The organism is Candidatus Poribacteria bacterium (assembly GCA_026706025.1).
In the GTDB taxonomy this organism is placed as follows: Bacteria; Poribacteria; WGA-4E; order WGA-4E; family WGA-3G; genus WGA-3G.
The window spans coordinates 1-48,856 of record JAPOZO010000073.1; the positions used below are offsets into that span (position 1 = coordinate 1).

The window sequence follows — 48,856 nt, forward strand, 5'->3', positions numbered from 1 at the left end:
CGCTTTGTGTATGATACGACGAAGCAGCACACAAACGCCCGAGATGCTCACCACATGGCAACATCTTTCGATGATGTCGGCGTGTCTCAGATGTGGAAGGTTCGGAACAGACATAATACAGATGACTCCGACATGGAAACGCAACCTCACGATGCGAAAGCGATTCGTTTGATGGATAGGTATGTCCACAGGCCCCCGCGATAGAACGGTATGTGTGGGTCTCGTGCTGACACTGATAGAAGTTGGTTGAAATGCAACCCGAAGTCGAACAACTCGCTTGGAGGGAATGATCTCCACTCGTGGAGATGGTATGAACATTACACGCATGCAGTGTCTCACTATTACCAGAGTTGCCGTTACCGGAGTTACCATTGCCTGAATCGCCTGAATTGCCAGAGTTGGTACTCGAAGTTGTTGTGTCATCTGGCATTTCGCACGGTGGAGAATAGACTGTACCCTTAGGTGGAGGCCACGAACTTCGCGATGTCCAATCCGCATGCGTATGCGTAGGATAGTATTCCCAAGACGCGGTCCACTTCGCTCCAGCATCTACGGCACGCAGCTCCATAAGCACACCATCATCACTTTTTGCCTTGTTTCCTACGACCTGCTCCACCGTGCTATCGCTATCGACATCAATCGTACGGACATCTAACGCATCGCCATAGCAGTGTCGGCTATGAAAGGAGGCAACATTCGGCGCAGCGACATGAAATCGCTGATGATACGGATTCCGATACGCACTGTTAACTTTAAATTGCCTATCCGCAAATACGGGTAGATTATTCGCCGTGCGGTAGTTGTTGACTTGCGTCAGCCAAGATGACTTTTTGGCTTTCAAGCCGACATCTATCATATAACTGTAGTGCCCTGTATTCCAGTCATCAACGCCATTGCTCGAAATCTCCGACTTAAATTGACCTCGCCCAGGAACCGGCAGCTCGGCGCGACCATCAGGCGGGGTCATGTCCACATATTCCTGACGCAGCATGTCAACCGTATCTTGGGTCCATGTTTTGGTGAGCGTCACGGTTTTCAGGTTCTCGGCATCCGAACCGTAGTAGCCCTTAAATGTGATGGTAACCGCCATCGCGGTGTTGTTTCTACCATTCAGGTTATTACAACTTCTGACACTTGCTGTATCCGCAGGTCCCTCCAACATCGCTTCCACAGAAAAAGTGGTATTTGAGGAAAACTGTGAAGCAGCGGGGCCGCGGGTCGCCTCTACCTGCTTACGCACCGTAAAACCGTTATTCATCGTGATCTGAAAATCAAAACTCTCAATCGGGTAGACATACGCAGAAGGCTGGCTCGCGCAATACTTAACATTGATTTTCACACAAGCCGTCTTCTCCGAGTTGGTAATAAACGTCGTGACGACCGTGTTACCTGAACCCGAACTTTGACCGACCGTCCAATCCCCCCAACGGATACACGGTTGTGTTTGGTAAACAGGAGTAGAACTCTCCGCCACCCAACGAGACACAGGTTCAAATGGAATCAAAAGGCAAATGATCAGCAAAAGTAGAGAAAAAATGTGTTTTGCTTTCATGATAAAAACTCCTCTATTTCAGACGCGAAAGTGCCTCGCGCGCGCCTTTTCCTTCATCGTAATCCGGTTTTTCTTGCGACAAGATCGTTTCCAATCTCGGTATAATGATGTGTTCCACAATGCCATCTAACTCGGCGCGATGCCGTTCTCCGATACGACCTAACACCTCAATAGGGTAACGACGTAATGCTGGCATCGCCTCCATATCAAGCATATATGGGATGAGATATGGCACGGCAGGCACCCCCATCTCTGTCAACATATCTATCGGGTCATTCCCACCGACAAGACCTTCACAGAGATAAACTGCCATAACTTCTGCAGAACGTGGGTCATTCGTATCAAGGCTCCCGAGTAGGTTGATTGTTTCTTCTATATCGCTGTGTCCTGTGGGACCTGAAAAACCATCCGGCGGTGGCATGAGTTTCGCAATGAGTTCCGGCGTTTCAGCGTTTGCCACACCACCCCATTCCCATAGATTATTAGCGATGTAGTCAACGCGTTTCCACGCAGCAAGCACATCGGGGTTGGTGATACCTTCGGGGATTTGCACCACTGTGGGTTTATAGTCGCGCGAGGCTGCTACGGGCGGCTGTGCCGGAATAGCACCGTTAGGCACTTCGTGCGTCTCATGCGTTCCTTCGTGCCAAGTGCCATCTTCATGGATGTGTCCGCCTTGCGAGGCATCGCTTTTCTCTACTTCCGTTGTCGGTTTCTCGATCTCTACAGGGGTTGTTTTGTAAATCACAATCGGTTCTTTCGGGGGTCGGGTCTGGAGATAGTAAACACTGACACCGACAATCAGCACAAGAAACACTGTCAGCGGGACCCAGTATTTTCGTAAAAACATGGTTTACTCCTTTCGGTTGTTAGCCGCCCGTGTTTATCGTCTGTCCGCATCGGGACAAGAGATTGGTTGACACGGCGGGGGTTGTATATGGGGTTGACAGATTCCCGAACTTCGGCGACACGGTGGCTGCGTCGCGTTTTTCGCGCCCACAGCATAACCAAGCATCGCTAAGAGAAAAAATAGAACGATGGACAACCATCTCAGGAGGTATTTGTATTTTCGCATCGGTGAAAACTTCTTAGAGAACCTTTTGAGCCTAACGCAATCCTTAACTTTCCACTCAAAGGCGTGCGTTGCTACATGTTACAGATTGATTTATAGCCCCTCCTACACTATATTATTATAGAAACGAAATCGGAAAAGTTAAGGGTAAAAGTCATATTTTTTTCCGAATTTCACGAAAAATATGTGCTGTGATCTTCCAATGAGCGGTTCTGGTGAATTAACGAACGATTGCCATCTTTATACCGCCCTCATGTTTAATACGGGATGGAATTTCTCAAGGGTCAACTTTTTAATTTCTCGCCTTGTACTGCCACCGAAAATTCGGGCCACTCTCTAAAACAAGATTGTGATATAATACCGATCTGCTTGAAAGGAGTATCCGATGGAGGACCAAACGAAGAAGATTCACCCCCGAGTTTAAAGCCGAAGTTGTTCTTGAGGCACTTAGGGGTGAAAGTTCACAGGCGGAGCTGTATCCGATATAAAGAGAAAGAAGTTCACCTCGCTAACTTTAACCAAGAACCGTGCCAATTGGTGAAACCGTGATATCCATCCGTGTTATAACTGTGTCGGTCAAGGTGGTACACGGGATACAGGCGGTACGCGGGGTGATCGGATTGCTTAAAGTCGTTTTTCGTCGAGTGTCGCAAAATGCAACAAGTTTGGAAGTAGTGTGGGTTGCGGAGCCTTTGATAAACAGGTTCTGGCGTATTGTGTCGCAAAATACAACAGTATTTTTAGGGTAGCAGATTATATTGCTTCAATTTCCGAATCTCTTTAGAAAACCGTAACCCCCACAAACCAAACCCCGTAGGGGGTTTTTGCTTGGGTGTTTCTTCAGCATCTATGAAGTGCTGTGACAAAAATATCATGAAGTATCCCTAAATTGACACCTATGGTGCACAGATTAACCCGTAGTGAATCGCTTGAAAAGGGGGCTGGAGTGTCCTTTTTCAGTTGACATAAATTGTTCAGACGTGGTATCATATAAAACAGCATGAAGCCTGTAGACTTCAGTTCACGGTTATACAAAAATACGATGCACTACTTAAAACGAAGGGCGTTACTCGCAAGCCCGTCTCAAGAAGTAAGGAGGTTGGCGTTTATTCCATACCTGAAGGGTAGGTCTTGACGCTGTGAAGTTTGATGAAACAGAGAAAGCGAATACTATCTATTTTCGGAGTCTTGCTGCTGCTTGCTATCGCCCCTTTCGCGCTCGCACAAAAAGCGTGGGTGACAGTGAGCGAATCCAAGTGGCAGGCTTCCTTTTCCGATGTCTTTTTTGTTGATGCACAACATGGATGGATTGTCGGTAGCAGTGCGACAATTCTGCATACCAATGATGGCGGCGCAACATGGAACCAGCAACCGCTACCCCTTGATGCTGAGTTAAAGAAGGTCCGTTTCATAAACCCACAAATTGGTTGGGCAGTCGGCGAAAACGGAACCGTGCTAAAGACGACAGATGGTGGACAAACGTGGATGAAAAAGAACTCTGGCACTGGGACCGCGCTCTTAGCTGTCTCCTTCGTCGATGAGAAACACGGTTGGGCAAGTGGAGATGGCGGACTCATCATTGGCACTATGAACGGTGGCACAACATGGCAAAAACAGACCATTGATACCAACAATACCATTGAAGGTATCGATTTTGTGAGTCCTGAAGTCGGTTGGGCAGCTGGCGGTGGCGGAACCCTCCTTCACACCACTGATGGTGGACAGAATTGGCAGTTTCAGACGAGTGCAACCGTCAACACACTTGATGCCCTTTTCATGCTAAACAATAAAGCAGGATGGGCTGTCGGGGCAGGGGGCGCTGTTGTCGGAACAGTTAACGGTAACAAGTGGGTTGTCCAAACAAGTAATGTCCCGAACTCCAACGGAATGCCTGAACCGATTTGGGATGTACACTTCGCTGATGAGAATATCGGGATTGCCGCCGCTGAATTCGGTGTGATTCTGCGCACAAAAGATGGCGGCACAACCTGGGCACCCCTCGAAACGCGACCTGTTGCCGCACGACTCCAAGGCATTCACATGCTCAGCGCAACCGAAGCATGGATCGTCGGAGATAAGGCAACAATCCTGCACACCACAGATGGCGGTGAAACGTGGGATGTTATCTCGAACGCAAGTGAGCTTCGCGCTGTCCATTTCCACAACGATATGCTCGGGTGGGCGGTCGGTTTGGCAGGTAGCGTTCTGCACACCAACGATGGCGGCAAAACATGGCAACCCCAAGATAGTGGAAACGTCTTTGAACTCTTTGGCGTTGGGTTTGTTGATGAAAGCAGAGGTTATATCGTTGGAAGCAATGCAGCGTTGGCTGAAACAAAAGATGGTGGACAAACTTGGGGAGATCTCAGCGACCCAGGGGATGAAGGCCACGGCACCGCTGAGCGGATTAAGTTTGAGGGAGACATGAGTTGGCTCAGCGCGATGGGTTCCTACGCCATGAGCTTCGGGACTCCTACACACGGATGGGCGGTCGGTGAAATGGCCAGAGTTATGCACACAGCTGATGGCGGAGAAACTTGGAGGAATCAAGATGGTGCCGCTATGTTCGTCAATCTGTACGGGGCTCATTTCATTAATGGAAATGTCGGCTGGGTCGTCGGAGATGCCGGCACTATCTCGAAAACGGTGGATGGCGGACTCACTTGGATACCTACCTCGCAAGGACCCACCTGGAACGATGTCCATGCCATAGACGAACAAAACGCATGGGTCGCTGGTGAACAGGGTGCTATTATGGTAACCACGGACGGTGGTACGACATGGATTGATCAGACAGTCCCGACGGATGAGAACCTTAAAGCTATTCTGTTCCGTGATGCCAAGGAAGGCTGGGCGGTCGGAGACAATGGCACGATCCTCTACACCAACGATGGCGGTGTCACTTGGCTACTGCAGGAATCGCCAACAAGAAACAATCTTCGCGATCTCGTTCAAACGCCAAGCGGTCAACTCTGGGCAATTGGCGACGCTACAACCATTATCCGTTATTAAGTTTGCTTACATTAGGATGGGTGGGGCCCTGTTACCCACCCACATCCATAACGTCATTCGTAGAGATGCGCCTTCCTGAAAGTCCGTCTTTACCGAACACGGGAGGACACGACCGCTATGAATCCATTACGGTTCTGCCATTTCGTATGTGTCGGAACCTTTTTACTACTTCTCATAAATCTCACATCTGTAGCACAAGAACCACGGGTTTTGACCTTAGAGAACAGTATTAAAATCGCCAAAGAGAGCAATCTTACTGTCCAAACTGCTGAGCAGAACTTAAAAATTGCTGAAGCACAAGTTCGCTCTGCACGCGCAGGACTCTTGCCAAGGATCACAGCCAACGGTAATTATACTTATTTTAAAGATGTACAAAAGTCAGTCATCCAAGCCGACGGTGGGTTTGGGTTCCCGATGCCGGGCGGAGAAATGGACGAAATGTCACCACCGAGCGCGGATAATGAGTCCGATCTGATTGAACTGGAATTTGGAGCACATCACAACCTTCAAGCGACTGTCAGTCTAACACAGCCCGTCTTTGCATGGGGACGTTACTATTACGGTTATCAAGCCGCAAAACTCAACTATCAAGCCGTACAACGCGATGTTGAGACCGCCTATAATCAACTCCGTTTAGATGTATCTGAGGTGTTCTATGGCGTCTTAATCGCCCAGGAGTTTGTGAGAGTAGCACAGCAAAGCGTCACCCTTGTCGAAAAGCAGCTCGGGATCGCAGAGGCTGCGCTTAGGGCTGGTGCCGCAACTGACTTTGATGTCCTTCGCGCAAAGGTCCAACTCGCAAATGCCAGGTCCCAACTTGTTCGTGCCGAGAACGCCATCATTACCGCTAAAAATGCCTATAAAACAGTTCTAAACATACCACTCGCCGAGGACGTGTCGGTTGAAGGCACACTCGAAATCCCAGAAAAACATCAGATACCAGCATTAGATCTTAACGCACTGATACAGCAGGCTCTTAAAAATCGTCCTGAGGTGCTCCGAACGCAATTGAGTGAGCATGCTGCCCACAAACAGGTTGACATTGCTAAAACGCGGAGGCTGCCTGACCTCGGACTCTTCACAAATTATCAAATATCACAGAATGAAAGATTAACACAAATGAATAGGATTTGGAGCGTCGGTCTTCAAATCAATATCCCTATTTTTGATGGGTTTGCAACGCGCGCAGCCGTTCAGCAATCCGAATCTACTTTAAAGCAGGTCCAGTTGGGTGGAACCCAAGTCAAAGTCGGCGTTGAGTTTGAAGTACGAAATGCCTATCTTAACCTCCTCGGAGCACAAACGCTCATTGATGTACAACGTGAGGCGGTCGTCCAAGCACAAGAGAGTGTACGTATCGCAAATCTCCAGTTTCAAAACGGAATCATTACGACCGTCGCGTTGACCGACACCCAACTCGCATTAGCACAAGCGGAAGTCAATCGGCTTCAGTCATACCACGATTACGTCGTCGGTTTGGCGAGATTGGAAAAAGCAATAGGACAGACGCTACAATAAACGGAAAGCACTTGTAGTGCTAAAAGAAGTAAAATACAGACAAGTGGATCTAAAATAACATAAATTTCAATCTGTTCTTAGGTCAATCTGTGCCTAAAAGGAGAAATAAATTGAAGAAAGTACTGATTGTTATTCTTATATTAGTAGTAGTAACGGCGATTCTTGCCGTGCCACGGTTTCTGAAATCGGAGAAACCCGCGGCTGAGCAAGTTGAAGCCGCAGCGATGCTTAAACCGGTCGAAGTTAAAAAAGCAAAACGGGGCGAAATTCGTTCGGAACTCGAATTGTCTGGGACAATTCAGGCAGCATCACAGGTCAGTGTCTTCCCTAAAATAGCCGGTCGTCTCATTGTGTTAAATGTGGATGAAGGCGATACTATAAAAAAAGGAACACCCCTTGCCACTGTCGAGCATGAAGAGTTAGAACTCGCTGTTCAACAAGCAGAAGCGACATTGGAAGCCGCTGAAACCGCTTATTCTCAAACAAAACAGCTCGCCAAAGTACGAGTGCAATCGCAGATTGCACAGGCAAGGGCACAACTTCGAGCAGCTGAGATCGGACTACAACAAGTTATTGATCTCTCTGAAATTCGGACGGTCACGCAGATAGAGCAGGCACGAGCCGCACTGAAATCACTCGTCGCAAATCTTGAGAAAATTAAAAGTGGTGCCCGTGTTGAGGACCGACGGCAGGCACAAGCTGGCTTGAATCAGGCAGATGCGAACCTCGCTAATGCCAAAAGTAATCATACACGGATGCGCCAACTCTTCCAAAACGGAGCTATTAGCCTGCAATCCCTTGAAGGCGCGAAGACGCAATTGGATATTGCTATCGCGCAGCAAAAAATTGCTGCTGAACAGCTTCAACTTATTGATAATGGTGCACGTGCCGAGGATATCCAAGCAATGGAGGCACAAGTTCAACAGGCGGAAGCTGCCTTGCGCTTGGCAGAGAGACAAGCCGCTACTGAAACGTGGCAGAAAGATATTGAACTCGCCCATTCTCAGGTTGAAACCGCGCAAGCAGCACTTACCTCCGCTGAAGCTTTAAAGACTGCGAAGAGTTGGGAAGCAGAGATTACCTCAGCGAAAACCGTACACACGCAGGCAGACGTTGCACTCAGACTCGCCCAGAAACGCCTGAAGGATGCCACGGTTTATGCACCGATTGCTGGTATTATCTCCAAATGCTACTTGGATTTAGGCGGCATGGCACTTCCGGCAGCACCGCTTTTTGAAATCGTCAACATTGATACCGTCAAAGCCACCGTTGACGTAATTGAAGCCCAGTTGAGCCAATTAGCACTCAACCAGCAGGCACTCATAGAAATTGACGGGATAGATACCCCACTCTCCGGCAGTGTCACTTTCATTAGCCCAACGTTAGAAGCCATGCGCCGGACAGCCACCGCTGAGGTCCGTATTGATAACCCTGAGCAGACCATCAAACCGGGGATGTTCGCGAAAGTCACCGTACCTGTTAAGGTACATACGGAGGCAATTCTCATTTCACGGATATCGCTCATTGGCGATGTTGACACAAAGACACAAAACGTCTTTATTGTTGAAGACGGCGTGACCCGCCGCCAAACCGTGGAGATAGGGCTTTTGCGTGGCGGTGAGGCTGAAGTTCTCAGTGGCATTATGGAAGGAGACGCTGTTGTTACTGCCGGGCAACATTCTCTGAAAGATGGAGAGAGCGTTAGGGTTGTCAACCCATAAACATTTCTATTCCAGAATTTATACGACTTACGCACTCCTTCTTTTTTTAAAGTCCCTGATAAGACGGATTTAGCGGGAAAATGACCTTAAAGTCCCCCTGATAAGGGGGATTTAGGGGGTTAAATAACTGAAATACTCTCACTGCGAGACATTTTTTGGTGAAATATATTGCTTTTGGAACCAATTCGCGTAAGTCCTAATTTATTTAAAACTAAATGCCCTTGGCCCCACACTAAAAAAGGCTTGATAAATTAACTGAATTGGTATAACATTGTGTAGTAAATGCTAACGATACGCACGCGTCCGAAGTTTGGAGCGACATTGTAAGAAGTCAGAATTGGAGGCGGAGCCTGTTTACCAGATACGTCCGAGTTTGAGAAAGGGGTTACCGGCAACATCACTACAAAGAAGTCTTAGTTGGAAGACAAATGAAAGTTGAACAACTCTACGGTCCTAAAGTAAAATCCTTTCAGGTCCTTGAATTGGAGTACCTTTTACAAGAGGATTCGCCGGAGCTCTTCTTTTCGTTCGGCTTAAAAAAAGGCGGGCAGGTAATTGTTACGCACGCGCCAGCAAGACTTGATATTATGGGCGGTGTCGCTGATTATTGCGGTGCCAATGTTTTTGAGATGACACTTGATCGTACCGCAATTGCCGCGTGCCAAGCCAGAGAAGACAGAAACCTCTGTGCAGTCACACTCCGAGCCGGGAGTCAATTCAAGCCCAACTTTCATTTCTCGCTTGATAGTTTCTATACTGGCGGTTCCCTCAAAACCTATCCAGAGGTTCACGAATATTTCAACCAAGAACCGAGTACCGCCTGGACAAGTTACATACTCGGGGCGTTTTATGTACTCCTCAAAGAAGGAAAAATTGACCAGTTGCCACACGGTGCTACAATAGTTATCAGGAGCGATATTCCGATAGGCGGTGGTGTTGCTTCATCTGCTGCTGTTGAAGTCGCCACGTTGATGGCACTGGATCAACTCTATAATTTAGAATTGGACGCAATGGAAATAGCGCACCTCGCACAAATCGTTGAGAATCGAGTTGCGGGAGCACCTTGTGGTATCATGGATCAGGTGACTGCTGTCGCAGGCACCTCAACAAAAATTCTCTCTATTCTTTGTCAACCGGACAAAATCCTCGAATTCGTTTCAGCGCCCTTGAACGTCAGTTTTGTCGGGGTCTATACGAAAGTACAGAGGAGCACGGCGAGCACCGCTTATATTGATACACGTATCGGTGCTTTTATGGGATTGACTATTCTTAAAGCCGCTTTTGCCTCAGAAACCGCTTCTGAAGAAGGCAGTTATGCCCAAAAAATCTCGGATGCATTGGCTGAGAACTATCTCTGCAATGTTTCTGTCCAGGAATTTCACGAGCGATGTGAACCCCTGTTACCTGAACAGATGCATGGCGAAGAATTCCTTGAAAGATACGGTGAAATTGTTGATACCGCGACGCAGGTAGAACCAGAAAAAATATACCCTGTCAAAAGCCGGGTAGAACACATGATTTATGAAAACGCGCGGACGCAGCAATTTATTGCCGCTATAAAAAATGCAGGGAAAGGTCCAGAGCGCATCCAAGACTATCTCAGGGAAGCGGGGAACCTTATGTATGAATCCAACGCGAGTTATCGTGATCTCGCAGGGCTCGGTTCGCCTGAAGTTGATGGACTTGTCAATATCGCCCGGAAAATTGGGGAGCAAGGTGGTATCTACGGCGCAAAAATTACAGGTGGTGGTGGCGGGGGCACGGTTGCCCTGCTCTGTCACGGAAATGTAGAGAACTCACTAACACAAGTCCTCGCTGCCTACAAACTTGCTTGGGGGATTGACGGTGAACTCATCAGAGGGAACGCAGTAGGAGCCTATGAATTCGGGCACATTTTGTGGGAATTAAAGGAGAGCCAACCGCCAACACATTTTTAACAAATGGCAATCAGCAATCAGCAGTCAGTCTTCAGTAACTGGGTTAAAGAAAACTTACTTATGAGTATACAGGTTTACTGTGCTAAAGTCCTGATAGCCAAGTGCTACTAGCTGACCGCTAAAAAGAAAGCGAAAATAAACTGTGCAAAACATGGACGGGAAAAACCGCCACCGTGAGTCCGGTGTCACATGGCGTGCCATACTCATTGCTATCTTCTTAATCCCTTTGAATGTCTTTTGGGTCATTGAAGTTGAGTGTGTCTGGCACTCTGGACATCCAACGACCATCTCCCTCTTCTGGAATGTCGTTCTCAATATTTTTTTCCTAATCTTGATAAACCTTTTCCTGAAGCGGGCTGTGCCACGGGCTGCGTTGACACAGGGCGAGATGATTACTATTTACGCCATGCTCTCTATCGCATCAGGCTTGGCGGGGCACGATACATTAGCCTTGACAATCCCAGCACTCCCCCACGCATTCTGGTTCGCAACAATTGAGAACGATTGGGCGGACATGTTCCACAGTTATATACCACAACACCTTGTCGTCGCAGATAAGGAGATTATCCGCGGGTTTTATGAAGGCAACACCCCCTTTTACAACGCTAAAATTGGGGGCGCGTGGATAAAGCCGACATTGTGGTGGACATCGTTTATTCTCGCACTCGGCACTATCATGATCTGCCTGAATGTACTTATTCGGAAGCAGTGGACCGAACACGAGAAATTAGCATACCCGATCATCCAACTTCCGATGGCGATTACAGAGGGCGGCGGGGCTGCGAAACTTTTCCGAAATCGTATCCTATGGTACGGATTCATCGCAGCAGCGCTACTAAATGTTTGGCACGGCTTGGCACACTTCTTCCCCGTCCTCCCAGACTTCAGTGTCCGGCATAACGCCCGTAATTGGGGGACATTTTTCACCGAAAAACCCTGGAACGCCGTCGGCAACATTCCTGTACCGCTTTATCCGTTTGTGATCGGTTTAGGTTTCCTCTTACCCTTGGATCTCTCTTTTTCCCTGTGGTTCTTCTATCTCTTTGAGAAGGCACAGCGCGTTTTCGGCAGCGCAGTCGGAATTCCCGCACCCTTCCCCTATGGGAGTGAGCAGTCGATTGGCGGTTGGATGGCGATTTTTGTTATCGCACTTCTCGTAACCCGCAGGCACATTGCAAATGTGGTACGCACCGTTTTCGGCATGCCTGGCGGTATTGACGACTCACAGGAGCCGATCCGCTACCGGACAGCACTGCTGCTGATTATCGTCGCCAGTCTCTTTATCATCTGGTTTTGCCTCAAGGCTGGGATGACGCTCCCTATTATTCTACCCTTCTTCGCGTTCTTCTATGCTATCTCCATAGCCATTACACGCGTACGCGCAGAGATCGGTCCACCCGCACATGAAATGGCGGGGATGTGTAACGCACAACAGTTCTTAGTCAATATCCTCGGCACGCGACGCATCGGTCCGAATAACCTAACGGTTTTTCCATACTTCTGGTTCTTTAGTGGACGTGGCTACCGAGAACACATCATGCCGCATCAACTCGAAGCCTTCAAGATGGCGGAACGCGCAAATATGAATACGAAACGGTTAGTTCTGGCGATGGTTATTGCTGTTATACTCGGTTCTCTCGCCTCGTTCTGGGCAACGCTCAGCGAACTCTACCGTCTCGGTGGTGCAGTTACGGGGGCAGGCGGCGGCATTGGACCCTCAGTCGGGCATATCGGCCAGTTCGGATGGCTTGCCGGGCTGTTCGCTTTTCCGCGCGACCCAGATATTTCTGCAATAAGTTTCATGGCTGGCGGTATGGGCTTCACCTTCTTCCTGATGCTCATGCGAATGCGCTTTATTTGGTGGCCCCTCCATCCGGCAGGCTATCCGATCTCTATGACGTTCGGTGTCGGCTACTTTTGGAGTTGTCTCATTATCAGCAGCTTCCTCAAGTGGCTGGCACTCCGATTTGGCGGACCGAGCACTTATCGAACAATGGTTTTCTTCTTCTTCGGGGTCATTCTTGGTGAATACTGCGTGGGCGCGTTCTGGAGCGTCTTGAGTGTCATTATCCGTGAACCTATCTACGACTTTGCCCCCGGTTAAGGATCACTTCAGTATATCTTTTTTACCGCTGAGCATGGCGTTTAAAACTTTCTAACTAACCTAAATTCGATAATGAAAGCTTAAATGTGGTCCGTAGGTTGGGTTGAACGACACGCTATGAAAATCTGGAAAAAAATAATTTTGAAGATATATGTTTGACACCTTCACAAAACAATCGAAACCCAACGCTGTATAGTTCTACTTTAAACCGTCAACTATGGTAGGTTATACAATTAACTTTACACTTCAAGCGGCGCGCTTACAAAGCACGTCTACCAGTAAGTGTCAACATATTTTGATAATTCACCATAAGTAGGTTGGCACAAACACGACGTTCAAACTATGGTAAAAATTCGATTCTTTTGCTTTACTGTTCTAATAGCAAATCTCATACCTATTACAACTTGCATCGCTGCTGATGAAGGCGCGCACGCCGCTGAATTCCTCAGCCACGGCGTAGGGGCGCGAGCTCTCGGAATGGGCAGCGCGTTTGTCGCTATCGCTGACGATGCAACCGCTACCTATTGGAACCCCGCAGGACTTACCAAAGTCAAGAAACATAGTTTCTCAGCAATGTATTCCGATACCTTTAGCACGGGAGATGGCAGTTGGCTGAGTAGAGGCTTGGTTGCCTACAATTTCCTCAATTACGTCTATCAGATCGAGGACATCGGCAGCCTCGGTCTCAGTTGGATCCGGCTCGGCGTTGACGATATACCACGTACCACCTTCATTGACAGCAATAAAAACGGCGTACTCGGTGATTTCCACGACATTAACAACAATAAGGTCAAAGATGAAGGCGAACTCTTTATTGATAAACCCGAAGTCGCAGAGTATTTCAGCAATACCGATAATGCACTGCTTATTTCTTATGCCCGTCAGGTCCATTCTATGGTATCAGTCGGTGGCAATCTCAAACTCCTCAACCAGTCCATCTTTGAGTACGGGGGAAACGGCTTCGGGATTGACATCGGTCTCATTGCGGAACCCTACAAAGGTTTGCGCCTCGGAGCAATGTTGTTGGACGCAACAGGGACACAAATCCGATGGAACACGCCAGACAAACCGACGTTCACCCGAACGCGGCGGCTCCGATTCGGCACTGCCTACCATTTCACCGTTCCACGCCTTGGTAGAGGATCTATCAGTGTCGATTTTGAAACTGATCGGGCTGATCTGGAAGATGGGAGCGATGGTGGTGGACTTATCCTACGGGCTGGTGCCGAGTACTGGCTCTTTGATACCGTTGCCCTCCGTGCTGGGCGGAACGGAGATGGACTTTCTGCAGGAGCCGGATTCCGTGTGAAGGTAAATACCATGTCCTTTTTGATTAACTACGCTTTCAACACCCACACCCTCGGCGGTTCACAACGCATCTCTGTTTCCGGAGAATTCTAACAATGTCCAGCAGGCGAGGTTAAATGAAGTCTAAGTATTTAAATCGGTAAGCCCAAGGTCCGGAAAATACACTCCACAAATTTTGTTTGACTTTTAAATGGCAAATAATGTATAATTAATCATATTAGCGTGTGAATAAAAACATATTATATTAAAATAAATATAGGTTAAAATGTCTTTTTAGCATTAGATATTGTATGTTTTTAAGTAGGACGTAGTTTCTTCCTGTTATTCGAGGACGTTCTTGTCCTAAAAAGGCAGTAGAAGACAGGGAAACTATCAAATTTATAGTGAAACCTAAAAGTAAAGAGACACTTTCATACCCCGGTAGGTTCGGTTTTGCGGTGTACTCACCCCGGGGAATGCCTATAGGGAACCTTCATACCGTTGATTCATGCGACCTGCATTCCTAACCGAACTGGTGTGGCGTGTCCTATTAATTTTAAACTTTACTATAAACGAAAAATAACATGTCAAAAATAAATTGCCCCATTCACTTTTGGTGTAAGGAGTAGAAAATGGAACACAGATTTCAAAGTGTTATAATATCTGTCGTTGCTATCAGTTTTTGGGCTATTAGTACATTTGCGTATGGAGATCCATCGCTCATCCTTTCCCTTTCCTTTGATGAAGTAGCAGATGACGGCACAGTGATGGATACTTCGCAATATGGAAATCATGGCACAATAGCTGGTTCACCTGCGTTGGTTGATGGTAAATTCGGTAAAGCATTAGAATTTAACGGCGAAGATACTTGGGTTGAGGTTCCTCACCATGACAGTCTTAACGTGAGAACGGGTGTCACTGTGATGGCGTGGATTTATACGCCGCGATATAACGGGCCGGATGGTGCAGACTGGCAGGGCATCATTGCAAAGGACAACAAGAATAGATCTTATAGTCTCTACACCGAGGTTGGTGGAGGCATACAGTTGAGTACGACTGGCCCGCAAATCAACGACAGGAGTGAAAAACAATTCTCACTCAACGAGTGGCAACATGTGGTCGCACAAGTCGGTGATGGCGTAAAACGCTATTGGATAAATGGTAAAGATGCTGGCAGCATTCCCTTTGAGGTCCTGCTCCCCGGTAAAGTGGACCAAGCGTCAGTCCTAATAGGAAACACACATGATACGGAACCGCCTGAAAATCCTGACCGGCATTTCCTTGGGCTAATTGACGAGATTCGGCTCTGGAATCGTGTCCTCAGTGAACCTGAAATCATTTCACAGATGCAATCGGGGACTACCAGTTCAATTGTAAGTATCTCACCCGCTTCAGTAAAATCTCCGGCTGTCGGCGAACAATTGGTACTGTCTTTCAATATCACAGGTGGTGAAAACGTGGCAGGCTATCAGGTAACTGTGAAGTTTGATCCCACTGCACTCAAGTATGCTTCAAGTGAAAACGCCGATTATCTACCGGCAAATGCTTTAGCTGTACCAGCGATTGTTATAGATGATACCGTGACCTTGGCCGCAACGTCTCTCACAGATGGGAGCAGTGGGGATGGCACGCTCGCCACACTGACGTTTGAAGTGGTGGAGGTCAAACCTTCCATGGTGGACTTGTTGGATACGCTGTTGACCAATGAGTTAAGTATAAGCTTGCGTCCACGTGTGCAGGGGGCGGAAATAACAAGATTAGAAGGGGATGTCAATGGTGATGGAATCGTCAACATTCAGGATTTGGTGGCGGTTACGACAAGTTTCGGGCAGTTTGGAGAGAATATCGCTGCCGATGTCACGGGTGATGGTATTGTCAATATTACGGATCTCGTATTTGTTGCAGGGCACTTGGGAGAAAGTGCTGGTGCCCCCGCCGTGTGGGACGGCGAATTAGAGCAACCACTGACAAAGGCGAACTTACAACAGTGGCTGCGTGAAGCACGGCAGATTAACTTGACAGATCCCACTTTCCAGCGCGGGATTCTGGTACTTGAACAACTCCTCGCGGTATCAACCCCAACACAGACAATGCTATTGCCGAACTATCCAAATCCGTTCAACCCGGAAACGTGGATGCCTTACCAACTTAGCGAAGCTGCTGTTGTTCGTATCACTCTCTACGATGTAATGGGTAGTGTTGTGCGTTCCCTCGACTTGGGGCATCAGGCAGCAGGCTACTATCGTAGCCGTTCCGAGGCTGCATATTGGGATGGCAGAAATAATCTCAATGAGCGTGTCGCTTCTGGCGTCTATTTCTATCATCTCCAAGCAGGTGAGTTCTCAGCAACCCGCCGCATGCTGATTCTGAAGTAATCCTGAAACCAACAAAATAGATGCAAAGACACAGCGGAGATCCGTTGCGTCTTTGCATTAAGCCTTATCCTTCACTTCAAAAGCAAACTTCCCATAGCTATTCAATTTTCAGAAAGCTTCCTCAATTCCAGATAGAGGTTGATTATAACATAACACTTTAGGGCACAAATCGAAACTCATCAAAGGAGGAATTTTAAAATGCCATTCATACGTTTATTTGTTACAATGATCGCTTTATTGCCTTTTGCCTCCTTCACTTTTGCAGAAGATGTCGCTATTCTTCAGCATCTCAGTCCTATCCAATCGGTAGAATTCTCACCAGTGGATAGTTCTCTTGTTGTCAGTGCCAGTGATGACAACACGATTAAACTCTGGGATTTAGATACTCACACCGCCACAACGTTCACCGGACATACGGATAAAGTCATTGTTGTGGCATTTTCACCAGACGGAACAACCCTCGCCAGTGGCAGTGATGATAAGACCTGTAAGTTGTGGCGTGTTTCAGATCAGGAAAACACCGCCACGCTTGAACATATTCCCATTGCCAACCAACCGCCATCGACAGTTACTTCTGTAGCCTTTTCGCCCGACGGAACAACCCTCGCAACTGCCGGATATCAGACTGTAAAATTATGGGATCTCTCGGACAACACTGTCAGCCACACGTTCCAACATGAGGACTGGGTATACGCAGTGATTTTTTCTCCGAATGGAGGTTACCTCGCCACCATATATGGAGAGGGAAAGAAAATCAAGATTTGGGATGTTGCGACGAAGCAATCTGTTACCGACCTCACTGGAGATGTCAAGTGGATCGGGGACATAGCGTTTTCACCCGACAGCAGAATCTTTGTGGATGCTGGACACGACGGGAACGTCACTCTATGGTCTGTGTCGGATTGGTCAGTTTTCGGTAGAATTAGCGTATATGCTTCGATTCATGACCTCGCTTTTTCGCCAGATGGTAAAACACTGGCGAGTGCAGCGTTAGGCATAGATCTTTGGTCGGTTGAAACTGGTGAAAAGCTTATCTCTTTAATAGATCACAATCGTTGGGTGAGGGAAGTTGCATTTTCAGCCGACGGAAACACACTCGCAAGTAGCGCAAGCTATGACGGAACGCTTTACGTTCAGGATATCGAAACCCTTTTAAATTCACGACCACCATCAGACATAGTGCGTCTCATTTACTTTCTGCCAAGCGACCGGAACCCTCAGTCGGATATAGATTTCAAAATAGAGATGTGGATCAAAGGTGTCCAGAAATTTTATGCTGACATGATGGAAGTACGCGGGTACGGTAGAAAAACCTTTAAGTATGAAACTGATGAAAACGGTAAGGCAGTGGTCCATCATATAACAGGTGGGTTCACGGACACGTATTACAATAACAACGACAAGTGGAAAGTTTGGGACGAAATTAGAGACGCAGGATTCGACCCGACAAAAAATATCTATGCCGCTTTTATGGATTTCAGCGAAATTCTTGATGGTCTTCACTGTGGTACGGGTGGGAGTTGGGATCATGGCGGCGTCGTAAATCTCATCGCCTCTGAAGAATGTTTGGACAGCGATTACGGACATTGGCTGGCAGTCCATGAATTTGGACACGCTTTTGGATTGCAACACGATTACCGCGACCATTCAGACCTCGCGATAGATTTAGGGGGAGAAGAGTATAGGCAGGCTTCCTCTGATCTGATGGTTTCCTCTGCCTGTACTGCTAAGTGGTTAGATGTGCATCGCTACTTCAACAGCGGAACGGTCTTCTACAACGCACCGACAACGATTCAAATGTGGCCCCCTCGCGCAGCTGACCCAGAGGGCATCCGTCTCCGGTTTACAGTAACGGATCCCGATGGTCTTCAGCAAGCCCGACTACTTGCTACAAATTTAAAGGAAGACTACTTTGCAGGTAGAGACTACTTTGAGAACCATGACCACTTAGATGAATACATACTTGAGTGTGAATCCTTAAATGACACCAGCACGGCTGCCGAATTTATCACAACGGAATTCACATCGGACAATGACACTGTAGTGCTTCGGGTTATAGATATGAATGGCAATTTTATAGACGAAAGATTTCCAATCGACACGACCGCTCTACCGGAACACGTCGAAGACGTGAACGGGGATCATGTCGTGAACATCCAAGATTTGGTGATAATTGGCTCTAACTTGGGACAAACGGGGAAAAACATTGCGGATGTCAATGAGGACGGTGTCGTGAACATCCAAGACCTTGTTTTAGTTGCCGGCGCATTAGGTAAAGGTGCAGCTGCACCTTCTATATCGTATAACGATCTGACTCCCTTGCTGACACGCGTAGAGGTGCAACAGTGGCTGCATGAAGCACGGCAGATGAATCTCACAGATCCGACTTTTCAGCGCGGTATCTTCGTGTTGGAGCAACTTCTTGCTGCATTGACACCACAAGAAACAACACTCTTACCCAACTACCCAAATCCGTTTAACCCAGAGACATGGATCCCGTATCGGTTAGCGGAACCCACAGCCGTCAGCATTTCTATCTATTCCATTGATGGGCATTTGGTTCGGACGCTCACATTAGGGCATCAACCTATGGGTATCTATGAATCTCGTAGCCGTGCAGCGTATTGGGATGGCAAAAACACACTCGGTGAATCTGCCGCAAGTGGTGTCTATTTCTATACGCTTACAGCAGGCGATTTTACTGCCACACGGAAGATGCTGATACGAAAATAATTTTCTCCTTCCATTTTACGAATGATCTTGTGGGTATCCGTTTCTTGATTTTTGAGTGTAGGGTGGGTCTTGTACCCGCCCTACTTTTGTTTCCCCATTGATACTATGCTGATTGTGACTTCCAAAACTTGATTTCTACAGTATTTACAACCCCCTCATGGATAAGGTTGTATCGGACGAGTTCCATATTTCAGTGCCCATTTACGGATAAATCTTCAAGAAATCGTATCAAACCGGTCATGTATATATTTTAACAATTTCAACAGAAATGTGCTGGTATGACTGACTCTATAAATCCTTGCTGCAGACAGGTTTTTCTACCCTTAAAGACTTGATTAAAAAAAAGGATTTATGATATTATGGACCCACTGCAACCGATCTCATAGATGTTGAATAGCGTTATCGCAAGTCTTTAAAAAAGAAACATCTCTGGTAAACTGTGAGATATCCAGAAAAGGAAACTTGGATGGAACTGACCGGTGATGTATAGAAAATCATTATTAAATATTTATGAGATACCCCTAAATTCCGGTTGCCTAAGTCAGCAACTAATACAGGACTTACGCAAACTGAGCAAATATCGGACATTTGGACCCCAAAAAACGGTATTTTCTATACTTTTAACCTCTAAATCCCCTCATCAGGAGGACTTTAAGAAGCAGCGCGTAAGTTCTATTAATAGAAAGGAAATACATGAAAACTACATTTTTTTCCATATTAACCATTTTCTGTTTGACAGCTCTATTTTTCGCTTACAATAGTTTTGCCCAAGATTCACCGCAATGGCATCTGCCCGAAGGTGCCACAGCGCGACTCGGCAAAGGCTGGTTATATGAAATTCAGTATTCCCCAGATAGCACACGGCTCGCCGCTGCAGGGACCCTCGGCGTTTGGATTTATGACACTGCAACTGATGAAGAAATTACCCTCTTTCCCGGACACGGATATGGCATTTCAGCACTGGCGTATTCCCCTGATGGAAACATAGTCGCCGGTGGAAGTGCGAATGGCAGCATCCACTTGTGGAATTCTGAAACCGGTGAAGTTTTGCACACCCTTGCTGAACACAGAAGGAGTGTCCGCAGTCTTGTTTTCAGCCCTGATGGATCCATCCTCGCCAGTGGCAGCAGAGATAATACGATCCGCCTATGGAATCCTGAAACCGGCGAACTCCTGCAAACGCTTGAGGGCCATACCGGAGGTGTCAATAGCCTTGTTTTCAGTGGTGATGGTAGCACGCTCATCAGCGCGAGTCGCGACGATACCATCGGTATATGGGATGTTGCTACCGGGACACTGCAGCAAACGCTTGAAGAACATCGTGATAACGTCGCCAGTGTTGTACTCAGTCCTGATGGTGCCACCCTCGCAAGCGGTGATTTGAATGCCGTTATCCATTTATGGGATACCGCTACATGGACGGTTAAGCAGACGCTCACTCGACATACATCGCATATCTACGATATGAAGTATAGTCCTGACGGCAGTCTGCTCGCGAGTGCCGGTGAAGACGATACCGTCCGATTGTGGGATGCTAACACAGGCGATCTCCTACACACAATCACTGCACACACCGCTGATGTCTATAGTATTGCTTTCACACCCGATGGAAATACCCTCGCGACGGGTGCCTGGGATGCCTCTATCCGTTTCTGGGAACCTGTCACGGGCAGACATTTGAAAACCATCACGGGACACACGGATGCTGTCCTGAGTGTTACATTTAATGCTGATGGCAGTATCCTTGCCACTCGGAGTTGGGACAAAACCATCCGCCTTTGGGACGCTGACACCGGCAAACTTCGGCATACCCTCATTGGACACCAAGATGATGTTGACGTTGTTGTCTTCGCACCTGACGGCAGAACGCTCGCAAGTGGAAGTCAAGACAATACCGTCCGTTTATGGGATGCTATTACGGGCGAACACATAAAGACACTCAGAGGACATTATTCCTATCTGATAAGTCTTGCGTTCAGTCCAGATGGGAGCATCTTGGCGAGCGGTAGTGAGGACGATAGCATCCGTTTATGGGATGTTGCCGCAGGTCAGTACATCGGTGGGTTGTGGGAGCATGAGGCAGGGGTTGAGACGCTCGCATTTAGCCCCGATGGCACCATGCTTGCCAGTGGAAGTCGTGACGATAAGATTATCTTGTGGGATCTCGAAACACGCGATGCCATACACACCATCAGCGAACACGAAGATGATGTCTGGGCAGTTGCATTCAGTCCTGATGGCACCATGCTTGCCAGTGGTGGCGGCGACACCGTCTCCTTATGGGATGTTGCTACCGCTGAACTTCTACAGACATTTCGTAGACCTATTGATCGCGAGATACCGGTAGATGCATCAGAAGAATTGACAGGCGACGTGCCTACAGACCTCCCCGCAAATGCTACAAGTATTGTTTTTAGTCCTGATGCTAAAGTTCTTGTCAGTGGAAGTTACGACAGAACCATCCGTTTGTGGAACATTGCCACGGGCGAACAGCTGAGAACACTTGACGGACATACGTATTCCATCACAGGTGTCGCAGTCAGCCCTGATGGCAGTACAATCGCAAGTGGAAGTTTTGATGGCACAGTCCTCTTATGGGCATTTCCCGACGTAATGGTTGCCACCGGAATCGTGGGCGACCTTAACGGCGATGGGATGGTTAATATCCAAGATATAGTGCTGATTGCAGCGAGTGTCGGGGAAGCTGGTGAGAATGGTGCTGACCTGAACGGAGACGGTGAGGTCAACATTCAGGATCTCGTCATGGCTGCGAATGCCCTCGGAAATGCTGCAGGCGCGCCTTCTGTCCAATCGCTGTCAGCGGTGCAAGTCGAGCAGTGGCTAAGTCTCGCGAAACGAGAAGGGGTACAAAGTATCCAAACCTCAGCATCGGATCTGGTTTCATATCAACGCGGCATTCAGGTGTTGGAACAGATACTGGAGACTTTGATACCGCAAACAACGGTGCTGCTTGCCAACTACCCCAACCCGTTCAATCCTGAGACATGGATACCGTATCAGTTAGCGGCTCCTGCAGAAGTGTCATTGACCATCTATGCAGCTAATGGAGCAGTCGTCCGAACCTTGACGTTAGGGCATCAACCGGCGGGGACATATCAGAGCCGCAGCCGCGCCGCATACTGGGACGGCAGAAACGAACTCGGTGAACCCGTCGCAAGTGGAATCTACTTCTACGCACTCACCGCAGGCGATTTCACCGCCACCCGAAAGATGCTGATCCGGAAGTAACCTTTTTACCTGACCATGAATTAGGGGTTGGCATGCTCACGAAGTATGCCAACCCCTAAACATTTTTCCAGACCAAATAAATCCGCAAAATCGTCTACAGATTTCCCTGTTCAAAAACCGTATCTGTCCCCACCTCAATCCGTACTGGAGCCACATAGGGGCGGATGGCTTCCGTATCCACTTTCACGCCGAGTCCGGGAAGTGCTCTCACCCGAACCATGCCATCAGATTCAACAGGAAATGGCTCCGTTACCAAACACTGCGACAATTCCGAACCCGCTGCCGGATATTCTAATAAATCGAAATCAGGATTTGTTGCAAAAACATGAAGTGCTGCAGCGAGGCTCAAGTGACTCTTAAACGTGTGATTGACGTACTGTATCCCGCGCCGCTCCGCAAGTTGACGCACCTCAAAAGAAGGCATAATTCCACCGATACGTCCGGCATCGATCTGCACAAACTGGATACCACCATGCGTGATTAAGTCTTCCGCCATTCGGTAGGTATTGGATCCTTCACCGGCGGCAATCGGGACGCTCGGATGTTTTTGGGTGAGCGCGCCATAAGCATCAATCGCATCAGGCGCAAGAGGTTCCTCCAACCATGTCGGCGAAAATTGCGCAAACGCCTCGGCGCGTTGATAGGCGGTTTCATGGTCAGTCCCCCAGACAACGCCAGCATCAATCATAATCTGTGCCCCTGCTCCCATCCCTTCACGTGCCGCTTGCACAAGAGCAATGTCGTTTGCCTCGCCGAATTTACCCATCGGACCCCAACCAAACTTTGCAGCACGATACCCCTGTTTGCGCAACTCTACCGCAATACGGTAAGTCGCCTCTGGTGTATCACCAAAAAGAACAGACGCGTAAGGTAGTTTGGGGTGTGCGATGTCAGAAGTGTCAGACATCTCCGCAAGCAGGCGGTAAACGGGTTTCTCTAACTGCTGTCCAATAGCATCCCACAACGCAATTTCTGCACCGCTGTAAGCGTGTTCTATCTGTTGGATGTCCAACCCGTTCCGCAGCACCTTTTCACTGAGTCGAGGGACATCATCAGGACCATCAAGTGTCTCGCCAATTAGAGAAGTACGAATGTTAATAATATTACCGTGCGACATCGGGCAACAATAGACAGCGAGGCTAACCAACGGTGAGGCATCGCATTCACCCCAACCTTCAAGCCCTGTATCCGTGCGGATTCGCACCAGGAGTGTATCCTGCGTTCCGTCCGCTGCTGTCGTGATGTTAGGCATCCGTAGATAGAACGGATCAACTGCCGTGATCTTCATTTGCTTCCGGTGTATCCTCTTCCGATTGCGCGTTGTCTCCTCTATAAACAATCGGGGCGATTGTAGCGTCTATTTGTTGAACGCGTTGAACGGAGAGGGCGCGCGCCGTTGAGATAAGAAACCATCCAAACAAACCGGCGCCCGCGCCGATGCACATCGCGATTGCCGCACCTCTTGGGGTCGCTATCCGATCCACAGTTTCTTGACTGAGCTCGCATGAAAGGTTCTTAATATGTTTGACAGCCACTGTCCGTCTCTCGCCATCTTGAGCATACTCAATCGTCGGTGCTGTATCAGCATCTATTGTAATATCAGCACTTCCTGACGGCGTGTTAATCTCGATCGCGTTTTCCCCGGGGTCGCCTATCCAACGCGCTTTTAGACCCTTTATACCGTCTTCATCACGAATGGGTTCTACCCGTGTCCGGTAGAGTATGTTTCCCAAAAGGTTGATGGCGATGTCTTTAGATTTTGCTAAAGCGTTTCCCAACTTTTCTGAATTCACGGTCTTCTCCAATCGTTGTGATATTCGTGACATGCGGAAAACATACGCGAATACCCGTTTCAGTTAAATGCCCTCATTTCCCATTTAAACGAGTTTCTCTGATGAATTATAACGGAAACCCGCCTGAATGTCAAGACATTCGGTTGCGAAACTCAAACTGCTGACGGCTAACCGCCGCCAGCTGATTGCTGACTGCTGGTTACTGATAACCGAAAACTGACAACTGATAACTATTCCTCATAAAAACCCTTGACGAATCGCGCATTTTGTGCAAGAATATATACAAGGTTGTGACTGGGAATAGGTATCTATTAAATCTGCTAAAAACGTGGGCGCGCTTTAATTATATCCAGCACAAAAATAAGTCCATCTTGTACATTCGACATCAGGACAAAGGGGAGTTTCACATGCGGAACGCCGAAGTTTTATCAAACAATCAAACCTCTTATGAACGACAGATTCCGCTTTTTCCGTTACAGGCAGTCTTGTTCCCCGGCGGGTTTTTGCCGCTACGGATTTTTGAACCGCGTTACCGCACGATGATCAAATTCTGCTTAGAGCATGAGTCTGAGTTCGGCGTTGTTCTTATAAAAGAAGGAGAAGAGGTAGGCGAAGCCGCTACTCCCTACGAAGTCGGTACAGCTGCCCGTATTCTTCACGTTGAGAATTTAGACGACGGCCGCATGAACATTATCACTGCTGGTGAGTACAGGTTTCAAATTCTTGAAATTCAGGAGCATCTCTCCTATCTCACCGGTCGAGTCCGAATGTTAGATGACCCCGACGCAGAGATTGAGGCGGTGTCAGAATCACTTACCACGCGGACTGAAGAATTGTATGAGGCTTACGAAGCGTTATCCAGTCGCTTGATTTTTGCATGGCATCCGCCGGAAGAACAACCAGACGATCCGCGGGAACTCGCCTACCAGATCGGCATACGCCTGCGTATTTCGCTTGAAGAAAAACAAAATTTGTTAGAAACAATTCCGTTAGAGCAGCTCCTCACACGCGAAATCGAAATTCTGACAGATCAAAATCGACGGATCGCCTTTCAATTAACAGCGCGCAACAATTAAAATCGTTGTGATCGTGTCGCAGGAAGTTGACAGACTTCCAGTATTGACGCGCTTGCTCCTACATTAAAAAACATATCTATAACGTAATAACATAATGACACTAAAGGCTCCCGTTCATCAATTTACCGAAACCCGGTCAATCCAGATTACACGTCAGCATTTTTTATATGTTAGCAATATCCTATCGATTTTTCGACTCGGTACGGTGCCTTTCATCTTTTACTTCATTTACCGGGCACAATGGGTATTCGCTATCATTTGTGGCGGTATCGCTGTTATAACCGACCTGTTAGACGGGTTTTTCGCGCGACGTTTAAAGCAACACAGTGAACTCGGCTATATATTAGATCCTGTCGCAGACAAACTCGCTATCTCCGCCGGAATTTTCGCCCTTGTACTATCGGAGTCGGAGTTCCCGCATTGGGCGTTTGCTACCGTTGTTACCCGGGATGTCTTGATCGTCCTCGGCAATGCTGTGTTGGCATATAAGGCGAAGATGATTACCCGATCTAATTTGTGGGGTAAATGCACCAGTTTCTTTTTATCTGTTGCTGTGATGTTTTATCTACTACGACCGATAATGCTCCACTTACCCAACAATATAGAATTTTATAGTCTCTGTTTGGCACTCGTATTTGTCGGTATTTCAACCGTGAGTTATGCGCACCACATGTTTCGCGTATTAGAAGAAACCCAGAATTAATGAACCCTGCCACATCCACGTAATATTTAACGGAGAAAACCCTCTCATGGCTTACAAAGAACTCGCAACGAGAAAACCCTTTGTTGTTAACAAAAACTTGGGGAGTGCCGTTGAGGTTGAGCCTGATGAATTGACAACCACCAACGCTGATGGTGTTCCTGTTACTATTCCGACGCAGAAACAGAAATATGATTTTGATCGCAACGGTTGGCTCCTAATTCCGAGCGTCTTGTCGGATGCTGACATCGCCGAGATGCGCGAATTCTGTCAACGCCTGCACGAGATGCCAGAGCATATTCCAGAACCCGAACGGGGCGCACTCGGCGGACCACTCCAGAAACTCGCTGACCATCCCGTTGTTGTCGGGCTACTTAACGAGTTTTTGGCGTATCCGCCTGCTGCAAGTGAGGATTGCTACGGATTTCGACTCGAAGAAGCAACTTTATCTTTCAGGAACGCAGCACCCGAATCTCAAAACCAATCCATCCGCCACAAAGGAAACGGTTTGTTTCGTTTACCCGGGGACTCTCATCTCTACCGGTGTGTACCTGGACGCGGTTGGAGCGGGTTGACACGCGCTATATGGGAATTGACCGGTGTTACTTCAGAAACCAACGGTATCCGATTTATCACCGGAAGCCACAAAGCTGCATATCCGATACCAGAGGCAGTGCAGCGTCTTGATTCACCGCTCTGGGAAACGTACCAATGCCCACCGGGTTCTCTCTTTCTGCTCACAGAATCTATGACGCAGACACAGATACAACCGCGTGGCACGGATCAGGTTAGCATCTCAAATCTATACAATACCGTGGCGAGCCGCTGGTCGAATTGGCTGCCCCATCCGCAGTTGCTTGAGGCAATGCCGCCCAAACGACAGACGCTCTTTCGAGAAACTTATGCAGGGGGCAACGTTATCAATGGAGATTTTGGGCAGCGCACATCCGCCTATCCCGCAGAAGTCTAACGGCACGAGGAGAATCAAATGGAAAAACAGACGGACAAAAATCAGCAGCCATGGCTCGGGGCACTGTTGCCACCCGATGTCTGCGAATTCCCTACCGAAAATGCTGACGGTTTGCCAATCCCAGCGTTAACCCCAGAACAGCGATACGCTTTTGATACCCACGGTTGGTTTCTGGTGCCAGAGGTCTTTACCGGATCCGAACTCAAAGAAATGCGCGATTTCGGATACCGTCTGCACCACGATCCTGAGTCTATTCCAGAGTATGAACGGAGTCCTGTCGGAGGCCCCCTTCAGAAACTGATTGATCATCCACTTGTTGTTTCCCTGCTCAATGAGTTCACCGCACATCCAGCTGTAACGAGTCCGGAATGCTACGGCTTTTCTGTTGAGAGCACGAGCCTTTTTTATCGTTCACTCGGTATGGGCGGATTCGGACCGCATAACGGCAACGGGCTGCTCCGCTTCCCCGGTGATGTCCACTACTACAACGCTTTCCCTGGCAAAGGCTACAGTCCACACACCCGGATTGTATGGGAACTCAACGAAGTCAAAAAAGGACAAGGCGGCACACTTTTAGTGACCGGCAGCCATAAATCCGTCTATACAGCACCTCCTGATATTCAAAACCCTAAGTCTGATATTTGGACGACTTATGGGTGTCCCCCAGGTTCACTGCTCTTCTTCACGGAGGCACTCACCCACAGCGCAAACCCGTGGACAAATACAGAAAATGACAGAATCGCTGTTTTCAATCTCTATAGTCCTATTGACAGTGGGTTCGCCAAGGTTTACAAACCGCATCCAAAACTCCTTGCTGAAATGCCACCGCTTCGCCAGACGCTCTTCCGTGACCGATATGTCGTGGACAACGTTAACGGCACATCATAGCAACGCAGAGGAAAACCAATGTCTGATAACAACAACTTTAACGAACTCCTCATTCATACGTTAAAACAGATCCATGTCCGGTTGGATCGCTTGGAAGCCAAAATTGATGAGAAAACTGATAAGGCTGATCTCAAGGCTGTTGAACAACGCTTTGACAGCGTCGAAAATCGTCTTGATAGCGTCGAAAATCGTCTTGGTAGCGTCGAAAATCGTCTTGGTAGCGTCGAAAGCCGCCTTGACCGAATTGAAAGCGGGGTTGGAGCGATCAAGTGGGCAATTGGCGTTGGATTAGCCGCCATAGGCGTTCTCATGGCAGTTTTAAAGGTATTCTAATGTCGGGCCTTGGGTAGAAATTTCTGAAATGGAGTAATTATGGCCACAAAACAACCAAATGTCCTCTGGATTTATGGCGAAGATCTCTCCCCGGACCTCGGCTGTTACGGCACACCTGCCGTGAAAACACCGAACATTGACCGACTCGCAGCGGAGGGTACGCGTTTTACCAACGCTTTCGTCACATGCCCCGTCTGTTCACCGAGTCGCTCCGCGCTCATTACGGGTACTTATCAGACACACTTTGATGCACACAACCATCGCAGCAATCGTGATAAGCCCTTGCAAGCGGATATGAAACTCATCACCGATTGCTTCCGCGAAGCCGGATATTTCACCTGCAATAGCCCAGGACCGCCCTACAACCGACCCGGAAAAACCGATTTCAACTTTCAACGTGAACAGCCTTTTGACGGCATTGATTGGACCGAACGTCCTGAGGGTCAACCGTTTTACGCGCAAATCAACATCCCAGACACACACCGCGTCTTTAAACCCGACCCTGAGCGTCCTATCCCACCAGAGGACGTTGAATTACCACCTTACTATCCTGATCATCCGCTCATCCGAAAAGATTGGGCACTTTATCTCGAAAGTATCCAGATTTTAGATAGGAAAGTCGGGCAAATCCTCCAGAGACTTGAGGATGAAGGACTCGCAGAGAATACGATTATCTTCTTCATGAGCGACCACGGACGTGCGCATATTCGTTGTAAGCAATTCCTCTATGATGGAGGCATCCATATCCCACTCATTGTCCGATGGCCCGGACAGGTTAATGCTGGTATTGTCAGTGACGAACTCATCAGCGGTGTAGATTTCGCACCAACAACGCTTTCGCTTACTGGCGTTGAAATTCCCGATTTCATGCAGGGACAAATCTTCCTCGGTGGAGGCGCAGCATCGCGCGACGCTATTTTTGCAGCACGCGACCGGTGTGATGGAACAGATGACAGAATCCGATGCATCCGGACACATCGCTATAAGTTAATCCGAAATTACCATCCCGAACGTCCCTACATGCAGTTCAACGGTTACAAGAAACAGCAGTATCCGCTCTGGAGCTTGATACCGCTTTTGGCTGCCAACGATGCATTGTCGCCTGCACAACAACATTTCACGAAACAGACGCGTCCGCCCGAAGAATTATATGATCTGGAGGCGGACCCGTATGAAATAAATAATCTCGCGACCGATCCGCATTATGAAACCGTCCGAAGCGAACTCGCCGCGCAGCTTGATGCATGGATGACTGAAACGGGTGATAGGGGTGAAATCCCTGAATCCTCAGAGATTACGACGTATTGGGACGAAAACATGGCAGAGAGTTTCAAGCAGGGCATGGAAAAACGTGGACTCTCAGACGATATAAGCGATGCGGATTACGTCGCATGGTGGGAGAACCACCTGTTAAAGTGAGGACGTACGAAACGGAGGTTCGCTATGAACGATACGCTCTACGGACATGGTGATGGATTTCTCACGCGGGATAATGGGCAGCGGCTATTTCCAATCGGGTTTTATGAACACCCTGCCGAGGATGCCGCGTTCAGAGATATGGCAGAATCGGGCGTTAACCTTGTTATGTGTGGTAGTGTAGAGGCATTTGATCGTGCACACGCACACGGAATGATGGGGTGGGTTCCATTGGGACTTCAGTCGGGTGCGACTCCCGAATTTCAGGAGCGTATCCGAACCCTTGCAGCGCATCCCGCGCTCGCTGTGTGGGAGGGACCAGATGAGGTTGTGTGGGGGTTCACCGCCTACAGTGGGCTCTGGAAGCAAGACCAGATGGCTGTGTTCCCGAATAAAGGAGAGTGGTGGATGCAGACACCCCTCGCTATCGAATACTCTGAGGGGCGTGCTGCAGAGATTATGCCCAAGATGCGAGAGGCTATCGAATTCATCCGCAGTGTTGATCCTTACAATCGACAGATTTGGATCAACGAGGCGCGCGATAGCGATCTGAAATTTGTCCGACAATACATTGACGTTGTGGACATCACTGGGTGCGACGATTATCCAATTCGGGCAAGTGGTCGTCCCGCCATACGGGTTGCTGACGCAACCGACAGATGGCGACAGGTCGGCAAAGGCAGACCTGTGTGGATGGTGCTTCAGGGATTTACATGGAGCGATTTGGATGATGGCGACACCGACATCACAGCGTTTCCGACCTTTCCTGAATCGCGCCTGATGGCGTATGCTTGCATCACACACGGTGCGAGAGGCATCTTGTATTGGGGATCCAGTTATATGAAGTCTGAGGGGAAGGAGGGGTTTCGGAAATCGCTTTACGCCTTAACAAGCGAACTCGCTGCACTTCAACCCTTTCTCACGGCACCCGTCGAACGGTATGTCACAGCGCGCCTCATTGATGATGGGCGCACCGATATATCCCCACCTGTATCGATGCGTGGGGTGAGTATTACCGCGCGTAGAACCGGACGCGACTGGCTCATTGTTCTCGTCAATGAAGATGAACATGCTCACATGGGGGTAGATGTTGCCGGATTGGATGCCCTCAACGGCACCGAATTTATGGAACTCTACGGTGAAGAGAAAACCACTGTGTCTGATGGGTCGTTTTCTACAAGGATACGCCCCTTTGAGGTCAAACTCTTCGCAACGCACCGAAAGTGGGAAACCGACCGGCGGGAGGGCAGAGAGTTTGCAGAATGATACGAGAAAACGCTTCGGATTTGATGCACCAAAACATAAACCGATTGAGGCATCGATCCAATGGGCGGCAGAAAACGGATTCAGATATATCGATTTCCAAGCCGATGTCCCCCCGAATGACATTGCTGCGTTTGACACAGCGCGTGTCAGTACAGTGCGCGACCTGTGCGAAAGGCATGAAATAGCTATCGGCATCCATCCATCTTCCGCAATTAATAACGCCGAATATGTACCCCTCATGTCTGAAGCCGTTGACAGTTATCTCTATGCGAATTTGGAACTCGCGCAGCGGCTCGGTTGCGGTTGGCTCATCGGGCATGGCGGTTATCATTTCGGTGATGTCGCCCAACGCCGAGACGCTGCGATTGAGCGCATCCAACGATTGGTCGCGCGGGCAGAGCAATCGGAAATAATCATCTTCTTTGAGAACCACAACCGAGAACCGGAACACGCCGAAATCCACTACATTCCCCATAACGTCGCCGAAACGCACTGGTTTTTCGACGAAATCCGTTCCCCATATTTCAAGTGGGCATTCAATGTCGCACACGGACATCTCGTGCCTGAAGGCTGGCAAGGCTTCTTAGACGCTTTCGGCGTAGAGAACATCGGTCAGGTCCGCCTCAACGACAATACAGGCGAGTATGAAATCCATCTCGTTCCCGGCGAAGGCACGATCGATTTTGCGGATCTGTTTACCCAATTAAATAATCGTGGTTATGACGGTTGGTTCAGTCTCGGCTTCGGCAACGATGCAGATAAAATCCGCGTCCGAGATGAGTTCGCTGGATATTTATAGATATACTGATGATCGGATGCCCTCTTTTGTAGGATATGCTGTTAGCTTGTCCCTCTTTGTATAAATATAAATTAACGATAAAACGAATAAACCGACACACCCCAGATAAGCCGGATTAGCACCCACGTGCCGCCTACGACGAATTGCCCAAGAATTAGTCCCAAAAAGAGCGGTAACACTCGATGGTAGAGACGGATGCCACCGAACCGTAAGATGAGGTGTTTGATTCCCCAACTAATAAAAACCGAAAACCAGAGCCAACCGAAGGTCCACATACTACTCGCTACTGCATAACCAGTGGGATGGAACGGAAACATCGGAAAACGCGTGCGCAGCCACCATAACAACCCTGTAAACAGAAACCCTACACCCATAAATGTTACCGCAGGGATGTTCGTCTCTGTCGGATAATAGAGCCAGGATCGGAGTCTGTTATAGCCGCCGTTGCCCAACCCAGGATTCGCACCGATATTGTAGGAAACCACAAGGTACGCCCAAAATGAAGCGAGAATACCGAAAACAACACCGCACATTAGAGCGACTACCATTCGCCTCGCACGCATATCTGCGACTTCCACGAGTTTAAATGCTTCCAACGTGTGTGGCATCGGATGGGCGCGATAACCACGATTGAACGCGTAATACAGCGACATCATCGTTAAACTCTGTGGTGGAATCATACGTGAACCGAGCGCGTCTAAAATAAACTGCCGTGGGTTTGCCACAAACATCTCGTGTGTCGGCGGTCCAACCTCCGCGCGCACTCGTGTAATGCCTAACGCCAGAAGATAATAGATAGCAAAATACAACGCGATCATCCAAATTGCCATCCCCCCGCGGTTTGAAAAAATAAACAGAAAAAGAACGCCACCTATTAATCCTGCCAGCGGCCACCGGTAATCTGTTGTATCTTGCATTTCAGGTGGAAGATTCGCACCCCTCTTTCCAGTCAAATTTCTAAACATCGCATAGAAATGTTTACGTCCACCGTAGAGCCCAAAACAGGCAATCGCCAGATACGCCCCGACCCCTTGCGGTCCATCGTAGGGGAATCCCGGCAAAACCTGTAACCCCATCGCACTCCCCAAAACGCGCTCGCCTTTCCAGAACAGGTAAAAGAACCAAAGCGAAAAGGACATCTCTAACGGCATTAAAAACGCAAGTCCCACGCCGAATGATAGTATATAAACAGGTGTCCAGCCTATCGCACTCCACGGCTTTTCAGTGAAATAGATGCTAAGGTCTGCCTTTCGGACAGGGATCTCCGGGAAGGTTGGAAAAAACGCGTGGATGCCGTTAATCAGATCAATGCTTGCTGCAATCGCGAAGCCTGCCCACAGCATCTTGTTTTTAAAGAGCCGTCCGTCTGAGTACGTCATCTCTATCGGCAAACGGACGATTGGGTAGGTCAGCCGTTCGCGTTCGATCCACTGCTTCCGAAGCAATAGATCAATGCATATCATCACCCAAATAACCACGGACAGAAAGATCGTCCACCATAAAATCGGTTCCCACCAAGCCGCCAGATACCGCGTGGCATAAAAAGTGGTATCGCCATCGTAAAAATCTTGTAAGACCGACAAATCGCTGAGCGTCATCCAACTCGGTAGATACCGCCAAAAAAGTTGTTGCCATTCGTTTTCGGCAGTAGCAAACCAGAAACCGTTTGGGATGACAGGCACAACGGTCTGCATCATGTCGTGTCCCGCGATCGCCGAAGAGATTGAGAGAATGACGTAGATTGTGAGCAATTCTCCCTGTCGGAGCGCGAAGCGAGGCAGAAGCCATTTGACCAGAAAATTCAGGCTCGTTAGCACTACCAGTGTCACCACTACGTTGTAAATCAGCGACATCGTTGTCGGCAGCGTACTCCAGTAACGCAGATGGTTCGCCATAATAAAATAAGTATTCGGCGGAATGAGGATGATGCCGATCAGAATCGCGCGAAAGGTGACACCGGGATGTCCAGTCTGCGGTGTTTCTTGGAGATTTGGGGAATATTTTGATGTGTTCGCCATATCTTTTTTCAGGATATATTGGAATTTCTACAACCGTTATCTTATAAACGCGGTTTGTAATCACACTTACAAAAATACTACTTTACCTACAATTTCAGATACGGCAAAACCTAATCAAGATCGGAAAAATCAGCACGGACAACGCACAAAACAGTCCAATATTCCACAGCCACAGATGCGTTGGATCCGCACTCAAGATGGACAATGCCACACACAGCGGACTTAGCACATCTAACACCGGAATTGCGTCAAATAACGGAATCGGAACTAACGGCAGAAAGGTTAATAACAAGACCAGCCCGTAACTTAAACCTTTTGCCCGCGTCGGAGGATTACATAATGCAAAACTGATGCCGATAAGGGCAAAAAAGATGCAGCTCACCAGTAATACCACACCACATTTCGCCAATTGCGAAACCGCCAAACCACCTGTATAACTTGAAAGGGCAAACAGCGGGATCGTTAACCAGATACCCCATATTGCCCAAAGTACAATAGCACTCAATTTACCTGCCAAGATTTTCCAACTTGCCAATGGTGACAACGTAAGTAAGGCTCTGTTCGTTCCGTTTTTATCTATATGCCAAGCCTCGACCGCATGCCTTGGCACCCAAAATTGGGCAATGAACACGAGGATCATACAAAGTTTATAAGCCTGTTGTCCGACATCAAGCGTCTGATTCGCATCGAATTCAACTATTCCAACGAACAGCAGCAGTGCGAATCCACATAAAATCACTAACTGCATACGTCGGTATTTGCTGATATTAGTATAGCAACGGAGTTCTTTAACGATGACGGCTAACATGTTTCTTTAACGGGATTTCACAAATGCCTTTCCTTTAATCCGGCCGGCAAATTCTGGTTCAGACAATAGACGCTTCACGTTTATCTACTGATAACTGACAACTGAAAACCGATAACTATTTTCGTTGACACAATTTTCCAAAAATGATATTTTCAGTACAAACTGACAACTGAGTACTTCTGATAATTAAGGAGACTTCCATGTCCAAACTCAATATCGCTTTAGTTGGCGCAGGACGACGCGGCGGCGGAGCGCATCTACCCGTTATTGCGAAACTCAAAGAGGTCTACAACCTCGTCGCGATTTGCGATATAGACGAAGAGACCGCAACCCGCTATGCCAAAGAATACGGCGCGACCCCTTACACCAATGTCCGTGATCTCGTCGCCCGTGAAGCACTTGATGTCGTTGATATTACCGTACCGGGTGTCGCCCACCACGCAATCGCATGCTTTATGGCGGATGCTGGCGTTCACATTCTCTGTGAAACCCCTATTGCTGTCACACTCCCTACAGCGGATCTGATGATTGAAAGTGCCAAGGCGAATAATGTCAAACTTGAGATAGCCGAAAACTATTATCGGGCACCACGCGAACGGTTTTTATCCGAGGTGATCCGAGCAGATGTGATCGGCGAGGTCGCTCGTATCTACCGGATCTTTTATGAAGGCGGTTATCACGGCATGAGTATGCTCCGTCTCCGTGCCGGTGGCGAACCGAAGTCAGCACTCGGTATCACCCAGACAACGCCTGTAATTCCGATCATTGACAGGATGAAACGTCATCATACCAGCGAAAGGTGGAGCCTCGGGTTTATTGAGTTTGACAACAACGCAACAGCCCTTATGGTGTACTCCAATGTCATCCATGCGCGTTCCTTGGGACGCGGGCAAACCGGGATTTCGCAGATTGACGGTAGCAAAGGCACTATCGTCGGTGAAGATATCTATGTGACACCCGCCGATGAACTACAATCTGGTGCAAAAGGTATCGCTTACAAGCCGAAGCGCACCACAATTGATGTGGATGGGACTAACGTCATTGAGAATATCTCATTGGAACTACCAGACAAGACTGTCACTTGGGAAAACCCACTTAAGAACTACCCTCTTTCTGAGGGGCAGATCGCAGTCGCAGATGAACTGCTCAGTATCGCCACGGCTGTACTTAACGATTCGGAACCCGAATATGGCGCAGTGCTCGGTAGACAGGACCAAGAGATGAACATCGCAATGGGCGAATCTGGCAAGCGCAGTAAGGAAACGATCGTCTTTCCGCTCACCGAGTTAACTGAAACAGAGCATGGCACCCACGAAAGTTATCAGCAACAATACGGACATCCCATAGAAGACATTGAAGCCGGAATTGATACCTTCTTTCCACGTCGCTAATATCATAGCATGTTGAGTGAAAGAATTCAAACGTTTTCCGTATAATCATTGCAGGGTTTTTGCTTGGGTGTTTCTTCAGGGTTTCATGAAGTTTAAGTGTTTAAATCGGTAATCCCGATTTCCCTCAGGTCCAGTAGGGGCGGTTTGGAACCGCACCATAAGGGTCAATTTTAGAACAACAACCGTCTCGTTTCCCCAGGTCCGGTAGGTTCGGTTTCCCAACCGAACCGGATCCTACGCAGAAACCTTGAATGCTTCAAAACCTCTTCAGTCCCGTAGGGTTTATTTGCTTGGGTGTTTCTGCAGCATTTGTGTAGAAATGTGCATCGCCCAAAGACCTAAGCCCCAGAGGGGGTTTTTGCTTGGGTGTTTCTGCAGCATTTGTAGCGATGCTACTACGAAATAACGAGAAATATCCCTAAATTGACACCTATGGGGCGGTTTGGAACCGCACCATTAGTGTCAATTTTAGAAAAAATAACTGGCGCGGCCCCAGGCCGGTAGGTTCGGTTTTGCGGCGTACACGCCCCGGGGAATGCCCATAGGGAACCTTCATACCGTTGATTCATGCGACCTGCATTCAGACCAATTCGTACACAGTTAGCAGTCAAGAGACACGCCACTTAACCAAACCCCTCTTTAGTTATTGTGGAGTGGACCACATCCGACCCAGATAACAACAGGCGAGACAACCACATTCCGATAACCTTAGACCAATCAACAAAAATTTCATAGTAACACATTTTAAGTGCCAAAAACAGAAACGCCCGTAAACCCACACCAACACTGCGTTCGTAAGCAAAACGACCAGCACCTTAAAATCATAATTTCATAGGTATGAAAAAAATCGATACGCTTAGCAACACCGTAAAAACCTACACCACACCTTGCTTCGTAGCGGTCCTTACACAAACTTTTCGGATCCTTACTGTGAAATACTATGAAATTTCATACACCGTCATTTTCCCATTAAGCCCAAAAATCTTGATTCAACAACCGAGAACCGGTAACCATTCTTACTGACAACTGAAAACTGATAACCGACAACTTATAAAAAATTAATTGCCAATACGTCTATTTTATGCTATACTTTAGATAGCAGCAAATTGCCAAATTTTGTTGAAGGAGGCATCAAGCACATGGGCGGAATAGGCGGAATAGAAATATTTATAATCCTTGTGGTCGCGCTCGTCATTTTCGGACCCCAAAAATTACCGGAAATGGGGCGTTCACTCGGGAAAGCGATTCGGGAATTTAAGAGTGCCGGTACCGAGATCCAAGATGAACTCACAAAGGCAGCCGATGAAATTGATAAGGACCCGGAACCGAACATCAAACCCCCGAAAGCCTCATAACGCGAGCGGAATACACTATGGAAGCTAAGGAATCTAACGATGTCGCAATGACCTTCTGGGAACATCTGGAGGAACTCCGGCGGCGAATCATCATCGCTGCAATCGCAATCGGTGCTTTTACAGTGTTGTGTCTATCCTTTAGTAAACCCATTGAGAAGGTTATTATGTTCCCGTTGCGGACATCTATGAACACACTGATTGCCAATGCTATTGATACCACAGTCGGCGGTGATGGCTCAATATTCGGGTTTCTTGCCGTCACTTTGCGTGCTGGATCTTCCAGTATCGATGCCGTACTCATGAAAGTCGGACCCTTAGAAGGTATCATGGCGTTCCTGAAATTGGGGGTTACTGCCGGTATTTTGCTCGCATTGCCAATAATCATTTATCAGGTCTGGGCATTCATTTTTCCCGCGTTGAATCGTGAGGAAAAGCGATTCGCTGTGCCGCTTTTTCTTATCATCGTCGCATTTTTCACTATCGGTGCTGTTTTCGCCTACTTTATTGTCGTCCCGGTAGTCCTACAGTTCTCCGCACAGCTGTTTCCAGAGATGCCGAATATGTGGGACTTGGAAAATTATCTAAGCCTTGTAACGAAGTTAATCTTAGGCTTCGGGATCGCTTTTGAGTTACCGATAGTGATGGCATTCCTGTCCCGTATCGGTGTGATTAACGCACGCGGCTTTCGTGAAAAGCAAAACTATGCTTTATTGGGTATTTGTGTGATTTCGGCACTGCTGACACCGGCAGATCCATGGTCGATGCTGTTGATGGCAATACCGCTCTTCATTTTGTATCAACTCGGCATTTTTTTCGCCTACCTCGTTGAAAAGGAGCAAGAAGTGTATGGCTAACGAGTCTTTGCGGCAACAACTCGCGCTACTTTACCAATTACAAGAACGCGACTCGGAACTATTGTCAATCCAACAAAAACTTCAAACCATCCCACGCCAGATTGAGCAATTAGAGGCAGGGGTCGCTAAATATGAAGCGGACATCGCAGCAAAATCGGAAGAACTCGCGGAAGCAGAAAAAGCGCAGCGCGCCAGAACCGCTGAAATTGAAATGAACGCTGTACAACGCGAAAAATATCAAACCGAACAGCGGACTGTCACATCTAATGAAGCCTATACTGCCCTCGATCGACAGATCGAATTCCTTGACGAACAAGACGATGAGGCAGAAGACGCTATCCTCGTTCTCATGGAAGAGAGTGATCGGTTAAAAAAAGAATTGGCAGAACTGGATGCTGAGATAAATCAGGAAAAGGAAAAAACCGCCACCGAAACCGAGCAATTCCGACAGGAACTGCGTACCTTAGAAACAGAACGCGGTGAAAAGTTAAAGCAGCGAAAGGCGTTTCTTCCCAAAATCGATAAAGTGCGCAGAGACGAATATCACCGGTGGATAAAAGCACAACTGGCAAGCGAATCTGGCAGAGCACGCGTGAAAAGTGGTTTTATCGCCTTAGGTAAAGACGGCACTTGCGGCACCTGCCGCATCGCTATTCAACCGCAGACGCTGAAGGAAGCACAAAAATATGAGAAACCGGTTTACTGCTCAAGTTGTAAGCGGTTACTTTACGTTGAGCCTGTCACACCCGATGTGCCGTTTCCATAATGGACGAGTATCCAGTCGACAGCGAGATAGCAAGCCGCGCAAGCAGTAAAAAAGAGGAGGCACCCGCACTTAATGCCTTTTTTTGTGATTGACGAACAACCCGAAAAAAAAGTTTTTGACGGAGCCAGCATCCGCACCCTTCACGGCGAAAAACTGATGATGTCTTTCGTTAATTTGAAACCGCATAGTGTTGTCGCTGAACATAGCCATCCCCATGAACAGATGGGAATGGTCCTTGAAGGAACATTTGAATTAACCATTGATGGAGAGTCCCAGATCCTAAAAAAAGGGGATGCCTACCTCATTCCGTCCAATGTGAAACACAGCGCAAAGGCTTTTGATGAACCCGCCGTTGCACTTGACATCTTTAGCCCACCAAGAGAAGATTACAAACCGTGAAGATTTATCACGCAATTCAGGAACTTGAGGCAACAGGTATCGTCACCGCTGGCGTGAGTCTACGCCACGGTGGGATCAGTCGCAGCCCTTACGCCTCCTTGAATCTTGCCGAACACGTCGGTGATGATCCCAACGCAGTTGCAGCCAACAGGAAGATGCTCTTCCAGAAAACCGGTTTAACGGCGCTGCGTTACTGTCGTCAGGTTCACGGCACCGATATTATTGATGGAGCTAACCTACCACCGGCAACCGGGACGCAACCTCCAGAAGCGGATGCACTCGTCACTGCTCAGTGCGAAGTAGCCTTAGGCATTTTCACCGCTGATTGTGTCCCCATTTTCGTATTAGATGTCGAAACGCCCGCGATCGGTATTGCCCATGCAGGGTGGCGGGGCACGCTCGCACGGATAGCAGTAAACACCCTCGCCCGGATGAAGACGCTATTTGGAACAGTTGCTGCAAACTGCCAAATCCATTTAGGTCCATCCATCCAGCAGTGTTGTTATACCGTCAGCACGGAGCTGCTTACCCAATTTACCGACCACTTCGGCGGCACCGTCCGCAGCGGCACAAACCTGAACCTACAATCGGCTAATGTTAATCAATTGGTTGAAATAGGTGTCCCCACCGCCGCCATTTCAGTATCGCCATTTTGTACCGCCTGTCGCACAGATCTTTTTTATTCGCATCGCGCTGAGCACGGACAAACAGGCAGAATGCTTTCATTTATTAGGCTCAACAGCAAAAACTAAATTCCTCACTTCTAAAACACAGCCGTTCACTTTCTTCCCAGAACTATTTTTACCGACAGTTGATGGTTTCCGACTACTCGCAATCGACAACCGAAAAATTTGCATTCCTTGTAAAAATATGGTATTATTAAATGTATAAATATCGCGAATTGGATGATTGTAGTTCCAGCACTGCCCGCAGCCGTAACCTCACGACAATTTGTAGCGTTATTTCCCTATATGTTCCAGCTTGTTAGGTCCAATAATTTCTTAAGTTTGTTGTTAGACGACAATTGGGTAGATACCCAAGGAATCGTAAATGCGCGCGCTTTTTGTAACGTTGTCTATTGTTATAGGTTTTATTGGGTTGATTTTTATCGTACGCGGTGGAACCCATCCTAACAAGTATCAGGGGGTTTTGGCGGAAAGCAAGACCGCGGTCCAGGTCACACAGATTTATACAGAGGCAACATATACAATAACGGTCGGGATCGGTATTATGAGTGTTGCTGTCTTAGTCGCTGTTATTGGTATTCTCTTTCATACAACAAACAAGTCCTTAAATCCAGATACGCAATCAGTAGACGATCCTGAAGTCTGAAGAGCCTTTTTAATTCATTGAACCAATTTTGGAATCGAAAAATTGAATTCCGTTGCCAGTAATCTCTTCAGCATCAACGAACGTATCGCCCGCGCAGCAGAACGGAGTCACCGCACACCGGATGCAGTAGAACTTGTTGCTGTTACAAAAGGACGTTCAGTACCGGAGATGCAGGCGGTTCTCACTGCAGGTGTTACAAACATCGGTGAAAACCGAGTTCAAGAAGCGCAACAAAAGTACGCAGCAGTCAATTCTATTGTGGATGCTGCCAGTTCCGGTCCCGCTGATAAAACATGCCGATGGCATCTCGTTGGGCATCTACAAAGGAATAAGGTTAAAGCAGCGCTTGATATGTTTTCCTTGATTCATTCGGTTGACAGTTTGCGGCTTTTAGCAGAGATAGCGCGCCGATCCGAAGCGCAAGCACGACGAATGAAGGTTCTCATTCAGGTAAACACGACTCGCGAGACAAGTAAATACGGCTTAAACTCGGAGGATTTGCTGGCGTTCATGGCGGACGCGCAGGCATATCCGACAGCAAATATTATCGGTTTAATGACAATGGGACAGTTGAGTCCTTCACCGGACGCAAACCGTCCTGCTTTTGCTTTACTAAGGTCCCTTGCTGCGAAGGTAGAAGCCGAAGGATTCCCCGGGGTTACTATGCAATACCTCTCTATGGGAATGACAAACGACTTTGAGGTCGCTATAGAAGAGGGGGCAAATCTCGTTCGGATTGGTAGGGCGATCTTTGAGCCTACAGTGGAATAGCCGTCAGTTGTCAGTCGTTAGTAAAATACCAGCGAAACCGTAGCCCGAAATGAAATGGAGGGGTGTTTTTGCTTGGGGATTTCTGTGTATTGCTTGGGCGTTTTTTCAGTTCTACGGAAGGGCATATCATGAGCGAAACCTATCTGAGCGAACCGCAAGGAATAATTAAAAACCTTCGATTAGGTGTCATAGGCGTTGGAAAGATGGGCGGTATTGTCGCTCGCAGTATTGCTGATGTCGTATTCCCCGCAAAACACATTTGGGTTACCGACCTTGATAGTACCCTCGTCGAGCAGCTTTGCAAGGAAAAAGGCACCAGCGATGCCGGTGATATTGCTAACTTAGTAAAAAAAACAGATGTTATCTTCTGTGCAGTACCACCAGCAGCTGTCCCAAGTATTCTACCACAGATTGCGCACAGTTTATCGGCACCACAGTGGCTCATAAGCATCGCAGCGGGTGTTACCACCACAACACTTGAGGCTTATTTTCAGACTGCACCACCGATTGTTCGGGTGATGCCAAACATCTCGGCAGCGGTCGGGGCTGCAATATCGGTACTAACCGCTGGCACTGCAGTGAATGAGACACATCTTGAAATCTCACAGGAAATTTTCAACGCTTGTGGCACCTCGCTAATTATGGATGAACGTCATCTTGATGCTGTTACAGGGGTGAGTGGCAGCGGACCCGCTTATGTTGCCCTCTTCATTGAAGCACTCGCTGATGCAGCGGTACATGTCGGTATAGCTCGGGCGGATGCCCAAAAACTCGCAATCCATACTGTGTTAGGTGCGGCTACTATGTTAGCCGAAACGCAAGAACATCCAGCGGTACTCAAGAATCGTGTTACGACACCTGGCGGAACAACCGCCGCCGGACTTCACGCGTTAGAATGCGGCGGCTTACGGGCAACACTCACAGAAGCTATTCTTGCTGCGACAGAACGAGCGAAAGAACTCGGTAACGCATAATAATTGGAGCCTACAATAATAGAAACTATGCCTATACACAACCTCGCTCGGTTCATCGCTCGATTGCTTGAATTTTACACATTAGTAGTTTTCGCAAACGCTTTGCTTTCTTGGTTTGTTTTCGGCACACAAAATGCAGTCATCAGGCAAATCTATTGGTTTACAAGTCGCATCGTCGATCCAGTTTTAAGCCCGATTCGGAACCTACTTGAACCCGTGTCTCGGAGCTTTGGTATTGACATTTCGCCTTTTATACTGATTATTCTTTTACAGATTCTGGCGCGGATGCTCTGGTGATAGATGAGAGGATATACCGACTCACTTGATCCGGTAAAAAACTGAGAGGTAACTCGCACGAAAAACATAACCCTGTCAAACTGACAAATGGTTCAGAGACAAAAATACGAAGATATGAAAAAGCGAAACTCCCCTGCAAAAAACACGACGCGTAAACGGGGTAAAACCACGAAGCGAGAAGAGGAACTCCAGTTGGCGGATAGGAACCGCGAAAAAAACGTCTTGGATGTTTGGGCAAACGTTGATGTTTTCCCCCTCGCAAACAAAAAATCGAATACTGCACAGCGCACCGCGCCAGTAAGTTCGACACAACCGCAACACGCCCCTCAAACCGAAACCTACGTCCTTCGCGAAACGCCCACTTCCATTCATGCACTCACATTTGACACGCTTTGTAGAAAAATTTGCCAAGATGTCTTCCTCAAAGCGTCGTTAATGCAAGGACATCAGGTTACCTACGTACCCGTATGGGAAACCTATCCGCTTTGGATTGAGGAACGCATTATCGCGGAGGCAAAATCCAAATCTCCGATCAAACTCTCTGTTCTACGCAAGCGATGCCGCGCACGCCACAAACAGGAATTAGAAGTTCAAAAACAGAAGTTTTATCAACTCGGTATCTTTGCGGATTGGGATGCTTCTCAGAAAACCCTTGAATCACGACAGGAAGCACGACTCATCGCTCTCATCAGCCGACTACGGGATTCCGATTATCTCCACGATTTACCACAACTCAGTCCATGGTGTCCGAAGTGCACAGCACCGCTCAATGAAGCGAATCTCCTACAAAAATCTGCACATGCTTTGAACGGGTACGTGAAGTTCCCTTTCAATTTTGGGTTGGAGGAATTTGGCATTAATGTCTCCTTTTGCATCCGGATGCCACATCTCTGGGAGGTAGCCGGTACCGTCGAAATCGGGATTACTCAGGATGCTACCTATCTCCTCACTAAGCATGGAGAGGAATATCTCCTTTTTGCAGAACCGCAGCTTGAATATTTTTGTAAACATCTCACAAACGGGCAGCCTGAGCCGAAACCTATTAAGGAAATTAAAGCCACTGAACTCGCGCAATACACTGTGGCGCACCCGCTCTTTCCATCGAAGGAGTTGAAGATTACACCCATCCCTGAAACGTTAATTACAGAAACTCCTGACGAGTCAACGTCTCTCTTAAAATCCGGTGTTATCCCGCTAAACCCAGCACATCATCAACCCAGTTACAATATCGCACGGGTGTTAGAAGACATAAATGCTACCCCTATTTTCGATGAAACCGGAAGGTTCACTGAAGAAGCCGGGCAATTGTGTGGTTTATATCTCTTTGAGGCAGAAAAATTTATTATCCCGCAATTGGAGAAATATGGGGTCCTCCTAAAAACACATAACGACGAGATACACGCACCCCACTGTCCCCGATGCAAGGAATTAGCCGTTTTCCGACCCTGTTCAAAATGGGTGTTCTCTATTTCCAAAAATGATGCCACCAATCAACTTCTCAATGCTCAAGAATATTGGGATAATTATGGCGATATACAAGATAAACGTATTGGCAAGGTCCGAGATATCGTCCTTAATTTCGGAGAATTACAAGTTTCAACACAGCGTCAATGGGGAATGCCTCTGCCAATCCTGCTCTGTGACCAGTGTGATGAACCTCTCACTGATAAAAATACACTCAATGCAATCCGCAATTCTATCCAGCGCAGCTTTGAATTCTGGTTCGGACTCAGCATTGAAGAACTCTTGCCCACTGATACCCGCTGTTTAAACTGTAACTCAAGCGATTTTCGCAAAGAGGCGACCCTCATTGATAGTCATTTTGCTAATCTGCTTCAAATCATTGACAACTCTGACTTCAAGAAACCGCTCGGGGGCCACACCAGCGTCATGTTTGTACCACAAACAGGTATTGGTGATTCTCAGTGGACAAAATGGTTAGCCGAAATTAGCGTCATCTCCGCTGCGCTTAGTAGAAGTCGCCCAATTAAAGAAAGTCAACCCTTTAAGCAACTAACGCTTAAAACGCTACCAAAAATTAGCGGCAAAATTCAGATTGAAGACGCATTTCTTAATAAATATCCAGCCGATGTGGTCCGACTTGTCGCGATAGCACCGAATATTGAAGCCAAACAGGTGAGTTCCAAACAACTTGAGAAACTTGCCGAGGGATACCTCGGGCAATATCAGCAGCTCCAAGCACTATTCGATGATATAAGTGAGTACCTCTACCCGTTTCTACGTGATTCCGGAAAAGCGAGCGATAAGAAACAAAAGGATGCACCTGCGAAAGCCTCTAAAGATGAACAACGTTTCACCACCGCTAACGGACGCGAAGTTCAGGTCGATTTCCCCCGCACACCTACGCATACAGATATTGAAGCTCTGGGGGAGACCGCTGCTACTGGTAAAATACTTCCAATTGATTCGCTGGCAATAACTGTTACCGCGCAACTTTTGCAAGAGGTGCAACTGGCTTATCAAGCCGAGAATTTCTACGAAATGTGGACGCTGTTAACTGATTTTTGTCAAGACGACCTTCGCTTTTATAGCCGCACGATGGAATCTCGTCCTACTACAACCCTACATGCGGCGCAAAGTATACTTTCAGAGATAACGACTGGACTGCTACAACGATTCGCTCCCTTGACTCCTTTTTTAGCCGAACATTTTTATCGACGCATTTCTATAGAAGGCATGACCAGCGACCAGAGTATCTTTCAAGAAAACTGGCACTCGCACTCGTCTCTGATTGGACAAACTCTGCAACCTTCCGATGGGAAAAAAGACGAGGCAAAAGCGGAATGGGAGGAGGTCAAGAGGGCATACGATGCAAAATCCTAAAAAAAACGCATGGCAAAATGTTATGCTTTTGATTTATGTGGCTGTGCCCGTGTTGATACTTGATTGGGGCACTAAGTGGTTGGTCCAGAAACACATTACTCAGGTAACAGAGATAATCCCGATTATCCCCGGGTTCTTCAACCTTCGGCACGATAGAAATACTGGAGCGGCTTTCGGGGTACTCGCCGGGCATAGGGTCTTGCTGATTCTCATTACCATTGTCGCTTTGGTTTTCATTTTTTCCTATTACCTCCGATTCCGGGAGAGTCGTTGGATGCAGGTCTCGTTAGGTTTTCTACTCGGCGGTGCTGTTGGAAATTTCATTGATCGCCTCTATTTGGGGGAAGTTATTGATTTTCTTCAATTCGGTATAGTCAGCCAAGGTCTCTTTTGGCCCACCTTTAACGTCGCTGATATTTCTGTCTGCATCGGTGCAGGCATGCTGATTGTTTACCTGTTCCGACACCGTAATCAAGACCAGCAGGCTTGACTTGGGACCCGGTTTTCTAAATCCATAGATTAATAGTATCATTGTGAGAACTCAACGTTGTCTTTGACCCAAGGAGGGATCCATGTACAAGTTTCGCACCCAATTATTTCTAATGAGCATAGCTTTTCTCTATTTCGCACAACCGCACGCAAAAGCACAGTTTCAGCCAGAACCTCCAGCACAACACGAAGACCACGCCGACTACAGCGAAAGTGCATTGCGTCGGTTTGAAATTATCACGTTGAGTTCCCTACCATTCACTGCTATTCACAGTTATCTCGCCGTTAGAGGGATAAAAATGTATCGTGAGAATATATTCGCACCCGAATTGACACCGAGCGACTATCGCGTGGTTGGGATTGGGGCTGTCTCATTGTCGCTCTTCATCGGCGTGTGGGATTGGTTACACACCCGCAATGTTGATCGATCTGCACCACGTGTGCCAGAACCGAAAGCACCACCGGTCGAAGAGGAAGATCCTGTTGAAGGAACTATCGCTCGTCTGTCCAAAACGGATCCACATACAGCAAGATATAAAGAGATATTACGACAAAACTCACTAAACAACAGACTGAATAGATGGGCGAACGATCCTGCCATCGGTTTTGCGGTACCCCTCTTACAGGTCCGTTTCTGAATTCAAACTGATAACCGAAAACTGAAAACTACACTCAAAATGCGTATTCTTTTTATGGGGACCAGTGAGTTTGCTCTGCCAGCACTCAGAGAACTGATCACCCACAAGTTTGAAATCATTGGTGTTGTCACACAACCCGACCGGCCAAGTGGACGCGGAAAACGCCTCAACCCACCGCCTGTTAAAATCGTCGCAACAGAGCACAGTCTACCGGTTTACCAACCTGAGAAGGTGAGAAAACCGGATTTCATGTCTGGCCTTGAACGTCTCGCACCAGACGTGATTGTCGTCGCCGCATTCGGTCAACTACTACCACAGACCGTTTTGGATATTCCACCCTGTGGGACGATCAATTTGCACCCATCACTGCTCCCGAAGTACAGAGGTGCAGCACCTATTCAATGGGCATTAATTAACGGTGAAACCGAGATAGGCGTGACGCTTATGTTATTGGATGCCGGTGAGGATACAGGCGATATTATTTCTACAAGTTGTATCCGCATCCGAAATGAAGATAATGCTTTTACATTAACAGAACAGTTAGCGCAGCTTGGGGCAAATCAACTTGTCCGACTCTTATCCGAGATGCCAGAAGGCGCACCGCCCCCGGCAACGCCTCAGAACAACGCCGAGGCGACGCACGCACCACGCCTGACAAAGGAGATCGGACACATTGACTGGAATCAACCCGCGACAACGATTCACAATCTCGTCAGAGGCACCGCGATCTGGCCCGGCGCGTATACCTTTTTTCGGAACAATCTCCGATTGAAGATTGTCGATTGTCTGCCGCTTTCGCAGACGCTCGACGCGCCTTCAGGGGTGCTTGAAATAGTTGAAAAACGAAAACTGCTTGTTGCAACAGCAGACGGGATGCTCCAATTACTGAAAATTCAGCCCGCAACCAAGAAAGTTATGGAAGCGTCCGATTTTATCAACGGTTACCAATTACAAACAGGCGAACAACTTTTGGCTGCAACATCATTATGAATAGCCTGAATAATACCCTATTTGCCGCCGTCAAAGTTTCACTCTACTTCCTAATTCTGTTCGGTATAGGCGGTGTACTCATCATTTTCGTGATTATTCCGAAATGGGTTCGGACAGAAGAAGTCTTGGTGCCAAACCTTATTGGCAAAACCTACTATGAAGCTGTCCGTATTCTTGATAAAGAAGGGCTTCGGCCCGCGAAGGATATTCAGGAGGCGAGTAGCAATGCACCAAAAGGCGAAATCGTTGCGCAAGATCCTGTGGCGAACTTTAGAGTCAAATCTTACCAACCTGTTACAATCACGGTCAGTATAGGGGCGAAGTTAGCACCTGTCCCCTCTGTTATCGGTAAATCACAGGATGCTGCTTTTGATACGCTTAGGGCTGCGGGTTTTCGTCGAAATCGGGTCGCGACCGTCTACTCTGAAACCTATCTACAAGATACAGTCATCGCGCAAACCCCGCCAGAGGGCGGAGGTCAACAACGCGGCAGTGCCGTTAACCTCTTAGTGAGCCTCGGGCCGACACCACAACTCATGCAACTCCCGGATTTTGAAGGTCAACCCGCTGCTGATGTGCTTGTTGCCTTAGAAGCAGCAGGACTAAATGTTGAAACCCAATATAGTTCGCACCCCAAAATCCCTGAAGGCGCAATTATTGCCCACAAACCTCCACGCAACGTGATGGTAAGAACCGGAGACCTGATCCTCCTCGAAATTAGTGGACAGGAATTGCCTGAAAACGTCGGTAGATTGCTAACTTTCAAGCACTACGTCAGCGAAGAAGGGGCATTGTCACATCACGTCAGAATTGTTATCATTGATGATTCCGGTGAACGTATTGAGGTCGATCAACCCTACGCTCGTGGCATGGTGATTGACTTGGAACGAGAAGGGGTTCGAGTCTTTGGAGAAACGCGGGTCGTGGTCTACGAAAATGGCGAGAAACTATCTGAAACGCTTTACAAATAACGCAAGTTGCCATCTCTGTAGCATAATCTTCCAGATTGTGGTTGCGGAGACGCAAACTATAGTGAAACCCAAAAATAAATAGACATCTTTGTAGCATAAACTGTTAGTTTCCTTGTTTTCGTCCAATGAAGGCGTAATGTCATTCTTGTTTGAAAGGT

At 47.9% G+C, this 48,856-nt stretch carries 38 protein-coding genes; 32 read left to right on the forward strand and 6 right to left on the reverse strand.

The window, feature by feature from the left end; translation table 11 throughout:
* A partial coding sequence (locus tag OXH00_18765) for a hypothetical protein (protein ID MCY3743064.1) occupies positions 1–1,552 on the reverse strand: 1,552 nt, incomplete at its 3' end.
* A gap of 13 nt (positions 1,553–1,565) precedes the next feature.
* Positions 1,566–2,402 (reverse strand): hypothetical protein, encoded by an 837-nt coding sequence (locus tag OXH00_18770; protein MCY3743065.1) that lies wholly within the window; start codon positions 2,400–2,402, stop codon positions 1,566–1,568.
* A 1,371-nt stretch (positions 2,403–3,773) separates the two neighbouring features.
* Between OXH00_18770 and OXH00_18775 the strand changes: the two genes are divergently transcribed.
* From OXH00_18775 to OXH00_18815, 9 genes are all read left to right on the forward strand, one after another.
* Entirely contained in the window at positions 3,774–5,636 is a 1,863-nt protein-coding gene (locus OXH00_18775) for a YCF48-related protein (protein ID MCY3743066.1), read from the forward strand.
* A 117-nt stretch (positions 5,637–5,753) separates the two neighbouring features.
* Positions 5,754–7,154 (forward strand): TolC family protein, encoded by a 1,401-nt coding sequence (locus OXH00_18780; protein MCY3743067.1) that lies wholly within the window; start codon positions 5,754–5,756, stop codon positions 7,152–7,154.
* A 110-nt stretch (positions 7,155–7,264) separates the two neighbouring features.
* Positions 7,265–8,875 (forward strand): efflux RND transporter periplasmic adaptor subunit, encoded by a 1,611-nt coding sequence (locus OXH00_18785; GenBank protein ID MCY3743068.1) that lies wholly within the window; start codon positions 7,265–7,267, stop codon positions 8,873–8,875.
* A gap of 428 nt (positions 8,876–9,303) precedes the next feature.
* Positions 9,304–10,812 (forward strand): hypothetical protein, encoded by a 1,509-nt coding sequence (locus tag OXH00_18790; GenBank protein ID MCY3743069.1) that lies wholly within the window; start codon positions 9,304–9,306, stop codon positions 10,810–10,812.
* 142 nt (positions 10,813–10,954) lie between these two features.
* Positions 10,955–12,916 carry a hypothetical protein gene (locus OXH00_18795; protein ID MCY3743070.1) on the forward strand — a complete coding sequence of 654 codons (1,962 nt, stop codon included), beginning with the start codon at positions 10,955–10,957 and terminating at the stop codon, positions 12,914–12,916.
* A 342-nt stretch (positions 12,917–13,258) separates the two neighbouring features.
* Entirely contained in the window at positions 13,259–14,317 is a 1,059-nt protein-coding gene (locus OXH00_18800) for a PorV/PorQ family protein (GenBank protein ID MCY3743071.1), read from the forward strand.
* Positions 14,318–14,835: 518 nt separating this feature from the next.
* The gene (locus OXH00_18805) at positions 14,836–16,578 is read left to right on the forward strand and encodes a cohesin domain-containing protein (protein ID MCY3743072.1); all 1,743 of its coding nucleotides are present in this window, start codon (positions 14,836–14,838) and stop codon (positions 16,576–16,578) included.
* Between the two features lie 198 nt (positions 16,579–16,776).
* Entirely contained in the window at positions 16,777–19,311 is a 2,535-nt protein-coding gene (locus OXH00_18810) for a T9SS type A sorting domain-containing protein (protein ID MCY3743073.1), read from the forward strand.
* Between the two features lie 693 nt (positions 19,312–20,004).
* Entirely contained in the window at positions 20,005–22,560 is a 2,556-nt protein-coding gene (locus tag OXH00_18815; protein MCY3743074.1) for a T9SS type A sorting domain-containing protein, read from the forward strand.
* Between the two features lie 94 nt (positions 22,561–22,654).
* Here the strand turns inward: OXH00_18815 and OXH00_18820 are convergent, their stop codons facing one another.
* Both OXH00_18820 and OXH00_18825 read right to left on the reverse strand, forming a co-directional pair.
* Positions 22,655–23,848, reverse strand: a complete 1,194-nt coding sequence (locus OXH00_18820) for a mandelate racemase/muconate lactonizing enzyme family protein (GenBank protein ID MCY3743075.1) — start codon at positions 23,846–23,848, stop codon at positions 22,655–22,657.
* Entirely contained in the window at positions 23,829–24,353 is a 525-nt protein-coding gene (locus OXH00_18825; GenBank protein ID MCY3743076.1) for a hypothetical protein, read from the reverse strand. Before OXH00_18825 ends, OXH00_18820 begins: the two co-directional genes overlap by 20 nt.
* A gap of 407 nt (positions 24,354–24,760) precedes the next feature.
* Between OXH00_18825 and OXH00_18830 the strand changes: the two genes are divergently transcribed.
* The 8 genes from OXH00_18830 (at position 24,761) to OXH00_18865 (ending at position 31,801) form a co-directional block, all read left to right on the forward strand.
* Entirely contained in the window at positions 24,761–25,429 is a 669-nt protein-coding gene (locus tag OXH00_18830; GenBank protein MCY3743077.1) for an LON peptidase substrate-binding domain-containing protein, read from the forward strand.
* 94 nt (positions 25,430–25,523) lie between these two features.
* A complete protein-coding gene (locus OXH00_18835) occupies positions 25,524–26,132 on the forward strand; it encodes a CDP-alcohol phosphatidyltransferase family protein (GenBank protein MCY3743078.1) in 609 nt (202 codons plus the stop codon).
* A 46-nt stretch (positions 26,133–26,178) separates the two neighbouring features.
* Positions 26,179–27,099, forward strand: coding sequence for a hypothetical protein (locus OXH00_18840; protein MCY3743079.1), 921 nt, complete (start codon positions 26,179–26,181; stop codon positions 27,097–27,099).
* Between the two features lie 18 nt (positions 27,100–27,117).
* Positions 27,118–27,987: a hypothetical protein gene (locus OXH00_18845; protein ID MCY3743080.1), complete on the forward strand. Its 870-nt coding sequence runs from the start codon at positions 27,118–27,120 to the stop codon at positions 27,985–27,987.
* 18 nt (positions 27,988–28,005) lie between these two features.
* Positions 28,006–28,320, forward strand: a complete 315-nt coding sequence (locus tag OXH00_18850; protein MCY3743081.1) for a hypothetical protein — start codon at positions 28,006–28,008, stop codon at positions 28,318–28,320.
* A 39-nt stretch (positions 28,321–28,359) separates the two neighbouring features.
* Complete coding sequence (locus tag OXH00_18855; protein ID MCY3743082.1) at positions 28,360–29,739, forward strand: sulfatase; 1,380 nt, start codon at positions 28,360–28,362, stop codon at positions 29,737–29,739.
* 24 nt (positions 29,740–29,763) lie between these two features.
* The gene (locus OXH00_18860) at positions 29,764–31,002 is read left to right on the forward strand and encodes a hypothetical protein (GenBank protein MCY3743083.1); all 1,239 of its coding nucleotides are present in this window, start codon (positions 29,764–29,766) and stop codon (positions 31,000–31,002) included.
* Positions 30,992–31,801, forward strand: coding sequence for a sugar phosphate isomerase/epimerase (locus tag OXH00_18865; protein MCY3743084.1), 810 nt, complete (start codon positions 30,992–30,994; stop codon positions 31,799–31,801). Before OXH00_18860 ends, OXH00_18865 begins: the two co-directional genes overlap by 11 nt.
* Positions 31,802–31,872: 71 nt before the next feature.
* On the opposite strand, the gene OXH00_18870 is transcribed toward OXH00_18865, so the two are convergent.
* Positions 31,873–33,819, reverse strand: coding sequence for a hypothetical protein (locus tag OXH00_18870; GenBank protein MCY3743085.1), 1,947 nt, complete (start codon positions 33,817–33,819; stop codon positions 31,873–31,875).
* Positions 33,820–33,913: 94 nt separating this feature from the next.
* Positions 33,914–34,567, reverse strand: coding sequence for a hypothetical protein (locus OXH00_18875; protein MCY3743086.1), 654 nt, complete (start codon positions 34,565–34,567; stop codon positions 33,914–33,916).
* A gap of 260 nt (positions 34,568–34,827) precedes the next feature.
* On the opposite strand from OXH00_18875, the gene OXH00_18880 reads away from it, so the two are divergent.
* From OXH00_18880 to OXH00_18950, 15 genes are all read left to right on the forward strand, one after another.
* Entirely contained in the window at positions 34,828–36,018 is a 1,191-nt protein-coding gene (locus OXH00_18880) for a Gfo/Idh/MocA family oxidoreductase (protein ID MCY3743087.1), read from the forward strand.
* A 1,139-nt stretch (positions 36,019–37,157) separates the two neighbouring features.
* A complete protein-coding gene (gene tatA, locus OXH00_18885) occupies positions 37,158–37,373 on the forward strand; it encodes a twin-arginine translocase TatA/TatE family subunit (GenBank protein MCY3743088.1) in 216 nt (71 codons plus the stop codon).
* 17 nt (positions 37,374–37,390) lie between these two features.
* Complete coding sequence (gene tatC, locus OXH00_18890) at positions 37,391–38,227, forward strand: twin-arginine translocase subunit TatC (protein ID MCY3743089.1); 837 nt, start codon at positions 37,391–37,393, stop codon at positions 38,225–38,227.
* Positions 38,220–38,993 (forward strand): hypothetical protein, encoded by a 774-nt coding sequence (locus OXH00_18895; protein MCY3743090.1) that lies wholly within the window; start codon positions 38,220–38,222, stop codon positions 38,991–38,993. Before tatC ends, OXH00_18895 begins: the two co-directional genes overlap by 8 nt.
* A gap of 72 nt (positions 38,994–39,065) precedes the next feature.
* Entirely contained in the window at positions 39,066–39,392 is a 327-nt protein-coding gene (locus OXH00_18900; protein ID MCY3743091.1) for a cupin domain-containing protein, read from the forward strand.
* Positions 39,389–40,144 (forward strand): peptidoglycan editing factor PgeF, encoded by a 756-nt coding sequence (gene pgeF, locus OXH00_18905; protein ID MCY3743092.1) that lies wholly within the window; start codon positions 39,389–39,391, stop codon positions 40,142–40,144. Before OXH00_18900 ends, pgeF begins: the two co-directional genes overlap by 4 nt.
* A 298-nt stretch (positions 40,145–40,442) precedes the next feature.
* The gene (locus tag OXH00_18910; protein ID MCY3743093.1) at positions 40,443–40,724 is read left to right on the forward strand and encodes a hypothetical protein; all 282 of its coding nucleotides are present in this window, start codon (positions 40,443–40,445) and stop codon (positions 40,722–40,724) included.
* A gap of 42 nt (positions 40,725–40,766) precedes the next feature.
* On the forward strand, positions 40,767–41,495 hold the full coding sequence (locus OXH00_18915) for a YggS family pyridoxal phosphate-dependent enzyme (GenBank protein MCY3743094.1): 729 nt from the start codon (positions 40,767–40,769) through the stop codon (positions 41,493–41,495).
* 128 nt (positions 41,496–41,623) lie between these two features.
* Positions 41,624–42,469, forward strand: a complete 846-nt coding sequence (gene proC / locus OXH00_18920) for a pyrroline-5-carboxylate reductase (GenBank protein ID MCY3743095.1) — start codon at positions 41,624–41,626, stop codon at positions 42,467–42,469.
* A 27-nt stretch (positions 42,470–42,496) separates the two neighbouring features.
* Positions 42,497–42,766, forward strand: coding sequence for a YggT family protein (locus OXH00_18925; GenBank protein ID MCY3743096.1), 270 nt, complete (start codon positions 42,497–42,499; stop codon positions 42,764–42,766).
* Positions 42,767–42,880: 114 nt separating this feature from the next.
* Positions 42,881–45,610, forward strand: coding sequence for a class I tRNA ligase family protein (locus OXH00_18930; GenBank protein ID MCY3743097.1), 2,730 nt, complete (start codon positions 42,881–42,883; stop codon positions 45,608–45,610).
* The gene (gene lspA / locus OXH00_18935) at positions 45,597–46,100 is read left to right on the forward strand and encodes a signal peptidase II (protein ID MCY3743098.1); all 504 of its coding nucleotides are present in this window, start codon (positions 45,597–45,599) and stop codon (positions 46,098–46,100) included. The genes OXH00_18930 and lspA overlap by 14 nt, the downstream gene beginning before the upstream one ends.
* 82 nt (positions 46,101–46,182) lie before the next feature.
* On the forward strand, positions 46,183–46,737 hold the full coding sequence (locus OXH00_18940) for a hypothetical protein (protein MCY3743099.1): 555 nt from the start codon (positions 46,183–46,185) through the stop codon (positions 46,735–46,737).
* Positions 46,738–46,776: 39 nt separating this feature from the next.
* The gene (fmt, locus tag OXH00_18945) at positions 46,777–47,727 is read left to right on the forward strand and encodes a methionyl-tRNA formyltransferase (protein ID MCY3743100.1); all 951 of its coding nucleotides are present in this window, start codon (positions 46,777–46,779) and stop codon (positions 47,725–47,727) included.
* The gene (locus tag OXH00_18950) at positions 47,724–48,698 is read left to right on the forward strand and encodes a PASTA domain-containing protein (GenBank protein ID MCY3743101.1); all 975 of its coding nucleotides are present in this window, start codon (positions 47,724–47,726) and stop codon (positions 48,696–48,698) included. The genes fmt and OXH00_18950 overlap by 4 nt, the downstream gene beginning before the upstream one ends.
* Positions 48,699–48,856: the final 158 nt, after the last annotated feature.

What these genes read in the sequence shown, in the direction of transcription:
- OXH00_18770 (MCY3743065.1), bottom strand. Translation starts at nt 2,402, where the DNA reads ATGTTTTTACGAAAATACTGGGTCCCGCTGACAGTGTTTCTTGTGCTG.
- OXH00_18775 (MCY3743066.1), top strand. Translation starts at nt 3,774, where the DNA reads ATGAAACAGAGAAAGCGAATACTATCTATTTTCGGAGTCTTGCTGCTG.
- OXH00_18780 (MCY3743067.1), top strand. Translation starts at nt 5,754, where the DNA reads ATGAATCCATTACGGTTCTGCCATTTCGTATGTGTCGGAACCTTTTTA.
- OXH00_18790 (MCY3743069.1), top strand. Translation starts at nt 9,304, where the DNA reads ATGAAAGTTGAACAACTCTACGGTCCTAAAGTAAAATCCTTTCAGGTC.
- OXH00_18800 (MCY3743071.1), top strand. Translation starts at nt 13,259, where the DNA reads ATGGTAAAAATTCGATTCTTTTGCTTTACTGTTCTAATAGCAAATCTC.
- OXH00_18805 (MCY3743072.1), top strand. Translation starts at nt 14,836, where the DNA reads ATGGAACACAGATTTCAAAGTGTTATAATATCTGTCGTTGCTATCAGT.
- OXH00_18810 (MCY3743073.1), top strand. Translation starts at nt 16,777, where the DNA reads ATGCCATTCATACGTTTATTTGTTACAATGATCGCTTTATTGCCTTTT.
- OXH00_18815 (MCY3743074.1), top strand. Translation starts at nt 20,005, where the DNA reads ATGAAAACTACATTTTTTTCCATATTAACCATTTTCTGTTTGACAGCT.
- OXH00_18820 (MCY3743075.1), bottom strand. Translation starts at nt 23,848, where the DNA reads ATGAAGATCACGGCAGTTGATCCGTTCTATCTACGGATGCCTAACATC.
- OXH00_18830 (MCY3743077.1), top strand. Translation starts at nt 24,761, where the DNA reads ATGCGGAACGCCGAAGTTTTATCAAACAATCAAACCTCTTATGAACGA.
- OXH00_18835 (MCY3743078.1), top strand. Translation starts at nt 25,524, where the DNA reads ATGACACTAAAGGCTCCCGTTCATCAATTTACCGAAACCCGGTCAATC.
- OXH00_18840 (MCY3743079.1), top strand. Translation starts at nt 26,179, where the DNA reads ATGGCTTACAAAGAACTCGCAACGAGAAAACCCTTTGTTGTTAACAAA.
- OXH00_18845 (MCY3743080.1), top strand. Translation starts at nt 27,118, where the DNA reads ATGGAAAAACAGACGGACAAAAATCAGCAGCCATGGCTCGGGGCACTG.
- OXH00_18850 (MCY3743081.1), top strand. Translation starts at nt 28,006, where the DNA reads ATGTCTGATAACAACAACTTTAACGAACTCCTCATTCATACGTTAAAA.
- OXH00_18855 (MCY3743082.1), top strand. Translation starts at nt 28,360, where the DNA reads ATGGCCACAAAACAACCAAATGTCCTCTGGATTTATGGCGAAGATCTC.
- OXH00_18860 (MCY3743083.1), top strand. Translation starts at nt 29,764, where the DNA reads ATGAACGATACGCTCTACGGACATGGTGATGGATTTCTCACGCGGGAT.
- OXH00_18870 (MCY3743085.1), bottom strand. Translation starts at nt 33,819, where the DNA reads ATGGCGAACACATCAAAATATTCCCCAAATCTCCAAGAAACACCGCAG.
- OXH00_18875 (MCY3743086.1), bottom strand. Translation starts at nt 34,567, where the DNA reads ATGCAGTTAGTGATTTTATGTGGATTCGCACTGCTGCTGTTCGTTGGA.
- OXH00_18880 (MCY3743087.1), top strand. Translation starts at nt 34,828, where the DNA reads ATGTCCAAACTCAATATCGCTTTAGTTGGCGCAGGACGACGCGGCGGC.
- tatA (MCY3743088.1), top strand. Translation starts at nt 37,158, where the DNA reads ATGGGCGGAATAGGCGGAATAGAAATATTTATAATCCTTGTGGTCGCG.
- tatC (MCY3743089.1), top strand. Translation starts at nt 37,391, where the DNA reads ATGGAAGCTAAGGAATCTAACGATGTCGCAATGACCTTCTGGGAACAT.
- OXH00_18895 (MCY3743090.1), top strand. Translation starts at nt 38,220, where the DNA reads ATGGCTAACGAGTCTTTGCGGCAACAACTCGCGCTACTTTACCAATTA.
- OXH00_18900 (MCY3743091.1), top strand. Translation starts at nt 39,066, where the DNA reads ATGCCTTTTTTTGTGATTGACGAACAACCCGAAAAAAAAGTTTTTGAC.
- OXH00_18910 (MCY3743093.1), top strand. Translation starts at nt 40,443, where the DNA reads ATGCGCGCGCTTTTTGTAACGTTGTCTATTGTTATAGGTTTTATTGGG.
- proC (MCY3743095.1), top strand. Translation starts at nt 41,624, where the DNA reads ATGAGCGAAACCTATCTGAGCGAACCGCAAGGAATAATTAAAAACCTT.
- OXH00_18925 (MCY3743096.1), top strand. Translation starts at nt 42,497, where the DNA reads ATGCCTATACACAACCTCGCTCGGTTCATCGCTCGATTGCTTGAATTT.
- OXH00_18930 (MCY3743097.1), top strand. Translation starts at nt 42,881, where the DNA reads ATGAAAAAGCGAAACTCCCCTGCAAAAAACACGACGCGTAAACGGGGT.
- lspA (MCY3743098.1), top strand. Translation starts at nt 45,597, where the DNA reads ATGCAAAATCCTAAAAAAAACGCATGGCAAAATGTTATGCTTTTGATT.
- OXH00_18940 (MCY3743099.1), top strand. Translation starts at nt 46,183, where the DNA reads ATGTACAAGTTTCGCACCCAATTATTTCTAATGAGCATAGCTTTTCTC.
- fmt (MCY3743100.1), top strand. Translation starts at nt 46,777, where the DNA reads ATGCGTATTCTTTTTATGGGGACCAGTGAGTTTGCTCTGCCAGCACTC.
- OXH00_18950 (MCY3743101.1), top strand. Translation starts at nt 47,724, where the DNA reads ATGAATAGCCTGAATAATACCCTATTTGCCGCCGTCAAAGTTTCACTC.